The sequence below is a fragment of the Candidatus Planktophila sp. genome, assembly GCA_030681675.1.
Classification (GTDB): domain Bacteria; phylum Actinomycetota; class Actinomycetes; order Nanopelagicales; family Nanopelagicaceae; genus Planktophila.
In genome coordinates this window covers 1-57,671 of record JAUXRP010000015.1, presented here as the reverse complement: position 1 = coordinate 57,671, position 57,671 = coordinate 1, and the positions used below count along the sequence as shown (strand labels likewise).

At 45.6% G+C, this 57,671-nt stretch carries 54 protein-coding genes, 1 tRNA gene and 1 other RNA gene (1 of these 56 running past the window's edge); 21 read left to right on the top strand and 35 right to left on the bottom strand.

Annotated features, from left to right (window positions below; translation table 11 throughout):
- Window positions 1-1,235, top strand: the 3' portion of a protein-coding gene (locus tag Q8K48_03880) for an acyltransferase family protein (protein MDP1851537.1). The gene continues 535 nt to the left of window position 1, outside the view; the window shows 1,235 of its 1,770 coding nt (coding positions 536-1,770); its start codon lies beyond the left edge, outside the window; the stop codon is at window positions 1,233-1,235.
- A gap of 60 nt (window positions 1,236-1,295) precedes the next feature.
- Here Q8K48_03880 and Q8K48_03875 read toward each other — a convergent pair whose 3' ends face one another.
- The 8 genes from Q8K48_03875 to Q8K48_03840 form a co-directional block, all read right to left on the bottom strand.
- Window positions 1,296-2,231: a histone H1-like repetitive region-containing protein gene (locus Q8K48_03875; protein ID MDP1851536.1), complete on the bottom strand. Its 936-nt coding sequence runs from the start codon at window positions 2,229-2,231 to the stop codon at window positions 1,296-1,298.
- A gap of 55 nt (window positions 2,232-2,286) precedes the next feature.
- Window positions 2,287-2,904 (bottom strand): RdgB/HAM1 family non-canonical purine NTP pyrophosphatase, encoded by a 618-nt coding sequence (rdgB, locus tag Q8K48_03870; GenBank protein MDP1851535.1) that lies wholly within the window; start codon window positions 2,902-2,904, stop codon window positions 2,287-2,289.
- A gap of 37 nt (window positions 2,905-2,941) precedes the next feature.
- Window positions 2,942-3,667: a ribonuclease PH gene (gene rph, locus Q8K48_03865; protein MDP1851534.1), complete on the bottom strand. Its 726-nt coding sequence runs from the start codon at window positions 3,665-3,667 to the stop codon at window positions 2,942-2,944.
- Between the two features lie 45 nt (window positions 3,668-3,712).
- The gene (murI, locus tag Q8K48_03860) at window positions 3,713-4,510 is read right to left on the bottom strand and encodes a glutamate racemase (GenBank protein MDP1851533.1); all 798 of its coding nucleotides are present in this window, start codon (window positions 4,508-4,510) and stop codon (window positions 3,713-3,715) included.
- Window positions 4,511-4,540: 30 nt separating this feature from the next.
- Window positions 4,541-5,116 (bottom strand): DUF2017 domain-containing protein, encoded by a 576-nt coding sequence (locus tag Q8K48_03855; GenBank protein MDP1851532.1) that lies wholly within the window; start codon window positions 5,114-5,116, stop codon window positions 4,541-4,543.
- Complete coding sequence (clpS, locus tag Q8K48_03850) at window positions 5,113-5,433, bottom strand: ATP-dependent Clp protease adapter ClpS (GenBank protein ID MDP1851531.1); 321 nt, start codon at window positions 5,431-5,433, stop codon at window positions 5,113-5,115. Before clpS ends, Q8K48_03855 begins: the two co-directional genes overlap by 4 nt.
- A gap of 2 nt (window positions 5,434-5,435) precedes the next feature.
- A complete protein-coding gene (locus Q8K48_03845) occupies window positions 5,436-7,214 on the bottom strand; it encodes a glycosyl hydrolase family 18 protein (protein ID MDP1851530.1) in 1,779 nt (592 codons plus the stop codon).
- A 77-nt stretch (window positions 7,215-7,291) separates the two neighbouring features.
- On the bottom strand, window positions 7,292-7,561 hold the full coding sequence (locus Q8K48_03840; protein MDP1851529.1) for a DUF3039 domain-containing protein: 270 nt from the start codon (window positions 7,559-7,561) through the stop codon (window positions 7,292-7,294).
- A 53-nt stretch (window positions 7,562-7,614) separates the two neighbouring features.
- Here Q8K48_03840 and argF point away from each other — a divergent pair, with 53 nt between their 5' ends.
- The 4 genes from argF to Q8K48_03820 are packed head-to-tail and all read left to right on the top strand — an operon-like array spanning window position 7,615 to window position 11,367.
- On the top strand, window positions 7,615-8,559 hold the full coding sequence (gene argF, locus Q8K48_03835; protein MDP1851528.1) for an ornithine carbamoyltransferase: 945 nt from the start codon (window positions 7,615-7,617) through the stop codon (window positions 8,557-8,559).
- 10 nt (window positions 8,560-8,569) lie between these two features.
- Window positions 8,570-9,697, top strand: a complete 1,128-nt coding sequence (locus tag Q8K48_03830) for a Re/Si-specific NAD(P)(+) transhydrogenase subunit alpha (protein ID MDP1851527.1) — start codon at window positions 8,570-8,572, stop codon at window positions 9,695-9,697.
- Window positions 9,698-9,979: an NAD(P) transhydrogenase subunit alpha gene (locus tag Q8K48_03825; GenBank protein MDP1851526.1), complete on the top strand. Its 282-nt coding sequence runs from the start codon at window positions 9,698-9,700 to the stop codon at window positions 9,977-9,979.
- The gene (locus Q8K48_03820; protein MDP1851525.1) at window positions 9,976-11,367 is read left to right on the top strand and encodes an NAD(P)(+) transhydrogenase (Re/Si-specific) subunit beta; all 1,392 of its coding nucleotides are present in this window, start codon (window positions 9,976-9,978) and stop codon (window positions 11,365-11,367) included. The genes Q8K48_03825 and Q8K48_03820 overlap by 4 nt, the downstream gene beginning before the upstream one ends.
- Here Q8K48_03820 and Q8K48_03815 read toward each other — a convergent pair.
- Window positions 11,364-11,738 carry a VOC family protein gene (locus Q8K48_03815; GenBank protein MDP1851524.1) on the bottom strand — a complete coding sequence of 125 codons (375 nt, stop codon included), beginning with the start codon at window positions 11,736-11,738 and terminating at the stop codon, window positions 11,364-11,366. The genes Q8K48_03820 and Q8K48_03815 overlap by 4 nt on opposite strands.
- A 262-nt stretch (window positions 11,739-12,000) precedes the next feature.
- Between Q8K48_03815 and Q8K48_03810 the strand changes: the two genes are divergently transcribed.
- The 4 genes from Q8K48_03810 (at window position 12,001) to Q8K48_03795 (ending at window position 15,925) form a co-directional block, all read left to right on the top strand.
- The gene (locus Q8K48_03810; GenBank protein MDP1851523.1) at window positions 12,001-13,089 is read left to right on the top strand and encodes a pirin family protein; all 1,089 of its coding nucleotides are present in this window, start codon (window positions 12,001-12,003) and stop codon (window positions 13,087-13,089) included.
- A 219-nt stretch (window positions 13,090-13,308) separates the two neighbouring features.
- Entirely contained in the window at window positions 13,309-14,883 is a 1,575-nt protein-coding gene (locus tag Q8K48_03805) for a DUF222 domain-containing protein (protein ID MDP1851522.1), read from the top strand.
- A gap of 33 nt (window positions 14,884-14,916) precedes the next feature.
- Complete coding sequence (locus Q8K48_03800; protein ID MDP1851521.1) at window positions 14,917-15,489, top strand: GNAT family protein; 573 nt, start codon at window positions 14,917-14,919, stop codon at window positions 15,487-15,489.
- Between the two features lie 49 nt (window positions 15,490-15,538).
- Window positions 15,539-15,925, top strand: coding sequence for a hypothetical protein (locus Q8K48_03795; protein ID MDP1851520.1), 387 nt, complete (start codon window positions 15,539-15,541; stop codon window positions 15,923-15,925).
- A 415-nt stretch (window positions 15,926-16,340) separates the two neighbouring features.
- On the opposite strand, the gene Q8K48_03790 is transcribed toward Q8K48_03795, so the two are convergent.
- Window positions 16,341-16,901, bottom strand: coding sequence for a YceI family protein (locus Q8K48_03790; GenBank protein MDP1851519.1), 561 nt, complete (start codon window positions 16,899-16,901; stop codon window positions 16,341-16,343).
- A gap of 363 nt (window positions 16,902-17,264) precedes the next feature.
- Here Q8K48_03790 and Q8K48_03785 point away from each other — a divergent pair, with 363 nt between their 5' ends.
- Both Q8K48_03785 and Q8K48_03780 read left to right on the top strand, forming a co-directional pair.
- Window positions 17,265-17,840 (top strand): RDD family protein, encoded by a 576-nt coding sequence (locus tag Q8K48_03785; GenBank protein MDP1851518.1) that lies wholly within the window; start codon window positions 17,265-17,267, stop codon window positions 17,838-17,840.
- A 340-nt stretch (window positions 17,841-18,180) separates the two neighbouring features.
- Entirely contained in the window at window positions 18,181-19,398 is a 1,218-nt protein-coding gene (locus Q8K48_03780) for an MFS transporter (GenBank protein ID MDP1851517.1), read from the top strand.
- 52 nt (window positions 19,399-19,450) lie between these two features.
- On the opposite strand, the gene ssrA is transcribed toward Q8K48_03780, so the two are convergent.
- The 13 genes from ssrA to Q8K48_03715 all read right to left on the bottom strand — a co-directional run bounded on the left by ssrA (window position 19,451) and on the right by Q8K48_03715 (window position 30,088).
- Window positions 19,451-19,821, bottom strand: a transfer-messenger RNA (tmRNA) gene (ssrA, locus tag Q8K48_03775).
- 417 nt (window positions 19,822-20,238) lie between these two features.
- The gene (smpB, locus tag Q8K48_03770) at window positions 20,239-20,742 is read right to left on the bottom strand and encodes an SsrA-binding protein SmpB (GenBank protein ID MDP1851516.1); all 504 of its coding nucleotides are present in this window, start codon (window positions 20,740-20,742) and stop codon (window positions 20,239-20,241) included.
- Between the two features lie 80 nt (window positions 20,743-20,822).
- Window positions 20,823-21,725 carry a permease-like cell division protein FtsX gene (gene ftsX, locus Q8K48_03765; protein MDP1851515.1) on the bottom strand — a complete coding sequence of 301 codons (903 nt, stop codon included), beginning with the start codon at window positions 21,723-21,725 and terminating at the stop codon, window positions 20,823-20,825.
- A 42-nt stretch (window positions 21,726-21,767) separates the two neighbouring features.
- The gene (gene ftsE, locus Q8K48_03760) at window positions 21,768-22,457 is read right to left on the bottom strand and encodes a cell division ATP-binding protein FtsE (protein ID MDP1851514.1); all 690 of its coding nucleotides are present in this window, start codon (window positions 22,455-22,457) and stop codon (window positions 21,768-21,770) included.
- A gap of 313 nt (window positions 22,458-22,770) precedes the next feature.
- Window positions 22,771-23,871 carry a peptide chain release factor 2 gene (gene prfB, locus Q8K48_03755; GenBank protein MDP1851513.1) on the bottom strand — a complete coding sequence of 367 codons (1,101 nt, stop codon included), beginning with the start codon at window positions 23,869-23,871 and terminating at the stop codon, window positions 22,771-22,773.
- A gap of 109 nt (window positions 23,872-23,980) precedes the next feature.
- Complete coding sequence (locus tag Q8K48_03750; GenBank protein ID MDP1851512.1) at window positions 23,981-24,661, bottom strand: hypothetical protein; 681 nt, start codon at window positions 24,659-24,661, stop codon at window positions 23,981-23,983.
- Window positions 24,652-25,134 (bottom strand): hypothetical protein, encoded by a 483-nt coding sequence (locus tag Q8K48_03745; GenBank protein ID MDP1851511.1) that lies wholly within the window; start codon window positions 25,132-25,134, stop codon window positions 24,652-24,654. The genes Q8K48_03750 and Q8K48_03745 overlap by 10 nt, the downstream gene beginning before the upstream one ends.
- Entirely contained in the window at window positions 25,127-25,534 is a 408-nt protein-coding gene (locus tag Q8K48_03740) for a hypothetical protein (GenBank protein ID MDP1851510.1), read from the bottom strand. The genes Q8K48_03745 and Q8K48_03740 overlap by 8 nt, the downstream gene beginning before the upstream one ends.
- 10 nt (window positions 25,535-25,544) lie before the next feature.
- On the bottom strand, window positions 25,545-25,778 hold the full coding sequence (locus Q8K48_03735; protein MDP1851509.1) for a hypothetical protein: 234 nt from the start codon (window positions 25,776-25,778) through the stop codon (window positions 25,545-25,547).
- 8 nt (window positions 25,779-25,786) lie between these two features.
- Window positions 25,787-27,088 carry a hypothetical protein gene (locus Q8K48_03730; protein ID MDP1851508.1) on the bottom strand — a complete coding sequence of 434 codons (1,302 nt, stop codon included), beginning with the start codon at window positions 27,086-27,088 and terminating at the stop codon, window positions 25,787-25,789.
- A 220-nt stretch (window positions 27,089-27,308) separates the two neighbouring features.
- The gene (locus Q8K48_03725; GenBank protein ID MDP1851507.1) at window positions 27,309-27,467 is read right to left on the bottom strand and encodes a DUF5679 domain-containing protein; all 159 of its coding nucleotides are present in this window, start codon (window positions 27,465-27,467) and stop codon (window positions 27,309-27,311) included.
- A gap of 108 nt (window positions 27,468-27,575) precedes the next feature.
- Window positions 27,576-28,193, bottom strand: coding sequence for a M48 family metallopeptidase (locus Q8K48_03720; protein MDP1851506.1), 618 nt, complete (start codon window positions 28,191-28,193; stop codon window positions 27,576-27,578).
- Window positions 28,194-28,771: 578 nt separating this feature from the next.
- Entirely contained in the window at window positions 28,772-30,088 is a 1,317-nt protein-coding gene (locus Q8K48_03715) for a zinc-dependent metalloprotease (GenBank protein MDP1851505.1), read from the bottom strand.
- Between the two features lie 193 nt (window positions 30,089-30,281).
- Between Q8K48_03715 and Q8K48_03710 the strand changes: the two genes are divergently transcribed.
- The 5 genes from Q8K48_03710 (at window position 30,282) to Q8K48_03690 (ending at window position 35,537) form a co-directional block, all read left to right on the top strand.
- Window positions 30,282-30,527 carry a hypothetical protein gene (locus Q8K48_03710; protein MDP1851504.1) on the top strand — a complete coding sequence of 82 codons (246 nt, stop codon included), beginning with the start codon at window positions 30,282-30,284 and terminating at the stop codon, window positions 30,525-30,527.
- A gap of 12 nt (window positions 30,528-30,539) precedes the next feature.
- A complete protein-coding gene (locus Q8K48_03705) occupies window positions 30,540-31,289 on the top strand; it encodes a S16 family serine protease (protein ID MDP1851503.1) in 750 nt (249 codons plus the stop codon).
- Between the two features lie 116 nt (window positions 31,290-31,405).
- Complete coding sequence (locus Q8K48_03700) at window positions 31,406-34,243, top strand: UPF0182 family protein (protein MDP1851502.1); 2,838 nt, start codon at window positions 31,406-31,408, stop codon at window positions 34,241-34,243.
- Window positions 34,244-34,375: 132 nt separating this feature from the next.
- Window positions 34,376-34,449, top strand: a tRNA-Met gene (locus tag Q8K48_03695).
- A gap of 248 nt (window positions 34,450-34,697) precedes the next feature.
- On the top strand, window positions 34,698-35,537 hold the full coding sequence (locus tag Q8K48_03690; protein MDP1851501.1) for a Gmad2 immunoglobulin-like domain-containing protein: 840 nt from the start codon (window positions 34,698-34,700) through the stop codon (window positions 35,535-35,537).
- Here Q8K48_03690 and Q8K48_03685 read toward each other — a convergent pair whose 3' ends face one another.
- From Q8K48_03685 to aroA, 4 genes are read right to left on the bottom strand one after another with little or no spacing between them, the layout of a single operon-like run.
- Window positions 35,538-37,781, bottom strand: coding sequence for a heavy metal translocating P-type ATPase (locus Q8K48_03685; protein MDP1851500.1), 2,244 nt, complete (start codon window positions 37,779-37,781; stop codon window positions 35,538-35,540).
- Window positions 37,782-37,834: 53 nt separating this feature from the next.
- Complete coding sequence (locus Q8K48_03680; protein ID MDP1851499.1) at window positions 37,835-38,644, bottom strand: inositol monophosphatase family protein; 810 nt, start codon at window positions 38,642-38,644, stop codon at window positions 37,835-37,837.
- 12 nt (window positions 38,645-38,656) lie between these two features.
- The gene (rsgA, locus tag Q8K48_03675; GenBank protein MDP1851498.1) at window positions 38,657-39,679 is read right to left on the bottom strand and encodes a ribosome small subunit-dependent GTPase A; all 1,023 of its coding nucleotides are present in this window, start codon (window positions 39,677-39,679) and stop codon (window positions 38,657-38,659) included.
- A 19-nt stretch (window positions 39,680-39,698) separates the two neighbouring features.
- A complete protein-coding gene (aroA, locus tag Q8K48_03670) occupies window positions 39,699-41,003 on the bottom strand; it encodes a 3-phosphoshikimate 1-carboxyvinyltransferase (GenBank protein MDP1851497.1) in 1,305 nt (434 codons plus the stop codon).
- A gap of 22 nt (window positions 41,004-41,025) precedes the next feature.
- Between aroA and Q8K48_03665 the strand changes: the two genes are divergently transcribed.
- From Q8K48_03665 to Q8K48_03650, 4 genes are read left to right on the top strand one after another with little or no spacing between them, the layout of a single operon-like run.
- Window positions 41,026-41,757, top strand: a complete 732-nt coding sequence (locus Q8K48_03665; GenBank protein MDP1851496.1) for an SOS response-associated peptidase — start codon at window positions 41,026-41,028, stop codon at window positions 41,755-41,757.
- An 18-nt stretch (window positions 41,758-41,775) separates the two neighbouring features.
- Window positions 41,776-42,438, top strand: a complete 663-nt coding sequence (locus Q8K48_03660; protein ID MDP1851495.1) for a sigma-70 family RNA polymerase sigma factor — start codon at window positions 41,776-41,778, stop codon at window positions 42,436-42,438.
- Window positions 42,435-42,845, top strand: a complete 411-nt coding sequence (locus Q8K48_03655) for a hypothetical protein (protein ID MDP1851494.1) — start codon at window positions 42,435-42,437, stop codon at window positions 42,843-42,845. The genes Q8K48_03660 and Q8K48_03655 overlap by 4 nt, the downstream gene beginning before the upstream one ends.
- Window positions 42,846-42,848: 3 nt before the next feature.
- Window positions 42,849-43,253, top strand: a complete 405-nt coding sequence (locus Q8K48_03650) for a hypothetical protein (protein MDP1851493.1) — start codon at window positions 42,849-42,851, stop codon at window positions 43,251-43,253.
- A gap of 9 nt (window positions 43,254-43,262) precedes the next feature.
- Here Q8K48_03650 and sodN read toward each other — a convergent pair whose 3' ends face one another.
- Window positions 43,263-43,652 (bottom strand): superoxide dismutase, Ni, encoded by a 390-nt coding sequence (gene sodN / locus Q8K48_03645; GenBank protein MDP1851492.1) that lies wholly within the window; start codon window positions 43,650-43,652, stop codon window positions 43,263-43,265.
- 58 nt (window positions 43,653-43,710) lie between these two features.
- On the opposite strand from sodN, the gene Q8K48_03640 reads away from it, so the two are divergent.
- Entirely contained in the window at window positions 43,711-44,022 is a 312-nt protein-coding gene (locus Q8K48_03640; GenBank protein ID MDP1851491.1) for a S26 family signal peptidase, read from the top strand.
- Window positions 44,023-44,067: 45 nt separating this feature from the next.
- Here Q8K48_03640 and Q8K48_03635 read toward each other — a convergent pair whose 3' ends face one another.
- From Q8K48_03635 to Q8K48_03605, 7 genes are all read right to left on the bottom strand, one after another.
- Window positions 44,068-47,730 (bottom strand): multifunctional oxoglutarate decarboxylase/oxoglutarate dehydrogenase thiamine pyrophosphate-binding subunit/dihydrolipoyllysine-residue succinyltransferase subunit, encoded by a 3,663-nt coding sequence (locus Q8K48_03635; protein MDP1851490.1) that lies wholly within the window; start codon window positions 47,728-47,730, stop codon window positions 44,068-44,070.
- Between the two features lie 530 nt (window positions 47,731-48,260).
- The gene (locus Q8K48_03630) at window positions 48,261-51,599 is read right to left on the bottom strand and encodes a hypothetical protein (protein MDP1851489.1); all 3,339 of its coding nucleotides are present in this window, start codon (window positions 51,597-51,599) and stop codon (window positions 48,261-48,263) included.
- Between the two features lie 450 nt (window positions 51,600-52,049).
- Window positions 52,050-52,421, bottom strand: coding sequence for a hypothetical protein (locus Q8K48_03625; GenBank protein ID MDP1851488.1), 372 nt, complete (start codon window positions 52,419-52,421; stop codon window positions 52,050-52,052).
- A 319-nt stretch (window positions 52,422-52,740) separates the two neighbouring features.
- A complete protein-coding gene (locus Q8K48_03620) occupies window positions 52,741-53,619 on the bottom strand; it encodes a DNA adenine methylase (GenBank protein ID MDP1851487.1) in 879 nt (292 codons plus the stop codon).
- On the bottom strand, window positions 53,616-54,431 hold the full coding sequence (locus tag Q8K48_03615; protein ID MDP1851486.1) for a NotI family restriction endonuclease: 816 nt from the start codon (window positions 54,429-54,431) through the stop codon (window positions 53,616-53,618). Before Q8K48_03615 ends, Q8K48_03620 begins: the two co-directional genes overlap by 4 nt.
- A gap of 206 nt (window positions 54,432-54,637) precedes the next feature.
- Entirely contained in the window at window positions 54,638-55,351 is a 714-nt protein-coding gene (locus Q8K48_03610) for a hypothetical protein (protein MDP1851485.1), read from the bottom strand.
- Between the two features lie 256 nt (window positions 55,352-55,607).
- Entirely contained in the window at window positions 55,608-56,471 is an 864-nt protein-coding gene (locus tag Q8K48_03605) for a hypothetical protein (protein MDP1851484.1), read from the bottom strand.
- Window positions 56,472-57,671: the final 1,200 nt, after the last annotated feature.

Genomic DNA, 57,671 nt, shown 5'->3' with positions numbered 1-57,671 from the left:
CCGTCTCCGGAATTGCATTATTAGTTGTTTCATACCAAGTAGATGCCGCCAATGCTTCACAAATAAGCCATGTTTATTTTGGTACTGATACTCACAGTATTGGTTTATTTCTTGGTGCCGCTTTAGCGGTGAGTTGGATTCCGCAAAATTTAAAAGCAGATGTCGACAAGCATGCACAGGATTTCATAGATGGAATTGGAGTTTTTGGTTTCGTCGGAATAATTGCAACTTTTCTTTTTATTGATGAGACCGACCCAACGCTTTATAAATTAGCATTTCCTCTTGCAGGTTTATTTGGTTGCGCAATTATTACGTCGATTGTTCACCCGGCCTCACGATTTGCACCAATTTTGAGTAGCAGAGTTGCCGTCTGGATAGGTGAACGTTCGTACTCGATTTACTTGTGGCATTGGGTCGTATTCCAAGTGACTAGACCGGCCGTTGATATTGAAGGTTCGGCTTGGGCTCTGACTGCTCTACGAGTTCTTATTGTCTTTGCCTTGGCCGATATTTCTTTACGACTTGTTGAACTTCCAATCAGAAGTGGTTTAGTTGAGTACTGGTTTAAAGGAATGAAATACCGAACTAAGAGAGTGCAACTTCGGCAGAAATCATTAGTCGCGCTTTCATTAGTAACACTTGTAACTTTAATTTCTGTAGTAACCGTGAATGCAATTCAGAGTACGGATCGAGTTATGGTCCAAGTTAAAACGGATCTCACAGGTTTACCTGATGCATCGAATATGCCTGATGCATCGAATCAAGAAACTGGTGCTAGCAACACCACCGGCTTATGGGTTACTGGCGATTCTGTGATACTCGGAATTCGCTTTGAACTCGAAACCCGAGCTCATATTTCACTCATTAATGCCAGAGTTGGACGACAGGCCACAGAACTCACTGAAGTAATGGCCCATGACAAATTACGAATGTTGGATTCAACAGTTGTCTTCAATTTGGGAAATAACAATAAATTAACCCAAGCCCAAGTTGCCGAAATTTTTGAAGAGGTTAAAGATCAGCCTAAAATAATAGTAGTTAACACGGCAGTTCCACGTAGTTGGCGTGATGAGAATAATCTTCTGATAGCCCAGTTCGCCGAAAAATATGGAGCGCTGCTGGTTGACTGGAATGTAATTTCACAAGGACACCCTGAATATTTTGCGCCCGATGGTGTGCATCTGGTTCAATCAGGAGTTCGCGCTTATGTCGATGCAATAGCGGCGCAACTCTAAAACAAAAGTGAAAAAATAATCCCCAACGTGCAAGACGTTGAGGATTATTTAACTAAACTCTTACTTAAACTCCCCCGGAATTCCAAAGATTGCAGAAGAAGCAATCTGTCCATCCGAGTACACAGATGAGACACGGAACTGTGTCCATCCAGTATCTGAACTCTTAGTAACATTTTGTGTTAGTTGATCCATTGGAACGGTTGCAATTATCATCCAGTCACCAGCACCGTTTGGTCGCACCTCAACGTTGTAGCCAGTTAAGCCATCTACTGCCGATGGTGCAACCCATCGTAGTTTTAATCCATCGCTACTTTTTAGTGCCACGAACTTCGATGGTGCCTCAACTGCAACAACTGGCACCGCGGATTCAGTTGGCTCTGCAGTTGCCGATTCAGTTGGCTCTGCAGACTCAGTAATTGATGGGGAAGGTTTTGCTGCTCCATCTCGATCGGTTCCAGATTTTGACCATACGATTGCAGCGAGAATGACGATTCCTGCAATAACGAGGAAAGCTACTCGACTTGAAGTTGTTTGCTTAGGAGTTGCAACCGGCTTTTGCAATACTGGGCTTTGCACTACTGGCTTCTGCACTACTGGGCTTTGCACTACTGGGCTTGTCTCAACAGGAGTTGGTTTCGGTGGCATTGGTGTAGTTGAAACGCTCACACGTTGAGTTACTGGATTCGCCGCATTCTTTGTGCCTTCACGTTTGGCAGGCGTTTTCTTCGCTACACGCTTCTTCGCGACGGACTTCTTCGCTACACGCTTCTTCGCGACGGACTTCTTTGCTACCGACTTCTTTGCTACGGACTTCTTCGCGACGGACTTCTTTGCTACGGACTTTTTCGCTACACGCTTGGCAGGAGCTTTTTTAGCAAGCTTTTTCTTAGCAACTGATTTTTTGGCAACGCTCTTCTTGGCAGTTTTTTTAACTACTCGTTTAGCGGCTGCCTTCTTAGCAACTTTCTTCGCTGCACTCTTCTTTTTTACGGCCACGATAACTCCTTGGATAGCGATGCGCTCGCAAATAACGCGCGCCTATGAGGCAAGGCTACCTCAGCCCACCGAGCATTTCTATTACATGCGGAGCAATTGCGCGGAGTGATTTTCCTCGGTGGCTAACCACATCCTTTTCCTCGGCGCTCAACTGTGCCGACGAGATTGACATACCAAGGGGCTGAAAAATTGGGTCGTAGCCAAAACCTTGATCTCCAATGGCGCGATGCAGGATTGTTCCATCAAAACGCCCTTCTGCTACCTTTTCACGACCATCGGGCATGACAAGGGCGGCACTACAAATAAAGTGAGCACCCCGGTTTTCATCTCCAACCCCTTTTAACTCCTCTAAAACTTTCTCACAGTTTGCCTCATCGTTTCCATGTTGACCGGCCCATCGTGCGGAAAAGATTCCAGGCCAACCCCCGAGTGCATCAATACATAGTCCTGAGTCATCGGAAATAGCTGGAAGGCCAGTCATCGTGGCTGTGTACCTCGCCTTTAAGAGTGCATTCTCTTCAAAAGTTGAGCCAACCTCTTCCACATCGACTAAATCTGGAAATTGATCAATCCCAATCAACTCAATTGCGCCTACTGAAATCGAATCGAGAATGCGACGGAACTCAACAATCTTTCCAGTATTGCGGGTAGCTATGACAAGTTTTTTAGACACTTTTTCAAACTCTCTTCATCGTTGAGTCGACAACCAACTACTGAGAGAGCGCTGCTTTTTGGAGTTCGCTTAACTCTTTACATCCATTGACCGCAAGATCTAGGAGTTGATTGAGTAGCTCGCGATCGAAGGGCTCCCCCTCGGCAGTTCCTTGAACTTCTATAAAGCGACCATCACCGGCAACAACGACATTCATGTCTGTTCCAGCACGAACATCCTCTTCATAGCAAAGATCTAGCATCGGAACACCATCGATTATTCCAACGCTCACCGCTGCAACTGAATCGCTCATTGGATTAGCCGTGGTCTTGATGTGACCTTGGCTTTTAGCCCAAGTGATTGCATCTGCTAATGCAACGTATGCACCAGTTATTGCTGCAGTACGCGTTCCGCCGTCGGCTTGAAGTACATCGCAATCAATTACTATTGTGTTTTCACCAAGCTCCTTTGTATTAACGACTGCGCGTAATGAGCGACCGACTAAACGAGAAATCTCCTGAGTTCGCCCACCAAGTTTTCCCTTTACGCTTTCGCGATCAGAGCGAGTATGTGTTGCACGTGGCAGCATTGCATACTCTGACGTAACCCATCCAGTTCCACTGTCCTTTAACCAACGTGGCACTCCAGGAGAAAAAGAAGCAACACACAAAACTCGAGTCTTACCGAACTCAACTAGTACTGAGCCTTCGGCATGGTCCAACCAACCACGTGTAAATTTAATTTCACGCAAAGCGCTAACTTCTCTTCCATCATTTCTTGCCATGTAGTGCTCCTATTGCTTTGTTAAGTTGAACGCAGGTGTGACTGGCTAAAGCTCTTGATGTTCTACTTTTGTTACTTCAGGGCCGAGAAAACGACGAGCTAAACTCTCAAATGCATCCGCATCGCCAGTTGCCAAGAATCTATGTGTCGGTAGCTCATCTTGCTGGATACGCAAAAGGTTTTTTTCTACCAGAGTTCTGTACAAATCCTTAGCCGTTTCTTCGGCGCTGGAAACAAGTGTGACGCTATCACCCATGACGTATGAAATTACGCCAGTTAAAAGTGGGTAGTGCGTGCACCCTAAGACCAAAGTATCGATTTTTGCATCGATGAAAGGTGCTAAATACTCTCGGGCAATTTCAGTAATCGCATCTCCCGAAGTCTCGCCTCGCTCTACATATTCGACAAATAGCGGGCAAGAAATCGACGTAATATCCAACTGAGGCGCTGCAGCGAAGGCATCTAAATACGCCGCTGAGTCGATAGTTGCGCGAGTACCAATTACACCAATTTTTCCAGTCCGAGTTGCAGAGACCGCTCGACGAGCAGCTGGTTGGATTACTTCAATAACAGGAATTGAGTAGCGTTCGCGTGCATCGCGAAGCATCGCAGCACTCGCCGTATTGCAGGCAATGACAATGGCTTTTACGCCTTGCTCGACTAGAAAATCTAAGCTCTCAAGTGCAAACTCACGCACTTCAGCCAGTGGTCGAGGTCCATACGGGCCGCGGGCCGTATCACCTATATATAGTGTGGATTCATTTGGGAGTTGATCTAAGATCGACCTAGCAACCGTAAGTCCGCCTACTCCAGAATCAAAGATTCCAATTGGCGCGTTGCTCATATCGTAAATCCTACCGCGCGGAATACTGCGTCAGATAGCATCATCCATCAATGCTTGAATTAAGCTCTCTTGAAGCCACCCCAACCAACTATAGACCGCGTAAACACCACGCATTGGATCATCGGGTGCCAAAATCTCTAGCTCCTCATAAGAGTTACTCTGAATTTTCAATCTCACGCCCAATGCCAGACGAATATCATTCATTGCACCAAGCCAAGCATTTGCACCTTGATGATCAATGTCAATGCAGCCATCCGTCGAGTTCATCAAATCTGTATGCATCGACACAGCATTAACAGATTTATTAGCACGCAAAGTTAATTCGGTGTACCTACGAAACTCAGCGGCTTCAACTTGATCGGAATAGGCATTAGGTAATAACCGAAGTAGAACCTCGTCTTCAGGTGGCGAATCATGGCTAGTAATCCCAATCATTTCAGCTAAAGGATCTTCGCTGTGATTGTCGGTACGCTCGCTTAAGAGTTCAATTATCTGCTGCACAAGATTTATTAAAACTTCTTTTTCTGATGGTGAAAAATTCGCTACATAGTCATTCTTACCGTGGCGAGTAAACCCAGGATTATCGCTATTCGATTTCTTGCTCATAATTCATGGTCTACGCGTTGAAGCGTTGCCCAAAGGCCATACTCATGTAACCGCGATACATCGCGCTCCATCTCTTCGCGGCTTCCAGTCGACACAACCGCTTTGCCTTGAGTATGCACCTGCATCATTAATTCATGGGCTTTCTCTCGCGTAAAATTGAAAAGCTTCATTAACACATACGTGACATACGACATGAGATTTACTGGATCATCCCAAACGATTGTGACCCATGGTTTATCACTAATAAAGGCGGCATGTATAGCTTCCTCTAAATCCTCTTTAATTTCTGTGGCAGGGGCTTCATCGAGTTTCACCATGATTATCGAACCACAATTGATAACTCTGGAGAAGTAATCTCCTGTTCGCCGTTAATAATCTGGACTCTTAAAACCGCAATACCTCTTGCCACTTCGGTGGTTTCTAAACTGAACTCTCCATTTGAATCAGTCACTGTGCTCACACCGATATTTTGCCACTTACCTGCAACTATTCGTTGAAGCATCACGGTAGCTCCAGTTGTGAGAGGCAATATCTTGCCTGTTATGTGGATCGGTCTGCCGTGTTGAACTGTTGAGGGCCGCTCGAGAATTAGTTTTGGGCGCACTAAGACAAACTCTTCATTGCTAGTTGATTCTGCACGCTCCCAGGTACCAGTTGTAGTCAAGCGAAAAGCGGCGCTTCGTCCAATGGTTATAGGAGTAGAAATAGAACCATCTTCTGCAGTAGCCAACGCTGCAATTGTTGTCCATGCCGTTTCACCTTCACGCTTCATTTCAATACTTACTTCAAGCCCAGCTATCGGTACATTGTCCTTAAGAGTTAGGACTCCTTTGAGAGTGAATATATCGCCATAATTGACCGTCTTCGACTCAACGTTTTCAATAGTTAAAGAGTTTTTTACAGCGGCAGGTGCAATAGCAAGTGCGACATTTCGCATTGCGGTAGTAGCAGTTGGATCCTCCATGCCAAGGGTCCATAAAGCAGCACCTCCTAGTTGATACTTGGCGACTAAGTTCATTCGTTCGGTATAACTCCGATCATTTTGATACCAAACTGTGCGTGATACCGTGCAAGAAGTCGCGGCCCCCTTGGAAGTTAATCCATTAAATGTCTGAACATAGGAATACGTTACTTCACTATTTTTCACATCAAAGACAGGAATTGCTTTATCGATTGCCGCTTTAGTGTTTGCATAATTCATTTTGAAAGTTGCAGCTCTTGACCCAACTTTTAATCCAACAGGTGCATTCGTAGGACATGTGCCTATAATCGATGTAATCCAATCTCGACCATATCCGGGTAAACCAATAAAGACCTTTGACGCCGGCATAATACTTATTGCATACTTCATAGTTTTTTCAGTCCACGCTATAGGGCCGATTGGCCCAGGTCTGGCAACTGAATAGTCATACGTCATGATTCTTAAACGATCGATACTCGAGGCGATTTCCGCCCAAGCATAAACCGTGTATCCCTTTTGTTTTTCAGTTGGATTAAATACATAAGGCGTAGAAACAGAAAGGAGTTTCTGCGATGCGTGGAGTTGAAGGCTTAATTCTTTAATGAAGCTCACCCAAAGCGGTGCAGTTTTAGCCCACGTTGTGTTGGGATCCACAAAGGCAAAACCCTCAAAATCTAAATCGATTCCATCAAACCCATTCTTATTGACTAAATCCACAATTGTATTAACTATCGTTGTTCGGGTTTGAGGATTAGCTAAATATCCACTTAAAACTAACTTGTTGGTGCCATCTGTCATTGTTGGAATAATTTTCAAACCAGTTTTACGCATTAAACAAAGTGTGTCAGCCATCGGCCACGATGGATTGCCAGTTGTGTAGTCATTACGAATGAATGTCGGCGACTTTAACGAGAACCAAAAGGGCATTACCTCTTTCATTAAGTCTTTGTTTGTAAACAAATAGGAGGCATTTAATGCAACGATATCTTGAGGGGTGTACTCACTTGGTTCGCAAGTAACTGGTGCACCCGCAATTGGAGGATTAGCGGTTGGTAATTTCTTTATAAAAGGTAGAACAGTTTTGACTGAATAGTAAGGAATCCACCCACTGACGATTGTGCGAGGTTGGTTTTCCACTGCGCTAGAGGTGAGCGCGAAAGAGAAGATCGTGCACAGCAACAATACAGTGGCGATGCGAAACTTACTGTGCATCGCTATTTATCTTCTGGTGCTTGCTTCAGGCCTGCATAGATTTCTTTACACGTTGGGCAGATCGGATACTTTTCAGGATCTCGGGATGGCGTCCATTTCTTCCCACACAGTGCACGAACCGATTTACCTGTTACTGCTGACTCAACTATCTTGTCCTTCTTTACATAATGGGCAAAGCGGTCATGCCCGCCATCGTCATCTTCTAGGACAGGTCTGGTTAAGAGATCGGTATCTGACTCGCTCTCGATTGTGCCTTTTCTGAAGATTCCCATAAGGTGGATTAGAATACCTTCAGCGCCTGAGAAACTACGGGTAGAATTCGCAAATGAAGGACTTACTACGCACCCAGGATCTGAGTCGACAAGATATTGAGCTCTTGCTGGAAACGGCGGCTGATTTTGCAACTAATCCCTTGCGCTCTAACACTGCTCTAGCCAATAAGAGCGTTGCGATTTACATGACCAAGCCTTCTACTCGGACCCGACTCTCCTCAGAAACGGCTGTGGCCCATCTTGGAGGAACTCCAATATTCATCCGCGGTGACGAGTTGCAACTAGGTCGCGGTGAAAGTATTGCCGATACGGCAAAGATTATTAGCAGTTACTGCAGTGCCTTGATTATTCGAACCTTTGCCCAGTCAGATGTAAATGAACTAGGCGCTAATGCATCGATTCCAGTTATTAATGCATTAACAGATGATGATCACCCAACACAACTTCTTGCAGATTGGTTAACTATTCGCGAACACTTTGGAAAAGATATTACCGGTCGCAAATTTGTTTACTTAGGTGATGGAAACAATATGTCGAATGCTTGGTTAATTATGGGCGCGATTATGGGTGCACATGTAGTTGCGGCGACTCCAACCGGTCGTTGGTCACCTGATCCTGTAGTTGTTGAAATCGCACAAAATATTGCAAAGCAAAACGGCGGAAAGATTGAAGTACTTCATGATCCAGAGGCAGCGGCAAAAGATGCAAGCGTTTTGTATACCGATGTATGGATGTCCATGGGCGACTCCGAAGATGAACGCGATGCGAAAGTGCTAGCACTCTCACCATTTGCAGTTACAGAAAACTTAATGTCACTCACACAAAAAGATTCTGTGTTCATGCACTGTTTACCTGCGCACCGTGGTGAAGAGGTCGAAGCCTCTGTGATTGACGGAACAAAATCACTCATTTGGCGAGAGGCATATCACCGCAGAACCACCATTCAATCTTTGCTATATCACCTTGTCAGATGTGACCTGAAAGGCTCTAGCCAGTAGTATTTCCCGCATGCTTATAGCCGTAGCTAAAGAAATTCATGAGGGTGAAAAGCGCGTGGCGCTAGTTCCCGACATTATCAATAAATTGACTCGACTAGGTTTCGATGTAGTTATCGAATCTGGTGCCGGAGTACTTTCGCAAGCAACAGATGCAGACTATGTCAACGCTGGTGCAACGATCTCGAACGGTGAGGTTCTCAGCACCGCTGATGCCGTTCTCTCTGTACAACCATTAACGCCAACTCAGATTGCAACGTTGAAGAAAGGTGCAATAACTATAAGTTTTATGTCACCGGTTACTGCAGTTGATTCAATCGACGCGGCAGTTGCTGCAGGGGTTACTGCATTTTCACTTGAACTTGTTCCGCGAATTTCGCGTGCTCAATCTATGGATGCACTTTCTTCTCAGGCATTATGCGCCGGTTATCGTGCGGCGTTAGTAGGTGCCGAACTCTCGCCTCGATTTTTCCCAATGCTTATGACAGCTGCAGGCACAGTCACTCCTGCACAAGTATTAGTTCTTGGTGCAGGTGTTGCAGGTTTGCAAGCAATCGCAACAGCACGTCGATTAGGAGCCGTTGTATCTGCATACGATGTTCGTCCAGCATCTGCCGATGAGGTTCGTTCGATGGGTGCAACATTTATCGAACTTGAACTCGAAGCTTTAGAGGGGGCTGGCGGTTATGCGCGAGAGATGACTGAAGATCGTGCGGCACAACAACAAGCACTTCTCACACCATTTATTGCTAAATCCCATGTAGTGATAACTACCGCCGCCGTACCGGGACGCCAGGCGCCGCGTTTAATGACCCAGGCTATGGTCAATTCAATGGCGCCGGGAACAATCATCATCGACCTAGCCGCTGAAACTGGCGGAAATGTTGAAGGATCAAAGCCTGGCGAAATTATTACAACATCAGGTGGAGTTCGAATCTGGGGTGGAAAAGATGTTCCAAGCCAGCTTCCATTCCACGCATCATTCTTATACTCGCGCAATGTTGTAAATCTTTTGACTCTCTTTACTACTCCAGCTAAGGATGATGAAAAAGTCGCCTTCGCACTCAACTTCGAGGATGAAATTATTAATGGGGCGGCCGTTACGCATGGTGGGTCTCGTAGAAATGCAGGAGGTAAGTAAATGGAGCCGATAGCAATCCTTTCTATCTTCGTTTTAGCCGTCTTCGTCGGCTTTGAAGTTGTATCTAAAGTTTCATCCACGTTGCACACTCCGCTGATGTCAGGCGCAAATGCAATCCACGGTGTGATTCTGGTGGGTGCAATCATTGTGGCCGATCACAGCTCAACCAATCTTGAACTAAGCCTTGCAGTTGCAGCCATCGTATTGGCTACCATCAACATGGTTGGTGGCTTTGTAGTTACCGATCGAATGCTTGAAATGTTCAAGGGAAAGAAAAAATGAGCCGCACACTGTATGACCTCATCGGCCTAGCTGCAGGGGTTGCATTCATCCTTGCCCTTAAAGGCCTCTCGCATCCAAAGACAGCGCGTCGTGGAAACTTAATCGGTGCATTCGGTGCAACGCTAGCAACGCTTGTTGTCTTCTTTTATGCAGCACCTGGATCTTCACTTCCATTAAATAATCTGGGCTGGATTCTCGGAGCGATATTTGTTGGTCTAGCTGTCGGTGTACCTGCAGCACGTAAAGTGCAGATGACGCAGATGCCTCAGCTCGTTGCATTATTTAATGGTGTAGGTGGCGGAGCGGCCGCTCTTGTCGCAATAGTTGAATACCTTCGCCTAGGCGATGAAGCGACAACGGCTGAAGTTATCTTCACCGTCTTTACCGTAATCGTCGGTTGTGTATCTTTTAGCGGCTCGATTATTACCTTCATGAAGTTGCAAGAGCTTATGACAACTCGACCAGTGATCTTTCCTGCTGGCCGATTCATAATCGCCGCTACCTTAGTTAGCGTAATTGGAGTTGGTGGTTGGGTTGTGTCAGCCCTAGGAACTACACCTCTGCTTGTACTTGCCGGCTTATCACTTCTCTTTGGTGTGCTCTTTGTGCTTCCAGTTGGAGGCGCAGATGTACCTATCGTCATCTCGCTATTAAATGCATTTACTGGTTTGACCGTTGCAGCAAGTGGTTATGTACTTGACTCAGTTCTCTTAATCATCGCCGGAACTCTCGTCGGTGCATCTGGAACAATCTTGACGCGCTTAATGGCCGAGGCAATGGGACGTTCATTATTTGGAACGCTCTTTGGTGCATTCACCGCAAAACCACAAGCTGCATCTGATTCTGCTGAAGAACGTCCAGTACGTTCTGGCTCACCTGATGACGTTGCAATTTTGCTTAACTACGCACGTCGAGTGGTTATCGTGCCAGGCTTTGGTTTAGCCGTTGCCCAGGCACAACATACAGTGCGCGAATTAGCGGATTTAATGATGTCTAAAGGGATAGATGTTGCATATGGAATTCACCCCGTTGCAGGTCGCATGCCGGGACATATGAATGTGTTGTTGGCAGAGGCAAATGTTCCATACGATCAGTTAGAGGAGATGGACGAGATTAATCCAACCTTTAGCCAGACCGATGTAGCAATAGTTATCGGTGCAAATGACGTTGTTAATCCTGCCGCTGAAAATACTCCAGGATGTCCAATCTATGGAATGCCAATTCTGCATGTTTCAAACGCAGCTAATGTCATCTTCTTAAAGCGTTCGATGCGTCCAGGCTTTGCTGGAATCGAAAACGAGCTTTTATATGATCCTAAGACCATGCTCTTGTTCGGTGATGCAAAGGCATCACTAACTAAGGTGGTCTCTGCGCTTAAAGCTCTTTAACCAAGAGCTTTAAGTATGCAAAATTCATTTCCCTCGGGATCTGCCATTACTATCCATGTTGTTTCGCTATAACTAGACTGCCCTATTTCAATTCGTGTGGCGCCGATTTTTTCAAGGCGTTCAACTTCTTCCAATTGATTTGTCGGGCGAAGATCTAAGTGCACTCTGTTCTTGGTACTTTTCTGGTCAGGCGTTTTAATAAAGAGAAGATCTGGGTAGCCATCGATGTTAGTTGGTCCTAGTTTGCTTTCAATATAGGCCTCATTCTCCGTGGCGTTTTCATCCATCTTCCAGCCGAGTGCTTGTGCCCAGAACTGCGCGAGGACCGTCGGATTGTGGCAATCAATGGTGATGCATTGGATTCTTAGCATTTTCTAAGGGTATGCGTTGTAGGGCAAATAGTGGATATTGTCGGGAATCTGCCGAACTCTCGATCTTCTTGTCAACTCGTCCTTCGAAATCCCACGGGCTTGATAGTGAGGCTAAATTCAACGCAGTCGTCCACTTCAGACAAAGATAGGATTTCTACGAACTCTTAACTGCGAAAATCGACGTGGTCGGTCCTTTCTCTTGGATCGGGTTGCATGTAGTTGAAAGTTCAACTACTATTGGCTACAACTAAGGAGAGAGAATATGCCAGCTATAACCGTTGCCGATATCACTGTTTTGCCACGAGTGAGTGAAGTTCCTGGAGCTCGTGCCCGATCAGTTAAGAGTGTTACTACTGCGCCGCAGGGGTATGAGGGTGAAGGCTTTCCGGTTCGTCGAACATTTGCTGGAATAGATATGTCCGAACTCGATCCATTCATCATGATGGATCAGATGGGCGAAGTTGAATACGCACCGGGTGAACCTAAGGGAACTCCTTGGCATCCACACCGCGGCTTTGAAACCGTTACCTACATAATTGACGGAATCTTTGATCACAAGGATAACAACGGTGGTGGTGGAAGGATTTCAAATGGAGATACACAATGGATGACTGCTGGTGCCGGGATTTTGCATATTGAAACTCCACCTGAGAGTTTGGTCATGAGTGGTGGTTTATTTCACGGTTTTCAATTGTGGGTCAACTTACCTGCTGCAAAGAAATGGTCTCCACCTGCTTATCAAGATGTGCGAGCTAAAGATGTAGCACTCTTAACTTCGGCCGATGGTGGTGCGTTGATTCGCGTTATCGCAGGGGATGTCGACGGACATTCTGGTCCTGGAACAACGCAGACTCCAATTACTTTAATCCACGCAACGGTTGCAGCCGGTGCAGAACTTCGTCTTCCGTGGCGTAAGGATTACAACGCACTGGTCTACGTTGCTGCAGGTTTTGGTTTTGTCGGTGATGAACACCGCCCTGTACAGACAGGTCAATCCACGGTCTTTGGTGAAGGTGACACGATTGTGGTGCGCGCCGCTGATTCGCAAGAGAGCCGCTCCCCTGCGTTGGAGTTATTTATTTTAGGTGGAGCACCTATTAATGAACCCGTCGCATGGATGGGGCCATTTGTCATGAATACTAAGCGTGAAGTTCTCCAAGCTTTTGAAGATTTCCAAAAGGGTTTGCTGGGTACGGTTCCAGCGATGTATAGAGATGATGCAAAGAAGCCTTTGAACCGCAGTGGTGAGGGATCAAAACAGAGCTCAGTTTCGACTCCACAAGCCGATCTGAGTAATGCATCCGATGTTCTTAAAGTTCACGGTGCGCCAACTAAGATGCAAGAGGGCTAAAGAAAAACTTTGGAAGTGGATTATTGAAGCCTTACACCTGCTTCGTCGATACCAAAAGCCTCAAACCCAGGATCTCCTCACGCAGGTGTTTCGGCTTCAATCCCGACGATCTCATCAGGCAACTCTTAAAGAATCTTAGGCAAGGAAACCGACCTCCTGTTGAAGATACCTGTTAATAACTTTTCAATAATGTCAGGGGCTCAGTAGAGAGTCTTGCCTATGACAAGTGCAGCGATTCGGAAAGCGAGTTACGAATCGCTTACCAACGCTTCTGCACGAAATGGTTATGGGCGCAACGATTCCCCGGCGGCTCTCGGCACCGATTCTGCACGAAACGATTCTGCAGGTAACGATTCTGCACGAAACGATTCTGCAGCAGACCTCGATACCGATCTCAACACCCGCGTAGTTGTCTTACTCACTGCATATCCAGGTATTCAAACTCTTACCGGTTTAGTTGCCATTGATCCCAATGAATTGAATCAAAGTGGACGTATCGATTATTTAAGTGCCCTCGAGCGCCAAAGTGCATGGTTACAGGCGGTGATGCAAAAGGCGATTGTTGCAGTGGCTGGAAACGATCCATCAACTCCCGAAAAGAGTTGGGATGGGATTGATGAGGCTGAACGGGAAGAAGTTGCAGCGGCATTGCGATTATCTGGAAATACCGCGCAGATGCGAATTGATGTAGCACGCACATTGATCAATCACCTTCCTAATACATGTTCAGCACTGGCGATGGGCGAAATCTCCGCCTCGCATGCGACAGTAATTGCTAAGGAAACTGCTGCCGCTATTAGAGATGGCATAAGTGAGTTTGCGATCTACCAGATAGAGGAAAAGGCATTAGCTCACGCTGAATTTCACACTCCGGGACAAGTTGCTAACAAAGTTCGAACTACTATCGCTGCCTTAGCACCTGCCGAGTTTGAACAGGTTGTTGATCGAGCCCGTGAGTCTCGTCGCGTTAGTTGTTATAACGAAGCCGATGGAATGGCTACTGTGGTGGCTATCCTTCCAGCACAGGATGCACAGATAGTTATGAAATCAATCGAAGCATACATTTTGAAGATGAATGAGATAGATGAGAAGAAGCGCAACGAATCCGCCGTCAACTTCTCGACTCATGCTGACTGTGATGCAACGAGCACTAACAACGTGAGCGACACACATGAAGGTATATCTGCAACCGGTGCACAGAGCGCGACCGATACATGGTCACTACTTTCTGCCGATAACAAGCGTGCCGATGCGCTCACCTCCATTCTCTCGCAAGCTTTGGCAAGTAATGTCGACGATGTTCGCCCCCACCGTCGTCCAGTAACCGTAAATGTAACGATAGATCTTCCAACGCTTCTTGGTTTGGCTGAAAACCCTGGCCAACTCTCGGGTTACGGTGCAATTCCAGCATCGGTTGCGCGTGAATTAGCATCTGATGCAACATGGAAGAGGTTTATTACCGATCCGCAGACAGGAAATCTTTTAGACTATGGACGCGAGAAATATGAACCGCCGCAAGCGCTCGTAGATTTTCTACTCGCCCGTGATCGCACGTGTCGTTTCCCTGGTTGTCGACAACCAGCGTCAAACAGCGATATTGATCATGCGCACAGCTGGGAGACAGGTGGTGAGACTAAACCGGAAAACCTAGGACTCTTGTGTCGTCGGCATCATCGATTAAAAACGCATGGTCGTTGGGCACTTATTAGCAATTCAGATGGCTCGTGCGAGTGGACATCCCCAGTTGGAAAGAAATACTTTGTTCCTTCCCGCCCCATAAATGAAACTGTTTAAGGATAATGACCATTTCACTGCCATACTCTCTCAATGATCTGGTGGCCATCTGAAGTACCAACGCTTTCTCATGGATTAATCACTTTGCGACCACTTAATGAGAGTGATATTCCAGAAATATATGAGAGTTGCCAGGATCCAGAAATCCCCAAGTTCACTCGAGTGCCACGTGATTACACCATGACGCATGCAGAGTTTTTCGTCCGCGAAAAAACCCCTAAATCACTAGCTGAAAAGACAGAGCTTCCCTTTGCAATTGAATTCGGTAATGGAGGCGATAAAAAGTTCGCCGGCATCATCTCTTTTCACAGCCTGGATCTTCCCGATCTAGTTGCAGAGCTGGGTTATTGGATTAGATCCGATGCGCGAGGAAAAAACATTGGTACGACCGCTGCGCGAATGTTAACGAATTTTGGTTTTGAATCGATGGGTTTTCAAAGGATTGAGGCCTTGGTTGATTTTGAAAATCTGGCATCAAAGAGGCTACTTCTAGCGGCCGGGTATAATCTTGAAGGTATTTTACGTAAGAAATCACGTCGTTACGATGGCTCCCAGATCGATATGGCCCTCTTTTCCGCAATTCGTGATGAGTGGCAAGAGATTTGAACGTCAAGTACAGTTAAAATCCAGCGAATCAGAAATATAGGGGAGAAAAATGGAGAGCTTGGCGATAGTTGTTATGATCTTATTCCTTATTGCCTTTCTCGCTGGACCAATCGCAATAGCTCTTAGTGCGGTCAGAACAAAATCTCTCTTCTTAAATGTAATAAGGAAAATTCTTCATGGCTTTTTTGCTGCTATGTCGCTGTGGGTCGGTTTGATGTTTTTCTCGAACCCAGATCTTCCATTCGTCGTACATCTCATTGGTTTATTTGGATTAGTCATGGGCTACATTGCGTTACGCCGCGAATATTTTCCTGATGTTAAAATTCTCGCTCCACTGTTGGCAAAATTGGGATTCAAAGGCAGCTCGGCCAATGGTTTAGATGATGATGCTCCCGAAGAAAATTCGAATTCACGATTTGGACCGATATTAAAGTAGCCTCGCAACGGAGGCTTAACGGGCAAAGATGGCCATGGTCCCGGCGGACAACACTAAATTTTCCGAAAGTTAGTGTTTGAAGTTCGATCGTATTGAAGTTCGATCGTATTGAAGTCGGCGCTTCTTAACATCGCTTTAGTTCTATTGGCACCGAAGAAGTGCACATAGAACTTATTTTGACAATGAAAATTGGACTGCCAGTCAGTCGACTCTCTAATTTCAGAATCTATGACTAGCAGTCCAACATTTAACAACTATGATCTTCAGGACTTTGATATCAATGGGAGAAATCAATTCCCACCTATACCCTTTAATATGGCGACGTCTGCACTTCTTTATTTAGGCGACGCCTGCACTTCTTTATTTAGGCAACCGTCTGCACTTTTCTATTTAAGCGACGCCCGCACTTTTTTATTTAGGCGACGTCTGCACTTCGGATAGCAGAAAGCTCAAACTCAAGGTTGATCTTCTCGCTTACAAGAACGCCACCAGCCTCAAGTGCTGTGTTCCAATTAACGCCCCATTCGGTGCGATCAATTGTTGTCTTGCCTTCGAAACCAATACGAGTGTTACCCCATGGATCAACGGCTGTTCCAGTGAAGTCAAACTCAACTGTTACAGGCTTGGTAACTCCCTTGATTGTGAGATCGCCTGTCACTGCATAGGCATCACCATTCTTTACAGCAGATGTTGAAACAAATGTGATCTCTGGGAACTTTTCCATGTCGAAGAAGTCGCTGCCCTTGAGGTGGCCATCACGATCAGCATTTCGAGTATCGATACTTGCTGCCTGGATCTTTAGTTCGACCTTTGAGTTGGCAGGAGTCTCGAAATCGATGATTCCGCCACCTGAAAACTCGTTGAATGCGCCACGGACTTTAGTCACCATTAAATGGCGGGCTGTGAAGCCAATCTGGCTATGGCTGGCATCAATTGTGTATGTTCCGGTTAACGATGAAATAGTTGAACTTGTCATTAAATCTGCTCCCTCTAGAAGGCAATAGTTGAAATCGAACGTGGGCTAGTCCAATTACCCTTTGAAGAGTAGTTGAACATTCAACTACTATAGTTAAAGTTTCAACTATGTGCAAGTCGAGATTTACCCTTGCCTCACAGCGGAGGCCTACACACGAAATTTGGTAGGTATAGGTGGGGCGGCTCGCATAAGGCGGCTCGCATAAGGCAGCTCGGGTAGGGCGGCTCGCGTAGGGCGGCTCGCGTGGGGCGACTCGCGTAGGGCGGCTCGCGTAGGGCGGCTCGCGTGGGGCGACACATTTCTAGATATCCACAGTGTTCCATTCACTGAATTTGACGCCGAAAAACTAACTAACCTGCGGAAATGAATAGAAAAATCATTAGAGAGTACGAAGAAGCACCAGTAAAGACAGCCTCAGTTTTCTCAAAGTCAGAGCCAAGAGTCACGAATTCACAATCTTCAAGATCCGAGGTTTACACAAGCCTCTCTAATCGAGGCTCTGCAAAAAATTCCAGAGTAGAAAAATATGGCCGGTTCGCAACCCCTCAATCTCGATTGATTGCATTCGTGATAGACGCGGCTATTTTCGGATTTGGTCTAGGTATTGTCTGGATTATTTGGTTCATCACTCTTGCCGAAAAGGGCACCACCCCTGGCCACTATTTGATGGGTCAAGTGATTGTCGATGCAAAATCCGGAGAAGTCTTCGGCTGGAAAAAAATGGTGGTACGCGAAGTTCTCATCAAGGGTCTCATGCAGTGGATTCTTGGAGGCTTCTTGTTCATGGCCAACTACCTCATTGATGCCTCATTTATCTTTACAAGCAAACAAAGGACGTTACATGACTTAATGGTTGGCTCACACGTAATTCAATGCAGTGACAAAACAATCATTAAGAAATTGAAAGTTGAAGAGATCGATGGGTGGCTAAATAAATAACTCATTTGGTAAGTAACAAGCCCGGTGATTAACAAAATCAAATTAAAAGCTCAGTTATAAACAAGTTTCGGAAGTAACAAACGATGTAGAAAACTAGCCAAAACAAAAGCGGCCGAACTCAAGTAGACATGGGTTCGGTCGCTTTCTATTTTTCATTTCGTTGAACTTCATAAGTACCCTTATCTTGCCCACGGCCGTTCAGATAAATTCCTACGGCCGTTCAGATAAATTCCTACGGCCGTTCATAAAACATCCCATATTTGTACATCGCCTTCCCACAAAAATCTTTTAATTTGCGAAAAAATTGGCAAATCGAAACCTGCGAAGTAAAGTCGGAGCCATGAACCCCGCCTTTAATCGAATGTGGGCATCCAGCATTGTTTCAAATCTCTCCGATGGAGTCATGCTCGCGGCTGTACCTCTGCTTGCAATTTCATTAACAGATAGCCCTGTCTTGATCTCCTCAATTGGTGCGATGGTTATGCTGCCTTGGTTGTTTTTTGCAATACCCATCGGAGCGCTGGTAGATCGAGTAGATCGGCGATATATCTTGGCCGGAGCAAATGCAATCCGTAGCGGAGTCGTAGGTGTTCTAGCTCTGCTAATTGCAATGGATCTTGTAACCATCTTCTGGCTATTAGCAACGGCTTTTATTATCGGAACCTGTGAGGTTGCCGCCGATACAACGGCTCAATCATTAATTCCTCAAATTTTGGATGAGAAAGATTATGAGAAAGGCAACTCTAGGCTCCAAATTTCAGAGACAGTTATCCAAGGCTTTATTGGAGCCCCTATAAGTGGCTTCATATATGCATTAGCAATTTATCTACCTTTCTTCTTTAACAGCTTAGGTTTTGCTGTATCTGCATTGCTAGCGCTGTCAATTCCAATTAAGTATCTACAAGATGCTCGAGTAGAAGTTGCAGAAAAGGCGCCAAGCCATTTCATCGCAGATATGAAGTTTGGTATTTTATATCTGTTCAATCAGAAGATATTGCGACGTTTGGTACTAACAACAGCAACCATTGGACTCTGTTATTCCATGGGAACTGCAACGATGGTTCTCTTCATCATTAAAGAGTTGGAGTTACCGGAGAGATTGTTTGGAGTTATTTTGGCAATCCAAGGAGTTGGATCGATTGTGGGAGCATTTGCTGCGCCACGGCTGTCCAGTAGGTTTGGTCGAAGTAAATTAATGACATTTGGGATAGTTTCAAGTTCAGTCTCATTGCTTCTTCAAGGTTTCTCGCCAAATATCTATGTCTTTGTAGCCCTGGCAACCTTTGCCGGATTTGCAATCTCTCAGTGGAATATTTTGCTGATGTCTACGTATCAAAGTGTAATTCCGAATGAACTTTATGGTCGCATTCATGGAACCCGCCGCACTTTGGTATGGGGATTGATGCCCTTCGGCTCACTCCTTGGTGGCGTCTTGGCTAACTTTGACCTCCGTCTGCCCATGTATGTGAGTGGCGTTCTAGCCACCGTGATTGCAACTCTTTCAATAAGTTTCTTTCTTAAAATCGCTGAAAATTCTCGGTCTGAAAGTACAGCCTGAAATTCTCGCAGTAGGTATGGACACACTTTCCTATGAAGGGTGTAAAAATCGTTAGTGGAGGTGCCGGGAATCGAACCCGGGTCCTTCGGTGCAAAAACAGGGCTTCTACGGGCGTAGTGTGATTAGCGCTTTCTCAGTCCCGAAGTTTGGCCACACAACTCTTCGACGAACTCAGTTACGAAACTGTTCTCTCACATAGTTCGTAACACCTATGCGATGAAAAGCCCTCTATCGACGCTAGTTTCCAGACCGAGAGCGGCATCTGGGCTAACGGCTTCAAACTAGCTTATGCAGCGAGTGTGAAAGCTTGCTGATTAGTGTCAGCAGTTATTTTTTGCACGGATTATTGGTTTACGAGATCATTCCGGCTTCCTCGGCCCGCTTCCCCTGCCTCAACATCCAAAGTCGAGACCGTTCACCCCCAAGATTTATTGTGCTTTCACACATAGAACTTGGAGAAAAAGAAACGTATTTCTTATCCTCTATTTAATTGTCAACTACTGCTTGTCGTCGCTACATCTCCCTAGATTCTGAAAGAGTGTGTGGCTCTTTATGAAGCTAAGCAGATTTGGAAGCGGCGGTGTAGAAATTGTAGGTCATGATCGCAGGGATTCATAATCTTGAAAAATTACGCTTAGTTACAGAGAGTTATTTAACGATGCCCACTCGGGATTTGGTTGAGGCGAGATTTGCAACCAGGAGTATGGAGAAATCCTATCTTTGTCTCAATTTAACACGACCTAATTACTGGTTAATCATCAGTTTCATGGATTTCGAAATACTGCCTGGTGAAAAATCGTAGCCTCCCGCCCGGCGCTACTTCTCTTGATATACGAAGAATTAATCCTCGTAGCGTTTAGTAGCTTTACCGCTCTTTCCAGAATTTCCCCGCGACACAACGCGAGCAACTTCTCGATCGGCCTCGCGCGCCTTAATCGCCTCTCGCTTATCGTGGGACTTTTTACCTCTGGCAACGGCGATTTCGACCTTAGCTTTCCCATCTTTAAAATAGAGTGAAAGTGGAACCAGCGTTGTTCCCGAGTCTTTAAGTTTTGCAATTAACTTTGTCATTTCGGATTTATGGAGCAATAGTTTTCGATCGCGTCTTGGGGTGTGGTTAGTCCACGTACCTTCGGTGTACTCAGGAATATGGACCCCGCTGAGCCATAACTCTCCATCATTAACCATGGCGAATCCGTCGATGAGAGAAGCTCTCCCCAGGCGCAGGGATTTAACCTCTGTGCCCATGAGCACTAACCCGCACTCAAAAACATCCTCGATTGAATAATCGTGGCGCGCCTTTTTGTTTTGAGCGATGACCTTGCGGCCGACCTCTTTCACCATAACCGCATCACCGTCCCCTATTTAAAACGAGTTTTCTCGTCTTATCTTCACGGCGTATTCTCTCACTAAGAGAGTGGTGTTTAAACCTTCAGGTAGCGGCGCAGGGTAATCACAGATGCAACGGTCGAGACTAATAACCCGGTTCCTAAGAGATACCCGGATGCCACCCAGACCTCATTCCAACTAAAGAACTTAGTAAATGTCAGAAGAGGTGCAACTTTTGTATCAACAACGCTTTTCAAAGCCGCCAACAATCCAGTCGCCAATCCCCAGCCGATAATCGCTGAGATTATGCCCTCTAAAAGAAATGGAAGTTGAATCGACCACGAGGAGGCGCCGACCAGTTTCATTACTCCGGTTTCACGGCGACGGTTGAACGCAGCGATTCGAAGAGTATTGCTAATTAGCATCGCCGCAGTAAGTACTGATGCTAAACCAACGAGTAGAGCGCCGTTGCGCAGTACTTCTAAGAGTTTAAAGAATTTTTCCAAAATACTTCTTTGATCTTGTACAACATCTACTCCTGGTCGGCCGGTAAAGGCACTGACTATCACGGCAAATTGAGTTGGATCCTTTAACTTCACGCGAAATGATTCTGGAAGCTGATCGACTGTCACATTTTGTGCAATCGCCGAACCCTTGAAGCGCTCTTGGAAGCGGGCAAACGCTTGTGACTGTGACTCATAGAAAACGCTCTCAACCGAAGGCATCTCTTGTATTTCTTGTTGAATTTCAAGGCGCTGTCCTGATGTGACAATACCGCCAGAACATGATGGTGATTCTGAGAGTGAGCCACATAAGAAAATAGAGACTTCAATTTTGTCGTACCAATAATCCTTCATCGCCCCTACCTGAGCGTTTGCAAGAAGGCCAATTCCAAGTAGCGAGAGCGATATGGCGGTCGTGACGATTACAGCAAAGGTCATTGTCACATTTCGACGCAGCCCAATACCTACTTCGCTTATGAGAAACCGTGCACGCATGTTTTACCCTTACTCCTAGATGATGTAATCACAAGTAACTTCTTATCCCGTATAACCATAAACACCACGTACCTGATCACGTATTACATGGCCTAGATCTAGCTCGATGACACGCTTTCGCATCTGGTCAACGATGCCCGAATCATGAGTGGCCATCAAGACAGTGGTTCCCTCGCGATTAATTCGATCAAGCAACTTCATAATTCCAACACTGGTTGCAGGATCTAAGTTTCCAGTTGGCTCATCTGCAATCAAAATTGGCGGGCGGCTTACATATGCGCGGGCAATTGCCACGCGCTGTTGCTCTCCACCAGAAATCTCTGAGGGCAAGCGATCGCCCTTATCTTCAAGGCCAACAAGCTCCAAAACCTCAGGAACTTCACGGTTAATCTCCTTTTGTGAATATCCCAAAACATGCAGAGCAAAGGCAACATTTTCAGTAATCGATTTATTTGGTAGAAGGCGAAAATCTTGAAAGACGGTTCCAACCTGACGGCGCAAATCTGGAACTTTATGGTTTGCTAGAGTTCTAAGATCTTTGCCCGCCACATGGATAGTTCCCGAGGTAGGTCGATCTTCGCGCAGAATTAAACGAAGGAAAGTTGACTTTCCTGAACCTGATAATCCGACTAGGAATACAAACTCACCCTTTACGATCTCGAGACTGACCGAGTCCAATGCGGCTCGCTCTTGGCCTGGATACATCTTCGTAACATTTTCAAAGCGAATCATTAAGATCTCCCATTGCATATGCGAGTCGGATATCGGGGAATCCGATTTCGGCCTGCCCATAGTTTATGGAATAAGCTTCAGATTCCGCGCATCTAACGCCGAAACCGGCCTAGAAAATCTGTGATTTGCCTGATGTTGACCGTAATGACCCACTCCCGCGCTGAACCATCTCTTATTCCAAGGTTTGTATTTCTGGACTTTCTCAACTTTTATTTACTCCACACCTATGCCCAGCTAATCAATACATTCACTCGTTTTAGTTTGAGCGGCGCCATCGATTTCCCGCTTCTATGAAATCAACTAGCCGTGCGTTTTAATTTGAGCGGCGCCAGCGAATGCCCGCTTCTATGAAATCATCTATCTCACCATTTAATACCGCTGACGTGTTTCCTGTTTCATGATCTGTGCGTAAATCCTTAACCATTTGATAAGGCGCAAGAACATATGAACGCATTTGATTTCCCCATGAGCCGGAGTTATCACCTTTTAATGCATTCATTTTCGCCTGCTCTTCTTGCCGGCGACGTTCCAATAACTTAGATTGCAAAACCGCCATCGCCGTCGCCTTATTTTGAATCTGCGAACGCTCGTTCTGACATGAGACGACAATCCCCGTGGGAATATGAGTTAATCGAACCGCCGAGTCGGTGGTATTAACTCCTTGCCCTCCTGGACCAGACGAGCGATACACATCGGTGCGCACTTCCTTCTCGTCAATTTCAACGTGATCGCTCTGCTCAACTACTGGAACAACTTCAACACCTGCAAAGGATGTGTGGCGTCGACTTTGACTATCAAATGGAGAAATACGAACTAATCGGTGAGTACCTTGCTCTACTGACAAGGTTCCATATGCATAAGGGGCTGTAACACGAAAAGTTGTTGACTTAATTCCAGCCTCTTCTGCATATGATGTTTCCAGGACATCTACTTTAAAGTTGTGGCGCTCGCAATAACGCAAATACATTCGCATAATCATTTCTGCCCAATCAGCGGCCTCAACTCCACCAGCCTCTGATCGAATTGTTATCAATGCATCTCTCTCGTCATATTCACCATTAAGCAGGGTTTGAATCTCTAACTCACCAATGGATTTCTTTACTGAATCCAATTCACGCTCAGCGTCTTCTGTGCCGCTTCCATCAGGCTCACTCGCGGCCAATTCAAAGAGAATAGGTAAATCTTCAACTCGTCTGCGAAGTCCAGTTAACTTGTTTATCTCGGCTTGCACTCGTGATAAACGGCTAGTAATTTTTTGAGCTTTCTCTGGGTCATCCCAAAGATTGGGAACGCCGGCCTCTTCTTCCAAAATAACTGCCTGTTCTCGCAGTTTGGGTAGGTCTAACACCTTCTCTATTGAAACCAGGGTCGCGTCAATAACGTTGATTTCTAATCCATATTCACGCGCGGCCATGAACGAAGAATAGCGGAGTAGCCCTCACAACATGAAAACAGTTAAATGAGAGAGCCAACTCGGTACCAGATCGAGAGAACGTTGAATCTAATCGGTGCAGGCGAATACATCAGTGCAGACGAACTCCGAAGAGATAGAAACCCTCTTGAACTTGATTCGTGGTCCCAACAGTCGAGGTGAGAACCGCAGAATCCATGTTGAGAAAGGGAACCTTAAAGGGAAATTTCACTTCGGAGTACGTAGAAATCTCGAGTGATGATCCATCACACTCCATGTTAGTTAAAACTATCCCCTGAAGCTCATGTCGTTTCATAGAGCCATCGTCATTACTCCAATTACGCAGTTCAAGAACTACATTGAGAAAGGCTCGATTACAATCAATTGGAATCGGAGAGTGTTCACGTTCTGTAATCATCGCGAGAGGAGCCGTAAACATTGTTCCCTTGCCAGTGTAGTAAGCGGACTTATTTAGAGAATGAACTCCGCGTTGGGCAGCAGCCTCAGTAGCTTGCGCGAGAGAGCGTTTAGCTACCAGCACGGTCGCTACATTGCTCATTACTACTAAGCATGCAATAGTAATAAAAAATAACCCAATAATTACAATGCTCAACGAACCTCGCTCACTTTTTGAGAGACTTCTCAAACTTTTCTTGCTTACATTGCTTACATTGCTTACATTGCTTGCATTGCTTGCATTGCTTGCATTGCTTGCGTCCGTTACATAGTTTGTATCGCTTGTGTTATCCCTCGCTAACGGTTCTTGCATAATATTTGGATTCTCTACATCCATGGGCTTATGTGTTCTTGAGCAGATGCCTCAATGGTCCGACGTGACCGTGAATCAATATATGAGATCGTTAATCTAATGCGCCCATTTGATGACAGACATGGATTCTCTGAACACTCGTAACGGGCAGAGAGCGTGTCAATCTCACCATCTGTTAACCCTAAGTGGCCTGCAATTACGGTAAGCGCTTGTGCCGAAACTTCCCGTCCGGCGTGGTCATTTTCGCTAACTACATAAGCACGCAAAGCCTCGCGCGCCAACGTTCGAACAATCGCCTCGTTACCGCTCAATGAGGCGAAACTTGCCAGATAGATAAAAATTGGAATAAAGAGAGGGATCGCAAGAACTACGAACTCAACAATCGCGCTACCCTTTTCATCAATTACGAATTTTCTTTTGAAAAGTCGGAGATGAGCTGTGAGAGTGTGTTTTGGATCAGCGTGTTCTGGATCAGCGAGCCTCCAATATTTATTCATTTATTGGCTCCATTATCGCTGCACCCCTTACATCGGTTGTTGGTGCGCCACCCATTAAGGCGATCAGTCCAGGAACCAACTGTGGCAATCCTGTTCGCTTGCGCGAAATCAGTACTCTGATGTGTGCAAATGGATCAGGTGAGTTGAGTTCAATTACCTGATCTGTTGAGTAAATCTCGCCTGAAATTGCACGCCGAGTTGCATCGCCCTGCGCAATGGCAAAATCTCCATTGCGCAGGTTTGTGGCGATTATCAGTTCCATACACATTAGAAAGAGAATTAACAATGGGATTAAAACCAGGGAACTTTCAACATTTCCATCCTCGAGACGTAAATGAGCCTTAGCAGCTGAAGTTTTTCGTCGTATGAACTTCTCTAGTCGCTTTAAAAAATTGTTCATATCAACAGCTTTAGCGAATTCCATTCATTGCATCAAGTGAATTTTTTAATATCGCAGTTAGGCGAGGTGCTGCAATTGTCCAGATTGCTGTCACTAGTCCAGTGGTCATTAAAACTACGAGCACCCATCCTGGAACATCCCCGCGTTCATCGCGCAGACGAGCATGGAATTTTCTCTGTGCACGAGTTAATCCTTCTTGTAGGGATATCTCGACCTTTACAAGTTTTGTAAGTAATCCGTTCATTGCTCCTCCTAGAGTTTAAGTGAAATTTCGTGTAAGTCTTCTACTTTTCGCCCATGTGAAATATGAAGCAGTTCGGCATTGTGTATATCTGCAAAATCAAGAACCATTGCTTCGGCGGAAAACTCCGAATTGGCCTGCCTCCACACACATTCACATCGAGGATGTCGTGAAAAACTGTTCAGCTTCGGAGTTAATGGCTCAAGGTAATTCAGTTGAATCTGCGCACCAATCAAAGATGATGCTCCTGTATCGATGAAACTCAGCGCAGTGTGGGCGGCAATTGCAGCTAACTGGTGGGCAATTGCAATGGGTAGTTCATCACTTGTTCCTTGAGTTGCCATTAACTCACTTTGAAATCTACCGTTTCTCTCCTGCGCCCCAAGCGTCAAACAATGTATGCACGGAGTCATGCCTGGCCTTACAAGCGGACCGCATGTTGCAACTCCGCCAGCTATTTTTCCAACAAAGAGGTGATCTTGGGTGTCGTGAGTTAAATGCTCAATCAGCTCAGGTTCGTAGTTTCCGACAATAATTCGAAGATTTCGTTCAGGGATTAACTCGACCATTGGTTTATGAATGGAACCACGGTGGGATGCAACTGGAAATAATGACCACTCACGGGATAGCTCTTCGAGGCGGCCTCGAAAATTCAAACCGATATCGCTTGTGCGGAGCGCTCCCGTACCTAAATCGCTATCACTAACTGTTGGATGTTGTTGTGTTGACGTAAGAGCCATTCGCGTATTTGTCACACCACTTGCCAACAAAATTGAACAAATAAGTGTCGCGGTACGCGAGCTTCCGAATATTTCAATTCCAAAGTTTTGGCGATTGGATAACAGTTCTACGCCGCCGTCATTAACGCCAACAATCCATGTTGCTTGACTGAGTTCAGGGGCTAATCTCTTTTGCAACTGGCTAAATGCTGCATCCAAACTTTGATCCTGAGTATTCGCCGAGCGGGATGCAATGGCCGACTGAAAACGATTGTGTAAGGTTATTTTATTTCGAACTGTGTCAATGAAGTTTGCATCTTTGAGTTCGGTGAGGACTCGATCAATCACCTCGATCGGCGCTGAAAGAACGGTGCTGATCTCTTCAGGTGTTTGAAGTCCGTTGAGTTGAGAGATGATTGCCCGTGCCCCACCATGAAAGATTTCGATCGCGTAGTGTGACGTTGCTACGTGCATCGACTCTTCTTCTGGTGTTCCTACCCGACTAATATAAACGCCATTTTTAAGGCGGGGATACGAATTGTGGTGTGCTGAAATTTTCTTGGGAGTGTGGGTGTCAGTCTCTGTAGTTGTCATAGTGACAAGGGTGCGCCAGATGGTAGCCGCCGAAATATCTTCCTGCGTTCACTGTGGGATAAAGCGCGCTTTGACTACGCGGAGTTTATTTCTTATCGCTTAGCGCTTCATCGTGAGTGCGACAAGAAAAAACCCCAACTCACATCTGAGTCGGGGCTTTCTCTACTGCTAGACGCTCAGCACACCGCACGTGCGGCTCGAGGTGAGCGAAATTTAATTACTAGGCTTTTTTAAGGAAAGTGCTGATCTTGGTGCCGCAGACTGGGCAAACACCTTTAGCGGTTCTGCGACCTGAGTCACTCACGCTAATGGTTCCTTCGAAGTCATGCTTTTCTTTGCACTTCACGCAGTAAGCAGTTCCTTTATACGTCTCTGCCATTCTCTTCCTCCACTCCACGCATGCAACCCAGAGGGTGTTCCCCGTACGGGGCAGGCGTTATTAAGCATGACGATACCCTTGAGTGCTCGGAATTACGCCTATCTGGGCTTATTTTTTTAGAAGTTTCTTCAGCTCTTCCGGCAGGGCGAGCGCCGTTTCGGCCGCCTCATAGCCATCTAAATATGCAGTTGCAACGTCGGTATGGGGAAACCTGCCTAAGATCTCCTTAAATCCAAGGCCGTGATCGCTAATCTCTAAGTGGATCGCCTCGTGAAAGAGTACATAATCGAGGGCATGGGCGGGAGCGCCTTTGAGGCGGTCAGAGATGCGAATCCTCCGGTCTACGCTGGTACAGGAGCCCCAGCGCTCACGCATCGCTCGCCAGCTCACATCTGAGGGGCGAATCGTGATTTCAGGGGCGAACTTTCGCAAAAGTTGGTCGATTCGATCTGCAAGAGCGCTCTCGCTCATAGTGATTGCCGCCTCTTGGGCACGGATTTTGGCCACCATTTCCGGGACCATCGCCCGTTCATCGGCCCGACTCATGCGGGCGGGAATAGAAACCACAATTCGGCCACCTGCTCGGTAGGCAGAAATGTTCTTTTTCCTGCGCGATGAGCGAATCACCACAATCTCGCCCTCGTTTATTCCGGGCAAAGTGGCATCGTCATCTAAATCCACGACGGAATCGGGCTCTAGATCATCCAAAAAACTATCAAAACTCATGGAGTGAAGGTATCCCTCGCTAGTCAAAACATGAGAAAGCTCAACTACGTGTTGAGAGATTTTAATTTCCTGTTCGAGATTCTGTTGAGGTAAGACGCCTACACGATTAAAAACTGCTTTGTCAACGCTTTGTTCAGTTGATTCTCAGGCCAATTTTGTTTACTTTACAACTACGAACTCCTCGGATAACTGTTCTATATCAGCAAGGGGAAGGCTGATAAAGAATGAGCGCCCGGGGAGTTCGCTTGTCATTGTTGACGTTCGAGCAGCGCAGACACTCAATAACTTCATTGTCAAAGAGGTCGTTTTATTCGCCGAGTTTAAGCTCAAACTAATTGGACAATCTGTGGAGCGAGAGAAGAATAAGGCTAGAGACATTTGCTAAGTAAAACAAACGTGCGGGTAAAACAAACGTGCAGTTGAAACAAACGTGCAGTTGAAACAAACGTGTGATTAAAACAAACGTGTGATTAAAACACGTATGTTAAATTCACGAGCAGAGCCAGTTTAATTCAATGTGCACGGTCATTTTTGAAAACGCACATGAATTATCGAAAACGCGAACTACGTCAAAAAAACTAAAGCGAGGACAGGTCGTCGGGAATCTCAATACTTGATAAATAGTTTTCTGGAGTTAATAGATCGGCCGCACTTGGCAAAATTCCGCTCCAAATTTGGTCCCGTGATTGCAGATCACGCAATACAGTGACTGAACGCCAAAAAGCTGCAGCCTCGCGCGCCAGTCGCGGCGAAACTTGAAGTCCAAAGAGATTCGAGAAGAGTTGTTGTGTCGGTGCCGATGTTGCACGCCGTCGACGCAATGTCTCCTGCAACGCTGAAATATTTGGCAAGCGATCACCTGCAGCAGCTGCAACGACTGCCTCGTTCCATCCATCTACAAGCGCCAGCACTGTTTCCAACTTTGTTAGAGCATCACGTTGAGCTGGAGTCTCTTCAGGTGTAAAGATTCCTTCATTGAGCGCCATCTGGAAAGTTTCGGGATTAGTTGGATCAAATTCACTTCCACCATTACTTGACGCATCGAAGGCCTCTTGCGCCTGGCGTTGGATAGCCTCAATATCTATGTGTATACCCTTTGCATAATCCGTGATGGCAGTTCGAATATATGAAATTAGCCATGGGTTATGTGAAAATAAACGCGCACCTGCACTTTCTCGAAGCGCATGAAATATTCGAACCTCATCGATTGGAATATCTAACTCCTGAGCCCATTCATCAATATTTTGAGAAACGAGAGCAGGGTAAACAGGATCTACCAACGGTAATCCAACATCATGAATTCCAGTGGAAGTACCGGCTAATCCGCCAATTGATTGACCAAGTTGTGTTGCCATCAGAGAGCCGATGAATGAACGAAGTAGCGTCGCAATCATTCCGACTGGAATCGCTATCTCCTCTTCCGGTAAACCTGAACCCTCTTGAATAGCGGATTCTTTAAGTAGTTCGGAGATTGCAGATGTTAAACCAAGGGCGAGTGGTTCTACCGAACTCTGCCAGCCAGATAGAGTTGAATCGACCCAATCAGTTCTAGCAAGAGTTGAGTTAGCAGATACATTTGTTTGCGGAAAAAATGTCGCCTCATTGAGCCACAATTCTGCGATTGAAAAAGCCTCTGAAACTTTAGCTACGTCGTTAGCACCAACTGGTGCTGAACCCTTAGCCGTTACAAATTTTTTTGCTGTATCTCTAACAATATTTTTGGGCAGTACCTCACTCGATGGCGCAAAACCCGGACCACTCATTCCAAGCTTTGAAAACTGTTCTTGAATCTGACTTTGTATCTGCGCCATCATCGCAGCAAAATCAACAGAACCGTCGCCCTTTTTATTGTCGGCATCATCGGAACTGTCTGGTGTAAAACCAAATGGCGTCATGTGGTAATCCTCTCAGCCATATAACCTAATGGGGCTCCCTTTTCTTCCCGCTAATTCTCTAAAGATATTCGAGTAGGCTCACAGAAAGTTCAAAGGTCACACCTTCTAGCCATGGCATCGTTGACAGGCATGGAGCAATCGCGGCCGTAAGGGATAGAGGGCGAGCGCTGCGCAGGCAGGGTAGGCTAATCCTATGTCGAGCGCAGCTACAGCCTTAATTTGGTGGATAGTTCCTGCAATTGGACTTACGGGAGCCCTCGCATACGTTCTCTGGATCTCCAAATTTCAAAGTAAGTATCAGCAGGGGACACAAAGATCGGTTGGCCAGTTTCAGCGTTTTCAAGAATCTCTACGCCAATCTCAGGCTCGAGATGTTGAGGCAGCTGCTAATCCCCCACAGCCAGAGGTTATAGAACCCGGCCCTAAGCCTCGCGCTTAATTAACTTTTCCAGTGCGCTTCTCACCGCTTCCCCGTTTTGCAACTGCGATTCTTGGAATCTTCTTTACCTTAGCTCTTATTGCTCCACTTCCCTTTGTGATTGTAATGCCGGGCAACGCTCAAAATATCTTCGAAAAAATTATTACAATTGAAAATCAAAAATCTTACCCAGCCACTGGACGGTTAGATCTAATGTCGGTTCGGATAACTAACCCTAATAACTGGATAGTCGGTCCAGAAGTACTTTATGCATGGCTTCGAAATGATGAAGCTGTTTACCCTCGCGCCGCGATTTACCCACCCGGTGCGACTACTGAATCTGAGAAAAAGGCTGCCGATGCCGACATGGTTGGCTCACAGAGTAAAGCAATAGGTGCGGGATTGCGTTATCTATCGCGCCATCCAGAATTCGGAACCACCTCGGATCAACTCATTGAAGAGAATATTAATTTTGATGTGAAGCGCACGGGAGGACCAAGTGGAGGAATGATTTTTGCACTTGGCGTGATTGAATTACTTACCCCCACAGATATATTGCGTGGTCGCCATATTTCAGGATCCGGCACGATCTCAATCGATGGAAAGGTTGGCCCAATAGGTGGCATTAATGAAAAAATCCACTCCGCTTATAAAGCAGGAGCTACCTTATTTCTAGCTCCTTTTGGAAATCGCGACGAGATCACTAGCGTCCCCAAAGGCATGAAAGTCGTGATTGTCGCCACCCTTGATGATGCCCTAAAGGCATTAACCTCTAAGAAGTAGGCAGGCCAGATTTTCGCCCTCTCGCTTCTCTAGTAGGCACACTGGCCTGGCTCAAGACGTTAATTCGCCTCCAATTCTGGAAAGTTGCTTCCCTGTTGGTGCGCTAGCGTTATCCCATGATGAGTAATGCAGCCCCCCAATTCAATTTCAAACGTCGACTTGGCCCACTTCAAATAACAATCGCGATCGTGGTTGCTATTGGTTTCGGCCTTGTATCCATGAGCGGTTTCTATGCAGATTGGCTCTGGTTTAAATCAGTGAACTTCACAACCGTGTGGTCAACCGTATTAATGACCAAAGTTGTGCTCTTTGTAGTCGCTGGATTAGTTACTGCAACGCTCATACTTTTAAATATTGTGATCGCCTACAAAAGTCGCCCACTTTATGTACCAATGACCGTTGAGGCTGATAATCTCGAACGTTATCGCGCGCAAATTGAACCGATTAAGCGCTGGGTTGTTATTGGTTTGGGACTTGCTCTCTTCTACTTTGCCGGCACATCCGGTTCGTTGGTCTGGTCGACTTGGCTACTATTTAAGAATTCGACCCCGTTTGGTGTCACCGATGCGCAGTTCAATATGGATATTTCATTCTTCGCATTCCGTTTACCTTTTTGGCAAACTTTAATTGGATGGGGTATTTCAACCTTAGTCCTTGCCATTATTGCCTCAGCAATTGTTCATTACTTATATGGAGGAATTCGTTTACAAGTACAAGAGGATCGCACAACAGTTGCTGCACGCGTTCAACTTTCAGTATTACTCGGAGGAGTTGTTTTATTAAAGGCGGTGGCTTACTGGTTCGATCGCTACGCGCTGGCACTTAAAGAGAGCAAACTCATCACAGGGCTCACCTATACCGATGTAAATGCCCTCCTACCCGCTAAAGCTATTTTGGCTGCAATTGCAGTTGTTTGCGCACTACTATTTTTTGCAAATATTGTGCGCCGCTCATGGGTTCTACCGGCCGCCGGTACAGCCCTTCTGGTTGTCTCTTCGGTTTTAATCGCAGGAATCTACCCAGGTGCAATTCAGCAATTCCAGGTAAAACCGAGTGAGTCATCTAAAGAAGCCCCATATATTCAGCGCAATATTGATGCGACTCGCACTGCCTATGGATTAGATGGTGTACAGGTTAATGACTATCAGGCAACTCTCACGGCTTCGGCTGGACAACTTGCAGATGATGCGGCAACGATTGCAAATATTCGCTTAATGGATCCAAATGTCCTTTCTGCAACTTTCCGTCAACTCCAACAGATTAAGCCTTACTATGCCTTCCCTGAATCTCTCGATTTTGATCGATACACAATTGATGGGGTAAAACGCGACGTTGTTGTCGCCGTTCGTGAGTTAAATATCGCTGGCAACCCATCTCGAAATTGGATCAATGATCACCTTGTCTATACTCACGGATTTGGATTTGTTGCAGCGTATGCAAATGCACGTGATGCCGATGGTAAGCCTTCTTTTGCAGTAGGCGATCTGCCACCAACTAAGGGTCTAGGCGATTTTCAGCCACGAATTTATTTTGGTGAAAATGTTCCAGATTATTCAATTATTGGTGGCGTAAAAACCGACTCACCTGTTGAGTTTGATTATCCAGATGACTCTTCGGCTAATGGACAAAAAAACTACACATACACAGGTACCGGTGGAGTTCCAGTCGGGTCGCTGATTAATAAATTGGTCTTCGCGTTTAAGTACCAAGAGCAAAAACTCTTACTGTCATCGCTTATTAATAAGGATTCAAAAATCCTATTCGAGCGTAACCCTCGTGAGAGAGTTGCAAAAGTTGCACCTTGGTTAACACTTGATGGAGATCCATATCCGGCGATAATTGGTGGCAAAGTTATATGGATTATTGATGGCTACACAACAAGTGCTGGCTATCCTTATTCAAAGCAGATTTCACTTTCAGCTGCGACAAATGATGTTCTCACTGCAACTTCCTCTTCTGTAACTGCCCAAAGAAATACAGGAGTTAACTACATTCGCAACTCAGTAAAGGCAACTGTGGATGCATATGATGGCACCGTCACTTTGTATCAGTGGGATGAAAAAGACCCTGTTTTAGCCACGTGGAGCAAAGCCTTCCCGGGCACCGTTCAGGCAAAATCAAAGATTTCAAAGGAGTTACTCTCACACATTCGATATCCAGAGGATATTTTCCGTGTTCAACGCGAAATTCTCTCTGAGTACCACGTGAAAACCGCTGCCGCTTTTTATGGTGGCCAGGATTTCTGGCGCGTACCTCGTGACCCTTCGACTTTCGGAGCAAATGCAGGAGCCCAGCCTCCTTATTACTTAACTCTGCAGATGCCAGGGGATACAAAACCGGAGTTTGCTCTTACTACACCATTTGTTCCACGTGGTGGTCGTGAGAACTTATCAGCATTTGCTGCAGTGAACTCTGATGCAGGACCTGACTATGGCAAGATTACGGTTCTGCAACTTCCACGGAGCACAAACATCGCAGGTCCTTCACAAGTAGCCTCTAACTTTGAGGCCAAGCCTGAAGTTGCAAACTCTCTCTCGCTGCTTCGTCGAGGCGGCTCTGATGTAGTTCTCGGTAACCTGCTCACGCTTCCAGTTGGCGGAGGCTTACTGTACGTTCAACCGGTTTACGTTCGCGCAACTGCAAACTCGGCGGCGTATCCATTGCTCCAAAAAGTACTTGTCTCGTTCGGAGATCAAATCGGATATGACGACACTTTAAAGGGTGCACTTGATCAAGTATTCGGTGGTAACTCCGGTACAACTTCCTCAAGTGGAACACCGACGACGAGTGGAACAAATAATGACACTTTGGCGAGCGCGCTTGCATCTGCCAAGCAAGCGTTGGCAGATGGCCAAGCGGCTCTTGCAATTGGTGACTTTGCTGCATATGGCCGAGCACAGGATCGATTGAAATCTGCAATCGCATCAGCGATTGCTGCACAAGTAAAGAAATAAAAAAGTGATGGTTTAAATATCAACTAAAGCCAAATAACTTCTAAAGAAAGTGCTAGATAAAGACCACTTCCATGGGTATTGATTCATGGATTTGGTCTTTATCTATTCAACGCCTAAGATTGCCGATACCGACGCGGGGTGGAGCAGCTCGGTAGCTCGCTGGGCTCATAACCCAGAGGTCGTAGGTTCAAATCCTGCCCCCGCTACTAGTTAGTCAGTAAGAAAACGCGCGATTGTTCGCTCGAGATTCGCTTTAATTTAGAATCTCTACGCAGAACAATGAGCGCGTTTTTTCATGCCCGGCAGAGAATGCGAGATTTTTATTTACCAGAATAATGAGCGCGTTTTTTCATGCCCGGCAGAGAATGCGAGATTTTTTGTTGCTCGTTGGGTCATGAAAAATCTCCCTACGATCTCTTGACCTAAAAGTCGCGATAAGAGGGAGAATGAGGTTATGAAGAATCGAAGAGTTTTAGCATTGGCAGCAATCTTTGGGACCGTAATCATTCTTGGCCTTAGCGGATGCACTCAGTCCTCAAAGCCATCGACAGATATCACTCCAACTCCTACAGCCTCTTCAACGGTAGATACGCAGGCATTGGCACAGTACTGGGTTGCCGATACTTCCAGAGGTTTCCGCCTTTACCGTGAATTTGCACGGGTTAATCCAGTGCCAGATGCGATTACGGCAGCCTTGCGGCAACTTGTTTCACAAAAACCATCTGATTCTGATTATGTTTCTCTCTGGCCTCAAGGAACAACAATTAATTCAGTCAAAGTAAGTGGTGATTTAGCAATAGTTGATCTGACTTTTCCTAAACTCAATCTTGGAAGTGAGGCTGAATCATTAGCAATTGCTCAGTTGGTCTGGACAGCAACAGCCGCGGTCACCACTGTAAAGAAAATTTCACTCACAGTCGATGGTAAGAAAATAGAATCCCTTGCAGGTCACATGGATGCAACTAAACCTTTCTCGCGCGGCCTAACCTACGAAGTTCTTGCACCGATTTGGATTACATCACCGGCTGAGAATCAAAGTGTTGCCGCTAAGGGATTCACACTTAATGGAATGGCTTCCACTTTTGAAGCCAACGTCGTCTGGAAAGTATTCAAAGATGGAGTTTTAATACAACAGGGGTCAACAACGGCGTTAGAGGCAGCACCAGCGTGGAAACCTTGGAGCGTCTCAATTGAAAATCTCAAACCAGGCACCTATCAATTTTTTGCAATGGAGTATTCAGCCAAAGATGGATCACTCGTTGCGCAAGACACGAAAAACGTGATACTTAAATAATTATTTAATTCGTAGTGAGTTTGTTACTACAAATAGTGAAGATAAGGCCATTGAGGCAGCGGCGTAAATTGGTCGCAGTAAACCAAGCGCGGCTATTGGTAGGCCAATCACGTTATAGATTAAAGCCCAGCCCATATTCAAATGGATGATCCTTAACGTCTTCTTAGCTAATTTGAGAGCGTCAATAACGCTGCCCAAACCGGAGTTCATAAGAGTTATATCGGCCGATGAAATAGCAGTATCTGTGCCAGTTCCCATCGCCATTGATAAGTTCGCGGCAGTTAGCGCTGCAGCATCGTTGATGCCATCGCCAATCATTAAAACGCAACGTCCCTCTGATTTAAACCGCTCAACTATTTCAAGCTTTGTTTCAGGCAGAGCCGAAGAAACAACGTGGGCGCTATCAATTCCTACAGTTGTTGCAACTGAAGCGGCGACTTGTGCGCTGTCTCCAGTCACGAGCCATGGTGTTATTCCCATTGCTCGAAGTTCGCTCACCGTCTGCGCGGCATCTTCTTTTAATTGATCGCCCACGGTAAATACCGCTAGAGCAACACCGTCCCAAGCCAGAACTGAAACTGTAAGTCCAGCCTCTTGTCCTCGCGCGATAGCTAACTTTATTTCGGGGTGAAAATCAGTGCTGCTATGTGCAACCGCTACGGGTGAACCTATGAGCACGACCGGAGACTGATCTCCCATTTGTACTCGACCGGCAGCACCAGAACCTGGCGTTACGGCAAAATCGCTCACTTCGTAAGTGTGCGCGCCTTTTCCAAGTGCATATCGCACAATTGCAAGGGCAACTGGGTGAGAGTTCTGGGTTTCAATCGCTAATGCCGACGAGAGAATTTTTTCCTCGCTCATAAGTGCAGAAAACGAACTTCCAAGTGCGGCGCCTGCTGCCGTAGAGACCGTTACCTCTTGAAGATTCATTACCCCTTGCGTCAAAGTTCCTGTTTTATCAAAAACAACGGTGTCCACAATACGAGCAACCTCTAAGACTCGTGGTTCACGTAAAACTATTCCGCGCTGCGCTCCGCGACCAGATGCAACAAGAAGGGCAACCGGAGTTGCCAAACCAAGTGCGCAAGGGCAGGCGATTACTAAAACAGTGATTGCAACAGAAATAGAGCGAGTAAGTGAGTGATCGGTGAAATACCAACCAAGAAATGTTCCGATTGACATTAGTGTCACAATTGGAACGAATACTGAACTAATTCGATCGGCTAGGCGTTGAATAGGAGCTTTTGTACCTTGAGCACTGATAACCATTGCAGTAATGCGCGCCAGCTCGGTATCGCTGCCAATTCTTGTTGCTCGAATGATTAAACGTCCATTGTGATTTACAGAGGCCCCGACGACTAAAGATCCAGGACGAACATCCACGGGTTTCGATTCACCAGTGAGCATTGAGTTATCGACTGCACTTTCACCTTTAATGACAATTCCATCTGTTGCAATGCGGGCCCCCGGAAGTACTTCGAACTCATCACCGATTTCGAGTTGATCAATTGGAATAATTACAGGCAATCCTTCTCGAATTATCGTTACCTCTTTACTACCAAGGGCAAGAAGTGAGGAGAGTGCTGCACCTGCGCGCGACTTGGCGCGCGTTTCTAAGTAGCGGCCGAGAATTACGAAGAAGAGAACTCCTGCAGCAACTTCGGTATATACATCACCTTCGCCAGTTGAGTTTGCATAAATCGACCAGGCAAAGGCTGAAAGTGAACCGAGTGACATCAAATTATCCATCGTCGGATGTTTTAAATTGCGAAGTGCGGCTCGGTGAATCGGCCATGCAACAAACAGGACTACGGGTGCGCTTAAAGCAATAACCACCCACGCCGTCGCTGAATACAGCGGATGAGGTAGGCCAAAGTAGTCGAGAGAATCGAGGACCCACATATCAATTTGGTGATGCCAACTCATAACCATTGAGATCGCAACGGCAGGGACGGCAAAAATAAAGGCAAAAAATAGAGCACGCGCCGATTTTTTACTGTGCAAAGTTATTGATTGACCATCTTGTAAGAGCTCTGCCTTATATCCAGCTTTCTCGACGGCATGAATCAAATTCTTAACATCAATATCGGCCGGAGCCAAAATGTGCGCGGTCTCAGTTGCAAAATTAATAGTCGCACTCACGCCTTCAACGGCATTGAGGGCCTTTTCAACGGTATTAACGCAGGAGGAACAGGTCATACCGTCGATCGAAAGCGTGGTTGGTTCTAAGACTGTGCTCATAGCTTCACTTCTCTCCGCCAAACCCTCTGAAACTCTTTCATTAGGTACAGCGCTTATTTACTCGGATTTATTCCATTAATAACTGCATTATGTAGGATTCCGTTAGTTGACACTCCACTGCCCCCGAATGGACCTGATTTTCCGGTGATATTCGTAAATGTTCCGCCGGCTTCCCGAACTATTATGTCCAGAGCTGCCATGTCCCAAACGGCCAAGGTAGGTTCGATTGCCACGTCAACTGCGCCCTCGGCGACCAGCATGTGCGACCAGAAGTCACCTATGCCTCGAGTACGCCAAGCCTGCGAAAGCATCGTCTGAAATGCTTCGAGCCGATCGCCAAAATGGATGAAATCAGAGTATGCAATTGATGCATCGCTCAATGATGACACCTGTGAGACTGAAATCTTCTTTGAGTCTCCATTAAAAGTTACGAATGCGCCTTGACCCTTTGATGCAAACCAACGCCGTGATAGCGCTGGGGAACTTGCAACTCCAACTACAGCCTCTTCGCTTCCATCATCTTGTACTTCAACTAATGCGATTAGGCATGCCCAAATAGGAACACCTCGCATAAAGTTTTTAGTTCCATCAATTGGATCAATAATCCAGTATCGCTTTGCACCGGTAATATCACTACCGAACTCTTCACCTAGTAGTCCATCATCTGGGCGATGTGTAGAAAGTGCTTGGCGAACCGCCGTTTCGACGGCGCGGTCGGCATCGGTGACTGGAGTGTTATCTGGCTTGGTTGTGATTACTAAATCCAAAGCTTGATATCTCTCAATCGCAATCGAGTCTGCGATGTCTGCGAGCAGATGAGCCAGAGCTAAATCTTCGGCGTATCGCTCTGAATGTGATTTCATAATACTCGAATCCTAATCCTCATTGCTCTCAATCGGTTGCTCTTTTACTGCCAGTAGCGAGCGCAGGCTTGCTAAACGTGCTGTTCGCTCGACATCCACAACACCATTAGGAGCGGCCCATGCATCAAGTGAACATGAACTCTCTGAATGCGAGCAGTTTGAAAGACAATTTGCAGCAACTTCAGATAAATCGGTAAAAGCATCGACGATTCGACGTGTATCGATATGCGATAAACCAAAGGCTCGGATGCCTGGAGTATCGATTATCCATCCATCGCTATCGGCAAGAGGAAGAGCGATTGCACTAGATGAGGTATGTCGACCGCGACCTGTAGCGGCATTTACATCTCCAGTTAAACGATCAGCTTTTGGTACTAATGAATTTATAAGAGTTGACTTTCCGACTCCTGAATGGCCAACTAAAACAGAGATCTTTCCCTGAAGCATCGCGTGCAAGGCATTTAAATCACTTTCACTTGACGCACTTTTCATGGCCATATGTAGAATCTCAACACCCAACTTTGAATACTCTGATAGAAACTCTGGTACGGAGCCAAGGTCAGTCTTGGTAACAACTAACTTTGGTGAAATTCCCTCAGTAAAAGCGGAAACTAAAAAACGATCGATCAATCCTCGGCGTGGTTCGGGATTAGTAGCGGCGACTACGATTACAAGTTGATCAATATTTGCAACAATTGTTCGCTCTACTTGAGCTGAATCATCAACGGTGCGACTAAGTGTGTTACGCCTTTCTTGAACGCCAACGATGCGTGCCAAGCTTCCTTGATTGCCACTCACGTCACCAACAATAGAAACAACATCACCGACTACCACTGACTTTGGGCCAAGCTCTCGGGCACGCATCGCGGTAATAACCACACCACTGTCGGTGATGCATGTCTGTCGACCTCGATCAACGGTAGTAACTAAGGCTGATATTGCATCATCGTGCCGTGGACGATCTTTACTGCGCGGACGGCTGCTGCGCGCTGGTCTAATGCGAGCATCGGATTCATCGTATTCGCGTGGAACCATCGCCTACTTTTTCACAATCTCAGTCAAGAAGTGAGCTCCAGAGGCCAGGAAAATCAGGAAGAGTTTTACGAGTGGTGGCAATATTCTCAACTTCTATTCCGGGGACAACTAATCCAATTACAGCACCTGCCGTTGCTAATCGATGATCATCATAGGTGTGAAAAACACCGCCGTGTAATGGCGCAGGGGTAATGTGAAGAGAGTTCTTGTGTTCCTCAACATTTCCTCCTAAAGCATTTATTTCGCGTGTTAGTGCAGTTAGACGATCGGTTTCATGTAAACGTAAATGGCCGATACCGCGAAGATGTGATGGGGAATCTGCGAAAACTGCAAGGGCTGCGATTGAGGGTGTGAGCTCACCAACGTCATGCAAATCAATATCGATTCCATGGATAACTCCAGTACCAGTAAGGGTTAAACCAGCCTCATTCATCGAAATCTTTGCGCCCATTCGAGAAAGAATGGAGCGAAGTTGATCTCCGGGTTGTGTTGTCTCTTGTGGCCAATCTGCAATTGTGATACTTCCGCCGCAAAGCATCGCAATTGATAAAAATGGCGCGGCATTTGAAAGATCGGGCTCTATTACTAATTCATAACCGTGGAGAGAACTAGGCAAAACTTGCCAACTGTTTGTATCCTTATCAACAATAACCGTTGCACCAAATCCACGTAACATCGCAACGCTCATTTCGATATGCGGCATCGACGGAATTTTGTCGCCTTTATGTGTCACTGTAATTCCATCGGTAAAACTCGGCGCGACTAATAACAACGCAGATAAGAGCTGACTAGATGCACTTGCATCAATTGTGATTTCCCCTCCGCGGATCGTGCCAGTGCCGTGAAGTGTGAGCGGCAAGCTATATCGGCCCTCGTGCTCAATCGAAACACCGAGCTGTTCGAGGGCTTTAATGAGCGGCGCAAGCGGTCGCTCATGGGAGCGTGAATCACCATCAAAGTAGATTTCACCGGTTGCTAGAGCTGCAAGCGGTGGCAGAAAACGCATTACTGTTCCGGCATTTCCAACGTCAATTCTTGCTGGACCGCTCATCTTCGCAGGAGTAAGGGTTAACTGATACTCAGGTAATCCATTTACAACCCCATCCTGCTCGACAATTCCAATCCCCAAGGCTTGTAACCCTTGCACCATAAGTTCACTGTCCCGAGAAACTAAGGGACGCCGAAGTGTGGATGGGCTGTTGGCTTGGGCGGCCAAGATTAAGGCGCGATTTGTAACGGATTTAGATCCTGGAATAACGACAGAAATATCTACTGGTTTTGTTCCGCGAAATATCGCGGGCCAGTGGGCGTCGTTAAGATTCATTGATTGAGTCTATCCTTTCCATATGTGTGGTCGATATGCGCAGTCTGCTGATATGCGTGAACTTATGGAGCAGTTTGAAGTTACTGGTAGCTCCCCACAACAATCCCTGCCAGCCAATTGGAATATTGCACCGACAAATCCCATTTATATAGTTCGCGCTGATGCCAGTGATTTCACCAAGAATGCATTGGCCACGGTTTCGTGGGGGTTGATTGCACCGTGGCTCACTGGACTCAATGAGGCAAAAACCTCACAATCGCGCGCTATAAATGCACGTAGCGAATCGATTCACGAAAAGCCAACTTTTCGATCTGCATTTAGATCAACTCGATGTTTAATCCCCGCCGAGGGCTACTACGAATGGGCAACCGCCCTGGGGAAATTTGCACCAAAGCAGCCCTTCTTTATCACTTCGCGAAATGGGAAACAGTTACCTGTGGCCGGAATTTGGAGTAGTTGGAGAGCACCTAGCGGCGACTTAATTCAAAGCGCTTCAATTATTACGCAAGAGGCACAAGGTGAGTTGGCTGAAATTCACAGTCGGATGCCCGTGTTTATGCCTCATGAACGTTGGGACCAATGGCTTGACCCGAGAAATAATTCTATTGAAAATCTCAAGGAGCTAATGATCGTCGAATCCCCCGCGGCAATCGTTGTGGCCCGCCCAGTATCTAACGCCGTCAATTCAGTTGCACAAAATACGCAAGAACTTACGGCAGGCATCGAATTGGGAGAGCCAGAGACCCTCTTTTAACGATAGCCTTTTGCTGCGATGACATCAACGGATTTAGTAAAAGAGAGCTCGGCGGATCGTGCCATCCGCTTTGAGCGTGACGCCCTGGTCTTTACAAACCAGTTGTATGCAGCAGCTCTTCGCTACACAAAGAATCCGCATGATGCTAAAGATCTAGTTCAAGATACCTACCTGAAGGCCTTTGCCTCATTCCACCAATTTGAACCTGGCACAAACTTGAAAGCCTGGCTGTACCGTGTTTTAACTACGACTTTTATTAATACCTACCGTAAAGATCAGCGCCGCCCGCAGATTTCTGGAGGGGAGATTGAAGATTGGCAGTTAGCCGATGCGGCATCGCACTCCAGTAATTTAGGAAAATCAGCTGAAGTTGAAGCACTTGAAAATCTTCCCGATAGTGACATCAAACGAGCGCTCATTGAAATCCCGGAAGAGTTTCGTATTGCAGTGTATTTAGCCGACGTAGAAGGTTTTTCATATAAAGAGATAGCAGAAATTGTGGGCGTGCCCGCCGGAACCGTCATGTCAAGACTCCACCGGGGAAGAAAACAACTTCGTGAACGGTTAACTGAGTATGCAAAGGATCTTGGTTATTCTGTCAAAGCTGCCAAATCCTCAGGGATATCAGAGACCACAGAAACTCCAGAAAAACAAAAGTCGAATCGGGAGGAAACTCCATGAACCAATTTGAAGTAGTTCCATGTAATCAAATTCTCAACTCTTTTGTTCTCTTACTTGAAGGAAATACCGACCTGCCAATGGTGCACACCATTGAAATTCATCTCTCTGAATGTCCTAACTGCAGCGCCGAATTAGCTCATGAAAAGAAAGTGCATAGTTTAATTCAAGATGCCTTGCGCAGAACATGCTGTGAAACCGCGCCGGAAGATCTCCATGATTCGATTTTTCAACAGATTCACACTCAGATGGCCGGAGCGTTTACTACTGAAGTTTTAACTGAGTTCACGATGACCGAGATTTCAATAGAAATCGACGAATTTGGAACTATCGAACACCGTGAAATTACCATCGAGCACACTGAAGAGATTCGCTATCAAACTGGCCACCCGGACGAACGCGACATTTAATCGATGAAACCGGCCGAGGAGATTCTTGGAGCTGTGGGCTTTTCCGTAATGGCAGTTCGCCCAGGTGACACATGTGTTGCGCTAGGAGTTGGCGATATACCGGTAGTTTCCCAGTCACATCTTATCAATCTCATGGAGCACGCAATCGTGATTTCACTGGATGAATATTTAGAGCCAGGTGAAACAACGATAGCAATCAGTATTGAACTCATCTCATTGAGTCCAGCGGAAATTGGTGCTGAGCTTCGTGCCACATCTCGTTGTATTGAAGTTAACAATCGTGAGTTAACTTTTGAGTGCGAGCTCTATGAGGGTGAGCGACAAGTTGCTGCGGCAATTATAAAAAGAGCCACGGTCGAGCGAATATCTTTCCTCGCGCGCACCGCCGCTCAATCACTTATCAGTTAAGTTAGATTTCTACGCCTTCTTAGTAGCCCAGAAAATCTCGGCAATTTCATCGATCTTTGCAATTAATTTATCTGCCACTGCAACATCCTGTGTTCCCTTTGTTCCTGCAGCACCGGCAAGTTTAGTTGCCTCATTAAATAGTGAATGTAGTTGTGGGTATGCCTCAAAGTGAGGTGCCTTGAAGTAATCAGTCCACAACACCCATAGGTGTTCTTTGACTTGATGAGAGCGCTCTTCTTTGATCGCTACAGATCGTGAACGGAAGTCGGCATCGGTATTTGCTGCGTACTTTTCCATGCATGCTTTTACGGACAAGGCCTCAATTTTTGCTTGAGCTGGATCGTAAACACCGCATGGAAGATCGCAGTGTGCGTATACGGTTATCTTTGGTGCAAACATTGAATCTCTCCCTTAAGAATTATCGCGAGTAAACCTTACACATGACAGACTACATCTCGTGAGCAAATTTGGCACGGTCAGGGTGGAAGGCAGCTCGATGGCACCAACCTATAACAATGGTGACCACTTACTTGTGCTCTGGCTGCCAGAGCCACCTCTTCGTGCGCCTTTAGGAAGCATCGCTGTAATTGAACGTGAAGAACGACCCGGTATTTTTCTTATAAAGCGAATTCAAAAAGCTCATGCTGGCAATTATTGGGTCGAAGGCGACAGTGATGAAAGCAGCGATTCGCGCACGTGGGGTTGGATAACTCCGCATGAAGTGGTCGGGCGCGTTTTATTTCGGATTTATAAGAATAAGCACCGCTAATCAGAAGCTCAGACCAATTTCACCAGATGGCTCTTATTTCACCAGTTAACGCGTAAAAGCTTCGAGCATTAAGGCTTTTTGCTCATCCTCATGCAAGTGGTGATTTCCAGTAGCAGGAGATGCAGTTGCACGGCGCGATACACGACGCAAGATTCTAGAACCAAAGCCGCGACCTCCATGTTGCTCAGATGTTCGAAGTGCAATATGTGACCAAGGGCCTTGGTTGGCCGGCTCATCTTGCACCCAAAGTAAATTTGCATTGGGATGTTTATTAGCTTCTGCAAGCATTTCTTCAATTGGAAGTGGATATAGAAGTTCCAAACGAACGATTGCAGTTGATGTTTCACCTGTTTTTGCGCGTTCTGCGACTAGGTCGTGATAAATCTTTCCTGAACAAAATATAAGTCGCGATGCATTGTTTACTGAATCATCTGAAATAACCGGTCTGAAATGTCCGCTAGTGAAATCAGATAGAGATGACGCCGCGGCGCGAAGTCGCAACATTGACTTCGGTGTGAAGATAATTAATGGTCGACGAGCTGGGTTCTTGGCATGCCAGCGTAATAAGTGAAAGTAGGAAGCCGGTGTAGAGGGTTGGGCTACGGTCATATTTTGCTCGGCACACAGTTGCAGATATCGCTCAATGCGTGCCGATGAGTGGTCAGGACCTTGGCCTTCATATCCATGTGGCAGTAATAAAACTAGCGATGAACGCTCGCCCCATTTCTGTAAGGCTGAAGATATAAACTCATCGATAATTGTTTGAGCGCCGTTAGCAAAATCACCAAATTGACCCTCCCAAAGCACCAATGCATCCTCGCGCTCGAGGCTATAACCATATTCAAAGCCCATCGCAGCATATTCGCTGAGCAGTGAATCGATCACAAAGAAATGGTTCTCATCACTATTGAGTGCGCGAAGAGGAGTCCATTCATTTCCGTTTTCTCTATCGATAATAACTGCGTGGCGATTACTAAATGTTCCCCGTCGTGCATCTTGACCTGCAAGGCGTATTGGGCGATCTTCTTTGAGAAGAGAGCCGAAGGCAAGCATTTCTCCGGTCGCCCAATCAATTGAGGAGTCATTGAGTGACTCAATTCGCTTTGCTAATTGCGGTAATAATTTTGGATGAACATGGAAGCCTTCAGGAACTGCCGACTGCGTTGCAGCAATTTCTCGGGCTAGGGCCTCGCTGATTGAAGTAATAATTTCGTGAGCATCGGGTGCAACAGGTGCTTTAAAGTTCGGATCAGATTCTGTTTGCAGATTATTTAGGGCGGCATACACGGCTTCCAGCTGGCTCTGATAATCACGTGCGACTTCTTCGGCCTCATCAAGTGAGATATCCCCACGGCCAATGAGTGCTTCGATATAGAGAGTTCGGGTCGAACGTTTAGCATCGATCATCTTGTACATAAGTGGCTGCGTAAAACTTGGCTCATCACCTTCGTTGTGACCGCGGCGACGATAGCAAACCATGTCGATTACTACATCTTTATTAAACTGTTGTCGGTATTCAAAAGCTAAACGCGCAATACGAACGCAGGCCTCAGGATCATCTCCATTCACATGAAACACTGGGGCTTGGATAATCTTGGCGAAGTCGGTTGAGTACGTAGCAGTACGCGATGCAATCGGTGACGTAGTGAAACCCACTTGGTTATTAACGACGATATGAATTGTTCCGCCAGTGCGATAACCGCCCAGCTGTGACATCTGCAAAACTTCAGCGTTCACACCTTGCCCCGCAAACGATGCATCTCCATGAAGCAAAACAGGTAATACTGAGTAAGCGTTTTTAATATTCAATTTATCTTGCTTTGCACGAACAATGCCCTCTAAAACTGGATTCACAGCCTCTAAATGAGATGGATTAGCTGCTAAATAAATCTTTGTTGTGGCGCCAGAGTGTGAAGTAAATTCCCCTTCGGTGCCTAAATGGTACTTAACATCGCCAGAGCCTTGTACTTGGTTCTCTGCATAGTGTCCCTGAAACTCTTGAAATATCTGTCCGTGTGATTTTCCCGCGATATTAGCTAAGACATTGAGGCGCCCGCGGTGCGGCATTCCAATGCATACCTCATCTAATCCTTGATCGGCAGCGCTAGAGAGAACAGCATCTAGCAATGGAATGACTGATTCGCCACCTTCTAGTGAGAAACGTTTTTGCCCAACAAACTTAGTCTGCAAGAAAGTTTCAAAGGCTTCCGCACCATTGAGTTTATGAAGAATTCGGAGATGCTCCTCTGGTGCAAATCTTTGCGCACCAACTTCTACATGCATTTGAATCCACTGTCGCTCTTCGCGATTTTCAATATACATATACTCGACGCCGACAGTTCGACAGTAAGAGTCTCGCAATAAGCCTAGAATCTTGCGAAGTGACATAAAGGTTTTTCCGCCAAAGCCACCAGTTGCAAATTCACGGTCAAGATCCCACAGCGTTAAACCATGTGTAACAACATCTAAATCAGGGTGTGAGCGTTGCTTATATTCCAACGGGTCAACATCGGCCATTAAATGACCAAAAGTACGGTAGGCATGAATCAACTGCTGAATTCGCGCAGTCTTGTTAATCTGTTCATCTTTACTAAATTCAAAATCCTTTGCCCATCGAATTGGCTCATATGGGATTCGAAGTGATGCAAAGATTTCATCGTAGAAACCATCTGCACCTAATAAAAGCTCATTCATTCTTCGCAGGAAGTCACCGGATTGTGCACCTTGGATAACTCTGTGATCGTACGTACTCGTTAGAGTTACAACTTTGCTGATAGCCATTCGGGCAAGCATTTCATCGCTAGTTCCATGGAACTCAGCGGGATAATCAAGTGCTCCTACCCCAAGAATTAATCCCTGCCCTTGCACTAAACGTGGTACAGAGTGCACTGTGCCGAGAGTTCCGGGATTTGTTATCGATACGGTAGTCCCGGCAAAGTCTTCAACGGTTAATGTTCCTCCACGTGCCTTTTTAATGACGCTCTCATATGCACGCCAGAACTGGGCAAAATCCATGGCCTCGCATCCCTTAACCGATGGCACTAATAATTGGCGTGATCCATCGGCTTTTGCTAAATCGATAGCAATACCTAAGTTGATATGTTCGGGATGGCCAACGGCCGGCTTTCCATCTATCTCGCCAAAGAAAGCATTCATCTCGGGCATCGCGTGAACTGCCTTAATCATTGCGTATGCGATTATGTGAGTAAAAGATGTTTTTCCACCGCGTGCCCGCTTAAGGTGGTTATTGATCACAATTCGGTTATCAATCATTAACTTAGCGGCAATTGCACGAACCGATGTGGCAGTTGGGACTGTAAGTGAAGCTTCCATACTTTGAACAACACGTGCCGATACTCCGCGAATAGGCACAAGTGTTGAAGCACTTGGCGTGGCTAATACCGGAGCTGTTTTAACAACTGGATCTGCCGGAGTTGGTTGTGGCGAAGCAGTATCTCTAATAATTGGTTGTTGAACTGGAATCTGCTGCACGGGAATCTGCGCTGACTTAGGAATTGGGGGAACTGGTTTTGAGAGTGCTGGAGAGGGTTGATTTGATGATGGGGCGTTTGAAACCGGAGCGCTGCCGGGTTTATTTGCCTTAAAGTACTCAACCCACTTCGGGTCAACAGATGTTGGGTCGGCCACATACTGCTCGTACATTTCATCGACGAGCCAATCATTTGCCCCAAAATCCTGTGCCGACACTGGCGAACCCCTTCTGCGTAGAACGGGGGCAAGCCTATCGGCAGTACGGCCCAATTCTAAATCAGAAATTGGTACTTACGACACGTAATAACGTAAATAAGCGCGATTTCGGCTAATTCCTGAGAGAGATTATTTACTCGGGAGTGGAGCGAAGTGCCATTGCAAATTTAGCAGTGGGAAGAGTGATCAACGAAATTGCGAATATTCTGAGACTGGCATCGATCTGATAAGCGAAAACACTTAAAGCAATGAGGTTGACTAACACAGCAGCTGAGAGTCTGACAGAAACACAAATCAATGAAGAAATCCTATTATAAACTGGCTTCTATATAATACAACCTCGCAGGAGATATTGACTTTAGAGGGTAATTATACTTACTACACAATTTCAAAAAGTCCAGGTATAAACTCCGATAGAGAAAGATGGCAGGTTACGCATAGCTCAGGTGTCTGGCACTCTTGAAGTACAAAGAAATATTAAGCAATTGTCTGTAAGTCAAATATTCTGACACATTAAAATGTTGAAACCTTTAGTGCCCAAGAATTTCCAAATTAATCCAATTAGCGAAATCTTCTACAGGTAAAACTTTTACATCGGATGTAAGAACAAGTGGAGTTAGCAGGCTCATACTTGTAACTACAACCGGAAGTACAACCCAGTCGTTCATATCCTCGGTAATATTATAATGAGCCAAGAAGGATTTAAGATTTTCCATTATCCAGTTAACGCGATGAGCAAGTCTCTCAACCGCGCTGTGCTTGTCGCTAAATATTTTCAATGCTTCATTTACTAACTCCATTGGAGTTCGAGCCATTTCAAAATCTTTAGTTTCTACCACCAAAATCAATTTTTTGGATGGTTGAATTCCCAAAACATCAATGTCGCCGAGATCCTCTCCTTTGTTCGACACCATCGGCTTTCCTGCTATTTTCGAAACCCTAATCTTGGTCAAGAAAAAACCTGTCGACGTGAGAGCTTCTCCAACAATAACTTCAAATTCTCGGTTCCGTTGTTGCTTAATTTTTCCGAGCAAAGCTTTCATGGGATCCGAACGAGCTCTGTGTCTCGCTGAATAAACTAGTTCAATCCAATATCTTCCCACTGTCCAAAGACGGCGCGGACCCCACACTAAAATCGTCTCTCCGTTTTTGCCGTTAGAAATTATAATAGGTCTTCGAATATAAGACCATTCACGATTGTATCGCCAGGGGTAATCATCAGGTTTCGGTGACAGGAAATTTAATCGAGGTCCGAGTGTTAAGTGTTCCAAAAAAGCCTCAATCTTGGTTTGGGACCAGCCCAGTGAATTTGAAAGATGTGCTTTGACTTCAGTTAGCGATGCTTCATATGGCTCTTTTAGGCCATTCGTATCACCTAGTGAAATCATTTCTCCGATTGCTTGGGCAAATTCCATAAAAGTAAAACCAAACTCCGACAGCATTGCACTATCAATTGTAGATTCAGAAATAACGTTCATCGATTGTTTCTCTAGTCGCGATTCTTTCCCAAGAATGATTTTCTCCTGCGATGTAGCGTAAGAAAAAAGTAGGGCTTTCGTTCCTAGTTGGTATCTTTCGTTTCGAGATGTACCCAACCTCCCAGAGGGAAGTATTGACAGTTCACTTTCTGAAAGTCCGTATTTGAGCGCGTCCGAATGCGTCCCTCGCTGCACGATTTCCGCCGAAAGCGCAAGTAAGTAATCATATTTTTCCAAAGTAATTGGGTGAACGCCGCTGGGTTGTGTCGCTGACACATACTCAATTAAAAATCGATTCGCTACAACAGCTTCGACGTGATTCAGATGTTCTCTGGTGAGTCTTTCGACCAACTGGCTAGTACCACCAAAGCAGGCTACTCGAGAGGACATGATTAGTAAGCGAAATGCTTCATTCCGAATCAGCGCTTCGTCCTTAATCATTAAATATTGAATCAACCCTTCTGGCGATAATCCCGATATGGCATCCTTCAATAAATCGAATGTGTGTGAAACAACTCTATTCAAGATTGCTGTTCTCTCACTGCTCTGTATTGGACCTATCTGAATATCCTCACTTAGCAACCAGTCGCCCAAGTCATCTAAAACAACTGCTGTAACAGCGTTCTGGATAAAACGTGGTGAAGGTAATTGACCAGCTCGCAGTAAGACTTCATTGAAAGATGACAGTCGAAGTATTCTCTTATTTCCAATTGGTGCTAACTCCTCTAAAAGAGAAGCCGAATTTTCAGTCGTGTTTTTTGAAAGAATATTAAGTGAGTTTAGAAGGTGCGAGAGTATGCTTCTATCCGCATCATTTTCTTCAGACCCCATTTCAATAAGTCCAACAGATGAAACATCAATCCAAAGATGCCCTGGTTCCAATTTTCGTAAAGTGACCCATTCACTTTCTTGATTCTTCTCGAAAACACCATTTAGGGCATTTTTCCATTCATCTGGCTTTGAAAGCGAAATGTCAATGTCAAGATGCCCAGTTGCACTTACCACCTTAGTAATTAGTTCAGGCGATCTGATGGCTATTTGCCACATCCAAAAAACATAGGCTTCAAGAAGATTCCGAGTAATTTCCAAAAGTGCGGGGTCAATTTTATTGGAGGCACCAACCCAAATGTTCCAATCCAGACCTTCCACCAAAAATAGATCGCGGTCTCCTACTATTTGGGTAGTGTAGATGGGTGCGATATCAACACCGTACAACGCATGAACCATGACAAATGATTTTCCATTTGGACTTTGAACTAAATGATGATCGTAGCGCTTATGGGCTTCTACTCTAAGCGGCAAGCCATAACCAACGGCAATAGTCATACCACTCGGTTTCTTTTCATCACTTAAATAGTAACTATTGGCATTTTGTCTATAGCACGCAAATCTATCTAACTTCGACCAAGACAACACATTTGTTTCCTCATCCAATTTCGAATCCGCCTCTGCAAATCGCCAGAGAAATAATGGGTCTGAGCCTTCAAGTTCAATCATTACTTGCAATTCGTCTAGAGATAAAACCATAACTGGTCCAGGGTTCTTCATAGATTCAAAACCAATGGAAACATCTCTTCCAATCCCTTCAAATACAACAAGTCGAAGCGTATTTGTATTAGCAACGTTAATTTCACCTTGAGGATCAATCACATTCTGAACTCTTCTCCCGAGATCTTCTATTTTCCAGGCTCCAAATGGATTGTCACTCGAGTAATTTGAAAAGTCATCTGTGACAACAAACAGATCAATAACTTTATCGTCAATCAAAATAAATTTTCGTCGACTAACAAGAGGATCACTGAATTCTTCATTAACACCGATTTCGCGTCCACCTAGCAAGTAAATTAGAGAGCTTGCCTCGTTCAAGACTTGTTCTCTAAAAGTTGTTGCCAACAATTCGCCACAACCTTGCTTAACCGATTCAACAATGTAATGATGACGTAGTGAAGCGGCAAGTTCACCTGGATTCGTGATGATAATTCCATCACCTGTAAACAGAAACGGCCTCAAAATAAGTTGATAATCAATTGACATATTTAAGACCAGTGGATGACCACCCTCTATAACCGAAAGCCTACGTACTACTGGAATACCTGTGCTCGGAAAGAGTTCGCTCAACTCTCCTAAACTAAACGTAACAGCAGCCTTCAATTTCGCTAATGAATCTTGCTCTGGTACTTGCACTGTATTGGAGTGTGAATCAAGCGGGGCAAGTCCCCGTTTAATACCGCTACGTATGCAGACTTTGTCGCTGAGTCCCAATAGGATCATCTCTAAAAGATGAGCTGCGGAACGATATTCGTCACTTAGTTTGTTACCTGTTTTACTGAATATTGCTTTCGATAATAGTTTTGCAGTATGACCAGATTTTTCCGTGAGTCCTTGAATCACTCTGCGTGGACCGAGGGTAGTTGGAATCTCGACAGAATAAAGATCTGAGTAGGGATCTTCTAATTCTCGAATTTCAAATCCATTGACTAATGAGTGATTTAGCAAACTCCGCAACTTACTTGGGCTGACTGCTTGAGTGTGCCCACTATTTGGCAATGAAACTCCAATCAATGCAAGTCGTTGTAGGCGAATCAAGAAACCCATATTTTCGGGGACAAGTTGCAATGCGGCTGCAGTTGCAGCTAAGTTCGCACCATTTAACCCAGTCCAAGGTTTCCGCAATAGCGCTGTCTCCGACATTTAAACCCCCTTCCAACAAGAGTATTGCAGTGAAGGGACAATTAGTTCCCATTGCAGTAGTAATTGATTTATAATTGCAGACTGAACTATTTTACTGAAGTGCGAAATAGTTTTGATCTCCCTAAGGTGATTAAAAACCTACAATACAAATTACTCAGGAATTGCCCGAAGAGCTGCCACCACTGTGGCCAGTGCAAGTGCGGCCAAAGGAATTGCGACAAACCAGAGCCCTGCTTGCACCTGATAAGAGACCACCCCGAGCGCGATCAAATTAGCAAGTACGGCTGGGGCTCGACCGAAGTACTTCCCTCGGCGATATCCAGCTGCTGATGCCGCTAAGCCGGCACTTCCGAGAACGATAAAAAGTAGTTCACCCAAAAGAGGTGAAAGTTCAAAACTATCGGCCTTGATTGTTAGAACGATTAGCCACACACCTACAGCGGCAATCAATACCGCTTCGACAATCAATAGGGATGCCACTACTGCGCGGGCCTTAGCTGCTTTGGAAGGATCTTGTGCCATGGAAGAGAGATTAACCCATTTGAGCAAGAACACCCCGCTTTTCTCCCACGATGGAATTCGCGATAGATATGTCAAGCACCTAGATTGCGCTAGGGGTGCTCTCTGTATGCCGAGCAGACATTTTCGATTTTGTATCCAAGAAACGTGATTGACTAAGAAATCCACCTCAAGTGCTATTCAAGGGCAAAATAAAAGTTCTTCCAAAATCATCCGTATACCGAATAGCAAGGATTTGGCTAAAGGGGCCATCAAAAGTTAAGAGGCATTACTCATCTTCACCTGAAGTTATCCCTGTTCGAACTTCAAACTCCTTTATCCTTTATGGTATCCACGGGAAATCGCGTGCGATGAGGAGTTCGAACTTCTCATTTAAATGGGTGTTTTGCATTGACACCTTCTTACATACAAAATTATTTTTTAATGCCAAATCATGTAACTCCGAAGCATCATTGTAAGTAAGCAAAGGGTCACCGAGCAGGTTGGATGAAATTTTGAACAATTCGTCATGATCTAATTGCGAGAATTTATACAGGCGCTTTCCAGCTTTTGTTCCACCTGCAGTGTACGGCGGATCAATGAATACACAAGAATTTGATGAATCATATTTCGATATCAATTCAATCCCGTCACATTCAACAAAAGTGATTTTGTGTGCAAACTCTGATATAGCACGTATGCGAGCCGAGAGCGTTTGAGGATACCACCGTGAAGTAATCCCTTTTCCGTTTTCGCCGTTCTTCATTACTCCTGAACCAGGAGCCATGATTCCGCCGTGGGAGGTTCGATTTCTTAGTATAGTTTGCAGCGCTCGGCGCTTAGTGCTCCTTGGAGTCACCGAAAGTTCATCAACCAAATTTTGCGATGTAAGCTCAAAATCAAGAATTGATGTCGCTAACCATTCCGAGTCAGATGACAAAATGGTATGCCAAACTGCTGCTACCTCCGGGTCTAACTCCGCCATGACAATAGAATCCGCAAACCCCTCTGAAGCTGCCAACAATGAAATACTTCCTCCACCAGCAAAAGGTTCTATAAGAATTTTTGGCTTTTGATATGCAAGCCACTTACGGGCTGTCGGAATTAGCCATGTTTTACCGCCAGGGTATCTAAAAGGCGATCTTTGAGGAACCGAGGATACGTTTACGGGCTTGGAACTTTCTTCTGTTAGTAACTCGAGTTGAATCGCTGAGGGTTTCATAATCTCCTCAACTTACCATCCAGGTACGTCATGAAATCTTCCAGCAGGGCAGGCTGTGGAGTATTAATAATGTCTATCATGTCAAGAAATTTGCAATAAATTGTTTTGGATAGCTTAAGATTGAATTTATTTTCTCCATTTGGATGCAGTTCATAGATAAACCATGCTAAATCTGCTTCCTCCTTTAAGCACGTGGGAAATGTGGGAATAGTTTCGAAAAATGGCTTGTCTATGACAATTGCCTGCTTCTTTCCCCAACTTTGCAAGATCCCGCCTTTATACGCAACTTGCGGAATGAGTCTCTTTCGAGAGGAGGATAAAAAATCTGGCCTTGGATAGTAATTTCCTTTCCAGGGTTGCTCCATAAAGAGTTCTGGGTTTTTCATAAATGCTTTGAAGGGTTCTCTAACATTGCCGGATATGTAAACAGCTTGGATTTCTACCGAGCCGAAATCAATAATCTTCCTATCCTCATCGAGAAGCGCAATAACGAGGTCAATATTTCCGGCGCTTTTCCCATGAATATCGTCGAGTCTTACTTCCGGTATTAGCGCCCAATTATCATTGCCAGGGAAAAAGAACTCCGATACCTCTTCCGCGATTATCATATCCTCTTTGAATCTAACTGGACATGTGATGACTAGATTTTGATTGACATCCCGGACGGAACACACTCCTAGGGGATCATTTGCTTTATCTTTTGTGCAAAGATTTGAAGAAAACGGACAATTATTACTTTCTCTTTCCAGCTTCGCTTTCGGAGATGTATCTTCCGCCATAAGTCCAAAAACTTCACCTAAGGGTTGATTCACGGAAAGAATGTATCAGCACCGTCCTAATAATCCCTTCTATTACATTTTGATTTGGGAACCACACAAATTCCACTAGGTATTTCGTGGAATTCAACTAGCCCCTTTATTGGCACTATCACGTTATCTCTACTGAGTCCTTTGGTCTCTGCGGCGTGAAAGATGGATGCTCCAGTAATTCTCGCACAGCCCCAGAATGTATTAGACGATTACTTCTTTGTTGGCTTCTTTGAAGAGACTATTGATTCAACACCGCGTACTAACCCGTCAAGGTTTAGGGACATTGGATGCGCTTCGCAGTACCCGCTCCAATCCGCTGCTAAAAGGACAAACCACGACGAGTACCGCTCGTACGCTTTCAATCCACGATCAGAGATCATCCATGCCAGCGGGACTTCATCCCATCGGCCAGGGTCCCCCTGATAGATCGTCGAACCCTTTGGGTGCTCAATAGCATTGCGCACTCTCAACATCTCGGTAAGCCCCTGGTAGCCGGCATCACTTTGATGATTGTTGAGCCCGATTAGTTCCGTTGCCTTCCTCAATCTCTCGGTCGCAACTTCTGATTCGTAGTTGGCATCCTTCCAACTCTCCATCGACTGTGCCAGGTACTGCACTGATCTGACTGCGTGCGAGACCATGTCCGCGCCAGCGCCGTAGATTCGCACTAGTAGATCAAGGTTTGTGATCGTTCTTGTATTGGAAGTGCCTAGAGGGATGTCAAAAACCTCCTGTTGTAACTGCTTCAACTCGTCTGCGGCAACGTTAGTGAGGTGTTTCTCAAAATCCCAAAAGAACGGCCAGTGATAGGCGATCCCACCCCACGGATCATGCACAAGGTTCTGAGTATAAATAACCGTGGCACCAGCGGCATGGTCTTTCGCCAATGTTGGATTGCCTCGCAGTCTTGTCCTACGCCCCATGTTTATTCTCCTTTGTATTTGCCAAACCTACGGCAAGTAACCTGCAAAGTGGGGCTTTCGGCTTTGCCGAAATTGAGAGCTTTCTGGGTTTGGACGAAAGTTTTTTTAGGCTTGAACGATCATAAAAGCAATTCGAAATTACGCCAAAAAATATTAGTTAGTACGCCACGAAGTCAAAGATGGGAAATCCCTTCTCCCACAAATTTGCTATTAAATCCAATAAATGCCCTTCGTCATTAATGACGTTGTGACAACTTCAAATACCTATTCCATATAAAGAGTGATTGCGAATTGCGTTGAACTCCGAATTCCAATCCGATGGATTCGCGCTTAACAAGGGAGGCGGCGGATTATTTTGTGGCCATTGAATGAGATCGACTAACTCGTTTGACTTTAGAAAGATGGCAGGCAGAAGAATCTCGACAATTGCAAGTGATTTCACATGAGCATTCGATTCAGGATCCAGAAATCCAAGGCAACCCATTAGTCCGAGTGCGCTTTGATGTTTGATAAAGGAAGCTGACGCGTTATGAGACAATCGAATCAAATAGTCCTCTCGCGCATTCGCAATTTTTGTGAAACCCGAAGGTTGCTCGTGCACTGTATTCCTGAATTCTCTAAGCAAACTGAGAAGTTCTTTCATGCCACTATTCTGATAGTAATTGTACGCGTCTACAGAATTGCTTTCTAATTTTCTCTCAAATATTGAATTTTGGAATTTACAGTTAAAGTCAGAAACTTCAAAAGATAGGGCGGAGTTAATGGCCTTTGCAATGCAGTCAAAAAGACCAACTCCAAACAAGGCAAACGTCTCAAATGAAGTTACAGGCACCATGCCAAGCGAGTTATCTTTATTCATTTGATAAATTGCCAAATCGTCCCGAATTCGTAAAAGTTGCTCTGCACGCTGTAGCGCGCCCTTCAGCAGTTCTTGCCAATCGCCACTTGAATTGCCGTAAATTGAAAAAGAAACCACCCTGTCCATCAAGTATCGAACCTCAAGGAATTCCGACCAAGCACGATCCGCCTCTAACGTCGCTCTTCCATTCGCGAAGTAAACTATTCGGTCTTGAAGCCTCATATAGAGACCTAGGAACCCGAGTGCCTCTAATTCATTCAATATAAAGGTTGCACGAAGATTTTGGTGTGCAAGTAAAAATGAATCCCGAGTAACGAATATGTTGTGATGTAGAGAAGCGCTTCCCAAGTATGCCAATAAAGAAGTATCTGACGCGGGCTCTCGAATCGCAGTGGCGTCTTGCCAATCTTTGCAGATCTTTACATAATTTGAATAACCCCAAATTCCAGAATTATGGGTTGAATCGATTTTTCTTTGGAACACTTGCAAGTTATCAGACTCGTCCAAATCGCCAAAGTTTACACAGTACTCACCGGCTTTCAATTCATCCCCTATCAAGGATCCATGGACATCTCGATATGAGTATGTATTGATATTCTCAATATTTGTGAGCTCGCGGAGGAAGTCGAGAGGGGGGGAATTACTGGATTCGAGAGATGGATCAAATATGACAGTTAAGGGTTCTAAGACAAGTTTAGAATCAAAAAGATTAATGTGTGAGGGAATGTCACTCTTCTGCTTTGAGAATTTTTCCCACATAAAATTCCTTCCTTGACTGATTAAACCGCTTTCATGAAAGCATTGGTGACAATCTTTCGTCCTTCCTTTTTACTGAGAAGAATCCCGCCTGCTGGATACAATACTCAATAATAGTGGATTGGGTCTAAGGCGAATTTGTGTTACCCCTTCCGCAGTTTGCTTTGATAGCGAACCCACACAATTCATCAACAAGAGCTACTCTTACCAAACAACTGAGTGAACCTCACTCAAGCCTCACATAAAGGAAACCGAAATGACTCAAGAGTTCAAATCTTGGGAGATTTACCAAGGCAAGGACGGGAAGTCCCTGCTCCCACACATAGGTCAAGCATTGTTATTGAAGACACTTAGCTGAAATTGAGAATTAGTCAACAATTTTCGTGGTTCCAACTTTATTGCACTTGCTTCCAGGAACAGCTCCACTACTTGGCGTTATTGAGAAAACGGATGAAAACAACAGCGCCATTACGAATAGGACGGTCGGCCTTTTCATAAGTTGATAAAATCAATCGTGTCAATACTTCCGTCATCTGGTAAAAGTTTTTTTTGGGTTACTTTAAATCACCGATGTAGTACATTGACAATGCGTTATCTTGCTCGGATTTATGCTGGTCCCTTAATGCAGCTGCCCCATCAACACCACACATAACCAACACTAGGGATCCCCCGCCTGGGTGTTCTGGTAGCCATTTACTCAGGTCG

Coding starts and splice junctions, on each gene's coding strand:
- rph (MDP1851534.1), bottom strand. CDS start 3,667: ATGGCAAGAAATGATGGAAGAGAAGTTAGCGCTTTGCGTGAAATTAAA.
- murI (MDP1851533.1), bottom strand. CDS start 4,510: ATGAGCAACGCGCCAATTGGAATCTTTGATTCTGGAGTAGGCGGACTT.
- Q8K48_03855 (MDP1851532.1), bottom strand. CDS start 5,116: ATGAGCAAGAAATCGAATAGCGATAATCCTGGGTTTACTCGCCACGGT.
- clpS (MDP1851531.1), bottom strand. CDS start 5,433: ATGGTGAAACTCGATGAAGCCCCTGCCACAGAAATTAAAGAGGATTTA.
- Q8K48_03840 (MDP1851529.1), bottom strand. CDS start 7,561: ATGGGAATCTTCAGAAAAGGCACAATCGAGAGCGAGTCAGATACCGAT.
- argF (MDP1851528.1), top strand. CDS start 7,615: ATGAAGGACTTACTACGCACCCAGGATCTGAGTCGACAAGATATTGAG.
- Q8K48_03830 (MDP1851527.1), top strand. CDS start 8,570: ATGCTTATAGCCGTAGCTAAAGAAATTCATGAGGGTGAAAAGCGCGTG.
- Q8K48_03825 (MDP1851526.1), top strand. CDS start 9,698: ATGGAGCCGATAGCAATCCTTTCTATCTTCGTTTTAGCCGTCTTCGTC.
- Q8K48_03820 (MDP1851525.1), top strand. CDS start 9,976: ATGAGCCGCACACTGTATGACCTCATCGGCCTAGCTGCAGGGGTTGCA.
- Q8K48_03815 (MDP1851524.1), bottom strand. CDS start 11,738: ATGCTAAGAATCCAATGCATCACCATTGATTGCCACAATCCGACGGTC.
- Q8K48_03810 (MDP1851523.1), top strand. CDS start 12,001: ATGCCAGCTATAACCGTTGCCGATATCACTGTTTTGCCACGAGTGAGT.
- Q8K48_03805 (MDP1851522.1), top strand. CDS start 13,309: ATGACAAGTGCAGCGATTCGGAAAGCGAGTTACGAATCGCTTACCAAC.
- Q8K48_03800 (MDP1851521.1), top strand. CDS start 14,917: ATGATCTGGTGGCCATCTGAAGTACCAACGCTTTCTCATGGATTAATC.
- Q8K48_03795 (MDP1851520.1), top strand. CDS start 15,539: ATGGAGAGCTTGGCGATAGTTGTTATGATCTTATTCCTTATTGCCTTT.
- Q8K48_03790 (MDP1851519.1), bottom strand. CDS start 16,901: ATGACAAGTTCAACTATTTCATCGTTAACCGGAACATACACAATTGAT.
- Q8K48_03785 (MDP1851518.1), top strand. CDS start 17,265: ATGAATAGAAAAATCATTAGAGAGTACGAAGAAGCACCAGTAAAGACA.
- Q8K48_03780 (MDP1851517.1), top strand. CDS start 18,181: ATGAACCCCGCCTTTAATCGAATGTGGGCATCCAGCATTGTTTCAAAT.
- smpB (MDP1851516.1), bottom strand. CDS start 20,742: ATGGTGAAAGAGGTCGGCCGCAAGGTCATCGCTCAAAACAAAAAGGCG.
- ftsX (MDP1851515.1), bottom strand. CDS start 21,725: ATGCGTGCACGGTTTCTCATAAGCGAAGTAGGTATTGGGCTGCGTCGA.
- ftsE (MDP1851514.1), bottom strand. CDS start 22,457: ATGATTCGCTTTGAAAATGTTACGAAGATGTATCCAGGCCAAGAGCGA.
- prfB (MDP1851513.1), bottom strand. CDS start 23,871: ATGGCCGCGCGTGAATATGGATTAGAAATCAACGTTATTGACGCGACC.
- Q8K48_03750 (MDP1851512.1), bottom strand. CDS start 24,661: ATGGATGTAGAGAATCCAAATATTATGCAAGAACCGTTAGCGAGGGAT.
- Q8K48_03745 (MDP1851511.1), bottom strand. CDS start 25,134: ATGAATAAATATTGGAGGCTCGCTGATCCAGAACACGCTGATCCAAAA.
- Q8K48_03740 (MDP1851510.1), bottom strand. CDS start 25,534: ATGAACAATTTTTTAAAGCGACTAGAGAAGTTCATACGACGAAAAACT.
- Q8K48_03735 (MDP1851509.1), bottom strand. CDS start 25,778: ATGAACGGATTACTTACAAAACTTGTAAAGGTCGAGATATCCCTACAA.
- Q8K48_03730 (MDP1851508.1), bottom strand. CDS start 27,088: ATGACAACTACAGAGACTGACACCCACACTCCCAAGAAAATTTCAGCA.
- Q8K48_03725 (MDP1851507.1), bottom strand. CDS start 27,467: ATGGCAGAGACGTATAAAGGAACTGCTTACTGCGTGAAGTGCAAAGAA.
- Q8K48_03720 (MDP1851506.1), bottom strand. CDS start 28,193: ATGAGTTTTGATAGTTTTTTGGATGATCTAGAGCCCGATTCCGTCGTG.
- Q8K48_03715 (MDP1851505.1), bottom strand. CDS start 30,088: ATGACGCCATTTGGTTTTACACCAGACAGTTCCGATGATGCCGACAAT.
- Q8K48_03710 (MDP1851504.1), top strand. CDS start 30,282: ATGTCGAGCGCAGCTACAGCCTTAATTTGGTGGATAGTTCCTGCAATT.
- Q8K48_03700 (MDP1851502.1), top strand. CDS start 31,406: ATGATGAGTAATGCAGCCCCCCAATTCAATTTCAAACGTCGACTTGGC.
- Q8K48_03690 (MDP1851501.1), top strand. CDS start 34,698: ATGAAGAATCGAAGAGTTTTAGCATTGGCAGCAATCTTTGGGACCGTA.
- Q8K48_03685 (MDP1851500.1), bottom strand. CDS start 37,781: ATGAGCACAGTCTTAGAACCAACCACGCTTTCGATCGACGGTATGACC.
- Q8K48_03680 (MDP1851499.1), bottom strand. CDS start 38,644: ATGAAATCACATTCAGAGCGATACGCCGAAGATTTAGCTCTGGCTCAT.
- rsgA (MDP1851498.1), bottom strand. CDS start 39,679: ATGGTTCCACGCGAATACGATGAATCCGATGCTCGCATTAGACCAGCG.
- aroA (MDP1851497.1), bottom strand. CDS start 41,003: ATGAATCTTAACGACGCCCACTGGCCCGCGATATTTCGCGGAACAAAA.
- Q8K48_03665 (MDP1851496.1), top strand. CDS start 41,026: ATGTGTGGTCGATATGCGCAGTCTGCTGATATGCGTGAACTTATGGAG.
- Q8K48_03660 (MDP1851495.1), top strand. CDS start 41,776: ATGACATCAACGGATTTAGTAAAAGAGAGCTCGGCGGATCGTGCCATC.
- Q8K48_03655 (MDP1851494.1), top strand. CDS start 42,435: ATGAACCAATTTGAAGTAGTTCCATGTAATCAAATTCTCAACTCTTTT.
- Q8K48_03650 (MDP1851493.1), top strand. CDS start 42,849: ATGAAACCGGCCGAGGAGATTCTTGGAGCTGTGGGCTTTTCCGTAATG.
- sodN (MDP1851492.1), bottom strand. CDS start 43,652: ATGTTTGCACCAAAGATAACCGTATACGCACACTGCGATCTTCCATGC.
- Q8K48_03625 (MDP1851488.1), bottom strand. CDS start 52,421: ATGGCACAAGATCCTTCCAAAGCAGCTAAGGCCCGCGCAGTAGTGGCA.
- Q8K48_03620 (MDP1851487.1), bottom strand. CDS start 53,619: ATGAAACCCTCAGCGATTCAACTCGAGTTACTAACAGAAGAAAGTTCC.
- Q8K48_03610 (MDP1851485.1), bottom strand. CDS start 55,351: ATGGGGCGTAGGACAAGACTGCGAGGCAATCCAACATTGGCGAAAGAC.